General features: G+C 64.3%; 46 protein-coding genes and 1 pseudogene (1 of these 47 running past the window's edge). 27 read left to right on the forward strand and 20 right to left on the reverse strand.

Translation table 11 applies throughout. From position 1 onward, the window contains the following. Positions 1-2: 2 nt before the first annotated feature. Entirely contained in the window at positions 3-1,160 is a 1,158-nt protein-coding gene (gene tarD / locus IVB13_RS05260; protein ID WP_247488012.1) for a mandelate racemase/muconate lactonizing enzyme family protein, read from the forward strand. A 188-nt stretch (positions 1,161-1,348) separates the two neighbouring features. On the opposite strand, the gene IVB13_RS05265 is transcribed toward tarD, so the two are convergent. Both IVB13_RS05265 and IVB13_RS05270 read right to left on the reverse strand, forming a co-directional pair. Next, entirely contained in the window at positions 1,349-2,701 is a 1,353-nt protein-coding gene (locus IVB13_RS05265; RefSeq protein ID WP_247488013.1) for a malonyl-CoA decarboxylase, read from the reverse strand. Positions 2,702-2,872: 171 nt separating this feature from the next. Continuing rightward, complete coding sequence (locus tag IVB13_RS05270; protein ID WP_026232669.1) at positions 2,873-3,724, reverse strand: helix-turn-helix transcriptional regulator; 852 nt, start codon at positions 3,722-3,724, stop codon at positions 2,873-2,875. 59 nt (positions 3,725-3,783) lie between these two features. On the opposite strand from IVB13_RS05270, the gene IVB13_RS05275 reads away from it, so the two are divergent. Continuing rightward, the gene (locus IVB13_RS05275; RefSeq protein WP_247488015.1) at positions 3,784-4,956 is read left to right on the forward strand and encodes an MFS transporter; all 1,173 of its coding nucleotides are present in this window, start codon (positions 3,784-3,786) and stop codon (positions 4,954-4,956) included. A 432-nt stretch (positions 4,957-5,388) separates the two neighbouring features. Next, positions 5,389-7,656: a cation:proton antiporter gene (locus IVB13_RS05280; protein ID WP_247295001.1), complete on the forward strand. Its 2,268-nt coding sequence runs from the start codon at positions 5,389-5,391 to the stop codon at positions 7,654-7,656. Here the strand turns inward: IVB13_RS05280 and IVB13_RS05285 are convergent. Together IVB13_RS05285 and IVB13_RS05290 are read right to left on the reverse strand one after the other, a co-directional pair. Then, complete coding sequence (locus IVB13_RS05285) at positions 7,653-10,811, reverse strand: multidrug efflux RND transporter permease subunit (RefSeq protein ID WP_247294998.1); 3,159 nt, start codon at positions 10,809-10,811, stop codon at positions 7,653-7,655. The genes IVB13_RS05280 and IVB13_RS05285 overlap by 4 nt on opposite strands. Before the next feature lie 15 nt (positions 10,812-10,826). Further along, on the reverse strand, positions 10,827-12,020 hold the full coding sequence (locus IVB13_RS05290; protein WP_247294996.1) for an efflux RND transporter periplasmic adaptor subunit: 1,194 nt from the start codon (positions 12,018-12,020) through the stop codon (positions 10,827-10,829). A gap of 255 nt (positions 12,021-12,275) precedes the next feature. Between IVB13_RS05290 and IVB13_RS05295 the strand changes: the two genes are divergently transcribed. Further along, a complete protein-coding gene (locus IVB13_RS05295; protein ID WP_247294993.1) occupies positions 12,276-13,070 on the forward strand; it encodes an ABC transporter substrate-binding protein in 795 nt (264 codons plus the stop codon). 36 nt (positions 13,071-13,106) lie between these two features. Here IVB13_RS05295 and IVB13_RS05300 read toward each other — a convergent pair. The 5 genes and pseudogenes from IVB13_RS05300 to IVB13_RS05320 form a co-directional block, all read right to left on the reverse strand. After that, positions 13,107-13,715, reverse strand: a pseudogene (locus IVB13_RS05300) (YncE family protein); the annotation flags it as partial. A 24-nt stretch (positions 13,716-13,739) separates the two neighbouring features. Further along, positions 13,740-14,237, reverse strand: a complete 498-nt coding sequence (locus tag IVB13_RS05305) for a hypothetical protein (RefSeq protein ID WP_231190411.1) — start codon at positions 14,235-14,237, stop codon at positions 13,740-13,742. Between the two features lie 199 nt (positions 14,238-14,436). Further along, on the reverse strand, positions 14,437-15,510 hold the full coding sequence (locus IVB13_RS05310) for a hypothetical protein (RefSeq protein WP_018454095.1): 1,074 nt from the start codon (positions 15,508-15,510) through the stop codon (positions 14,437-14,439). Positions 15,511-15,612: 102 nt separating this feature from the next. Continuing rightward, positions 15,613-17,103, reverse strand: coding sequence for an NAD(P)/FAD-dependent oxidoreductase (locus tag IVB13_RS05315; RefSeq protein ID WP_085351881.1), 1,491 nt, complete (start codon positions 17,101-17,103; stop codon positions 15,613-15,615). 106 nt (positions 17,104-17,209) lie between these two features. Next, complete coding sequence (locus IVB13_RS05320; protein WP_018454097.1) at positions 17,210-17,659, reverse strand: cupin domain-containing protein; 450 nt, start codon at positions 17,657-17,659, stop codon at positions 17,210-17,212. Positions 17,660-17,846: 187 nt separating this feature from the next. On the opposite strand from IVB13_RS05320, the gene IVB13_RS05325 reads away from it, so the two are divergent. Further along, positions 17,847-18,866, forward strand: a complete 1,020-nt coding sequence (locus tag IVB13_RS05325) for an AraC family transcriptional regulator (protein WP_018454098.1) — start codon at positions 17,847-17,849, stop codon at positions 18,864-18,866. A gap of 176 nt (positions 18,867-19,042) precedes the next feature. Here IVB13_RS05325 and IVB13_RS05330 read toward each other — a convergent pair whose 3' ends face one another. Then, positions 19,043-20,902: an ATP-binding protein gene (locus tag IVB13_RS05330; RefSeq protein ID WP_247294990.1), complete on the reverse strand. Its 1,860-nt coding sequence runs from the start codon at positions 20,900-20,902 to the stop codon at positions 19,043-19,045. Between the two features lie 142 nt (positions 20,903-21,044). After that, positions 21,045-21,677 (reverse strand): cupin domain-containing protein, encoded by a 633-nt coding sequence (locus tag IVB13_RS05335; protein WP_018454100.1) that lies wholly within the window; start codon positions 21,675-21,677, stop codon positions 21,045-21,047. A 216-nt stretch (positions 21,678-21,893) separates the two neighbouring features. Here IVB13_RS05335 and IVB13_RS05340 point away from each other — a divergent pair, with 216 nt between their 5' ends. The 7 genes from IVB13_RS05340 to IVB13_RS05370 all read left to right on the forward strand — a co-directional run bounded on the left by IVB13_RS05340 (position 21,894) and on the right by IVB13_RS05370 (position 30,843). Continuing rightward, positions 21,894-23,585, forward strand: coding sequence for a peptide ABC transporter substrate-binding protein (locus IVB13_RS05340; RefSeq protein WP_085351879.1), 1,692 nt, complete (start codon positions 21,894-21,896; stop codon positions 23,583-23,585). 27 nt (positions 23,586-23,612) lie between these two features. Further along, positions 23,613-24,563: an ABC transporter permease gene (locus IVB13_RS05345; protein ID WP_204512119.1), complete on the forward strand. Its 951-nt coding sequence runs from the start codon at positions 23,613-23,615 to the stop codon at positions 24,561-24,563. A gap of 2 nt (positions 24,564-24,565) precedes the next feature. Further along, on the forward strand, positions 24,566-25,441 hold the full coding sequence (locus IVB13_RS05350; RefSeq protein ID WP_085361475.1) for an ABC transporter permease: 876 nt from the start codon (positions 24,566-24,568) through the stop codon (positions 25,439-25,441). A gap of 58 nt (positions 25,442-25,499) precedes the next feature. Continuing rightward, positions 25,500-26,828, forward strand: coding sequence for an FAD-binding oxidoreductase (locus IVB13_RS05355; protein ID WP_247294987.1), 1,329 nt, complete (start codon positions 25,500-25,502; stop codon positions 26,826-26,828). Positions 26,829-26,841: 13 nt separating this feature from the next. After that, complete coding sequence (locus IVB13_RS05360; protein WP_204512117.1) at positions 26,842-27,768, forward strand: glyoxylate/hydroxypyruvate reductase A; 927 nt, start codon at positions 26,842-26,844, stop codon at positions 27,766-27,768. Between the two features lie 9 nt (positions 27,769-27,777). Next, on the forward strand, positions 27,778-29,646 hold the full coding sequence (locus tag IVB13_RS05365; protein WP_204512116.1) for an ABC transporter ATP-binding protein: 1,869 nt from the start codon (positions 27,778-27,780) through the stop codon (positions 29,644-29,646). 270 nt (positions 29,647-29,916) lie between these two features. Further along, on the forward strand, positions 29,917-30,843 hold the full coding sequence (locus IVB13_RS05370) for an AraC family transcriptional regulator (protein WP_085385352.1): 927 nt from the start codon (positions 29,917-29,919) through the stop codon (positions 30,841-30,843). Positions 30,844-30,845: 2 nt separating this feature from the next. Here IVB13_RS05370 and IVB13_RS05375 read toward each other — a convergent pair whose 3' ends face one another. Continuing rightward, entirely contained in the window at positions 30,846-31,772 is a 927-nt protein-coding gene (locus IVB13_RS05375; RefSeq protein ID WP_085361470.1) for a catalase family peroxidase, read from the reverse strand. Positions 31,773-32,342: 570 nt separating this feature from the next. On the opposite strand from IVB13_RS05375, the gene IVB13_RS05380 reads away from it, so the two are divergent. Beyond that, positions 32,343-32,858 carry a hypothetical protein gene (locus IVB13_RS05380; protein WP_204512115.1) on the forward strand — a complete coding sequence of 172 codons (516 nt, stop codon included), beginning with the start codon at positions 32,343-32,345 and terminating at the stop codon, positions 32,856-32,858. 317 nt (positions 32,859-33,175) lie between these two features. Then, positions 33,176-36,505 (forward strand): adenylate/guanylate cyclase domain-containing protein, encoded by a 3,330-nt coding sequence (locus IVB13_RS05385; RefSeq protein ID WP_247294985.1) that lies wholly within the window; start codon positions 33,176-33,178, stop codon positions 36,503-36,505. A 127-nt stretch (positions 36,506-36,632) separates the two neighbouring features. Here the strand turns inward: IVB13_RS05385 and phaZ are convergent, their stop codons facing one another. Further along, positions 36,633-37,856: a polyhydroxyalkanoate depolymerase gene (phaZ, locus tag IVB13_RS05390; protein ID WP_018454111.1), complete on the reverse strand. Its 1,224-nt coding sequence runs from the start codon at positions 37,854-37,856 to the stop codon at positions 36,633-36,635. A 169-nt stretch (positions 37,857-38,025) separates the two neighbouring features. On the opposite strand from phaZ, the gene IVB13_RS05395 reads away from it, so the two are divergent. Beyond that, on the forward strand, positions 38,026-38,682 hold the full coding sequence (locus IVB13_RS05395; protein ID WP_085395676.1) for a glutathione S-transferase family protein: 657 nt from the start codon (positions 38,026-38,028) through the stop codon (positions 38,680-38,682). Between the two features lie 279 nt (positions 38,683-38,961). Here IVB13_RS05395 and IVB13_RS05400 read toward each other — a convergent pair whose 3' ends face one another. Beyond that, entirely contained in the window at positions 38,962-39,186 is a 225-nt protein-coding gene (locus IVB13_RS05400) for a hypothetical protein (protein WP_018454113.1), read from the reverse strand. Between the two features lie 182 nt (positions 39,187-39,368). Here IVB13_RS05400 and IVB13_RS05405 point away from each other — a divergent pair, with 182 nt between their 5' ends. Then, positions 39,369-39,725, forward strand: coding sequence for a hypothetical protein (locus tag IVB13_RS05405; protein ID WP_085395675.1), 357 nt, complete (start codon positions 39,369-39,371; stop codon positions 39,723-39,725). A gap of 9 nt (positions 39,726-39,734) precedes the next feature. Here IVB13_RS05405 and IVB13_RS05410 read toward each other — a convergent pair whose 3' ends face one another. Then, entirely contained in the window at positions 39,735-40,838 is a 1,104-nt protein-coding gene (locus tag IVB13_RS05410; RefSeq protein ID WP_085395674.1) for a mandelate racemase/muconate lactonizing enzyme family protein, read from the reverse strand. Positions 40,839-41,015: 177 nt separating this feature from the next. On the opposite strand from IVB13_RS05410, the gene IVB13_RS05415 reads away from it, so the two are divergent. From IVB13_RS05415 to IVB13_RS05430, 4 genes are all read left to right on the forward strand, one after another. Beyond that, complete coding sequence (locus IVB13_RS05415) at positions 41,016-41,849, forward strand: AraC family transcriptional regulator (protein WP_162496389.1); 834 nt, start codon at positions 41,016-41,018, stop codon at positions 41,847-41,849. A 135-nt stretch (positions 41,850-41,984) separates the two neighbouring features. Continuing rightward, entirely contained in the window at positions 41,985-42,911 is a 927-nt protein-coding gene (locus IVB13_RS05420; RefSeq protein ID WP_085395672.1) for an SMP-30/gluconolactonase/LRE family protein, read from the forward strand. A 117-nt stretch (positions 42,912-43,028) separates the two neighbouring features. After that, positions 43,029-43,622, forward strand: a complete 594-nt coding sequence (locus IVB13_RS05425) for a GNAT family protein (RefSeq protein WP_018454118.1) — start codon at positions 43,029-43,031, stop codon at positions 43,620-43,622. 16 nt (positions 43,623-43,638) lie between these two features. Then, complete coding sequence (locus IVB13_RS05430; protein ID WP_018454119.1) at positions 43,639-45,285, forward strand: GMC family oxidoreductase N-terminal domain-containing protein; 1,647 nt, start codon at positions 43,639-43,641, stop codon at positions 45,283-45,285. Between the two features lie 408 nt (positions 45,286-45,693). Here the strand turns inward: IVB13_RS05430 and IVB13_RS05435 are convergent, their stop codons facing one another. Further along, complete coding sequence (locus IVB13_RS05435; RefSeq protein WP_007600695.1) at positions 45,694-46,536, reverse strand: MoxR family ATPase; 843 nt, start codon at positions 46,534-46,536, stop codon at positions 45,694-45,696. A 248-nt stretch (positions 46,537-46,784) separates the two neighbouring features. On the opposite strand from IVB13_RS05435, the gene IVB13_RS05440 reads away from it, so the two are divergent. The 3 genes from IVB13_RS05440 to sseA all read left to right on the forward strand — a co-directional run bounded on the left by IVB13_RS05440 (position 46,785) and on the right by sseA (position 49,490). Then, a complete protein-coding gene (locus tag IVB13_RS05440) occupies positions 46,785-47,960 on the forward strand; it encodes a VWA domain-containing protein (RefSeq protein ID WP_018454121.1) in 1,176 nt (391 codons plus the stop codon). 42 nt (positions 47,961-48,002) lie between these two features. Next, positions 48,003-48,416 (forward strand): rhodanese-like domain-containing protein, encoded by a 414-nt coding sequence (locus IVB13_RS05445; RefSeq protein WP_018454122.1) that lies wholly within the window; start codon positions 48,003-48,005, stop codon positions 48,414-48,416. A 222-nt stretch (positions 48,417-48,638) separates the two neighbouring features. Further along, complete coding sequence (gene sseA, locus IVB13_RS05450) at positions 48,639-49,490, forward strand: 3-mercaptopyruvate sulfurtransferase (RefSeq protein WP_018454123.1); 852 nt, start codon at positions 48,639-48,641, stop codon at positions 49,488-49,490. Between the two features lie 2 nt (positions 49,491-49,492). On the opposite strand, the gene IVB13_RS05455 is transcribed toward sseA, so the two are convergent. Beyond that, positions 49,493-50,335 carry a hypothetical protein gene (locus IVB13_RS05455; protein WP_247488017.1) on the reverse strand — a complete coding sequence of 281 codons (843 nt, stop codon included), beginning with the start codon at positions 50,333-50,335 and terminating at the stop codon, positions 49,493-49,495. 321 nt (positions 50,336-50,656) lie between these two features. Between IVB13_RS05455 and IVB13_RS05460 the strand changes: the two genes are divergently transcribed. Together IVB13_RS05460 and IVB13_RS05465 are read left to right on the forward strand one after the other, a co-directional pair. Continuing rightward, positions 50,657-51,847, forward strand: coding sequence for a L,D-transpeptidase family protein (locus IVB13_RS05460; RefSeq protein ID WP_247294976.1), 1,191 nt, complete (start codon positions 50,657-50,659; stop codon positions 51,845-51,847). Between the two features lie 156 nt (positions 51,848-52,003). Continuing rightward, on the forward strand, positions 52,004-52,972 hold the full coding sequence (locus IVB13_RS05465; RefSeq protein WP_247361146.1) for an NAD-dependent epimerase/dehydratase family protein: 969 nt from the start codon (positions 52,004-52,006) through the stop codon (positions 52,970-52,972). A 4-nt stretch (positions 52,973-52,976) separates the two neighbouring features. On the opposite strand, the gene IVB13_RS05470 is transcribed toward IVB13_RS05465, so the two are convergent. Both IVB13_RS05470 and IVB13_RS05475 read right to left on the reverse strand, forming a co-directional pair. Next, positions 52,977-53,939, reverse strand: a complete 963-nt coding sequence (locus IVB13_RS05470) for a D-2-hydroxyacid dehydrogenase family protein (protein WP_247294971.1) — start codon at positions 53,937-53,939, stop codon at positions 52,977-52,979. A gap of 104 nt (positions 53,940-54,043) precedes the next feature. Then, complete coding sequence (locus tag IVB13_RS05475; protein ID WP_247488020.1) at positions 54,044-54,259, reverse strand: hypothetical protein; 216 nt, start codon at positions 54,257-54,259, stop codon at positions 54,044-54,046. Positions 54,260-54,491: 232 nt separating this feature from the next. Between IVB13_RS05475 and ettA the strand changes: the two genes are divergently transcribed. Both ettA and IVB13_RS05485 read left to right on the forward strand, forming a co-directional pair. Next, the gene (gene ettA / locus IVB13_RS05480; protein ID WP_018454130.1) at positions 54,492-56,141 is read left to right on the forward strand and encodes an energy-dependent translational throttle protein EttA; all 1,650 of its coding nucleotides are present in this window, start codon (positions 54,492-54,494) and stop codon (positions 56,139-56,141) included. Between the two features lie 7 nt (positions 56,142-56,148). Beyond that, positions 56,149-57,375, forward strand: a complete 1,227-nt coding sequence (locus IVB13_RS05485) for a lytic murein transglycosylase (protein WP_085351863.1) — start codon at positions 56,149-56,151, stop codon at positions 57,373-57,375. Positions 57,376-57,462: 87 nt separating this feature from the next. On the opposite strand, the gene IVB13_RS05490 is transcribed toward IVB13_RS05485, so the two are convergent. Beyond that, on the reverse strand, positions 57,463-57,671 hold the 3' portion of the coding sequence (locus tag IVB13_RS05490; protein ID WP_007613695.1) for a hypothetical protein. 76 nt of this gene lie beyond the right edge of the window; only the last 209 of its 285 coding nucleotides appear in the window; the start codon falls outside the window, past its right edge; it ends in the stop codon at positions 57,463-57,465.

Here is a 57,671-nt window from a genome sequence, read left to right on the forward strand (position 1 = left end):
GCATCGTCGACGTCCGCGAGATCACGAAGCCGATCTCTTCGCCGATCCGCAACGCCTATATCGATTTCACCAAGATGACGACGAGCCTCGTGGCCGTCGTCACCGACGTCGTTCGCGACGGCAAGCGCGTCGTCGGCTACGGCTTCAACTCCAACGGCCGCTACGGGCAGGGCGGCCTGATCCGCGAGCGTTTTGCCTCGCGCATCCTGGAGGCCGATCCGAAATCGCTGCTGAACGCGGCCGGCGACAATCTCGACCCCGACAAGGTCTGGGCCGCGATGATGACCAACGGGAAGCCGGGCGGTCACGGCGAGCGCTCGGTCGCGGTCGGCACCATCGACATGGCGGTGTGGGATGCGGTCGCGAAGATTGCGGGCCAGCCGCTGTTTCGCCTGCTGGCTGAGCGTCACGGCGTCAAAGCCAATCCGCGCGTGTTCGTCTACGCTGCCGGCGGCTACTACTATCCCGGCAAGGACCTCTCGATGCTGCGCGGCGAGATGCGAGGCTATCTCGATCGCGGCTACAACGTCGTGAAGATGAAGATCGGCGGTGCTGATATCGAGGACGACCGCACCCGCATCGAAGCGGTGCTGAAGGAAATCGGCAAGGACGCGCAGCTCGCCGTCGACGCCAACGGCCGCTTCGATCTCGAGACCGGCATCGCCTATGCCAAGATGCTGCGGGATTATCCCTTGTTCTGGTACGAAGAAGTCGGCGATCCCCTGGATTACGCGCTGCAGGCAGCCCTCGCCGAATTCTATCCGGGCCCGATGGCAACAGGCGAAAACCTGTTCAGCCACCAGGATGCCCGCAATTTGATTCGCTACGGCGGCATGCGCCCCGACCGCGACTGGCTGCAATTCGATTGCGCGCTGTCCTACGGCCTGTGCGAATACCAGCGCACGCTGGAGGTGCTGAAAACTCATGGCTGGTCGCCGAGCCGCTGCATCCCCCACGGCGGCCACCAGATGTCGCTCAACATCGCAGCCGGCTTAGGCCTTGGCGGCAACGAGAGCTACCCCGACCTGTTCCAGCCCTATGGTGGCTTCCCCGACGGCGTCCGCGTCGAGAACGGCCACATCACCATGCCGGAGCTGTCAGGCATCGGCTTCGAAGGCAAGTCGGATCTCTACAAGGAGATGAAGGCGCTGGCGGAGTAGGGGGCGCGACGGCCACGCCATGCTTTCCGCTGTCATGCCCCGGCTTGACCGGGCATCCAGTACGCCGTGGCGAATGTGGCGAGAGCGAGCGCTTCAACGGAGGCCTCTGGAATACTGGATCGCCCGGTCAAGCCGGGCGATGACACCGAGATTGTGGACGAACCAACGCAATCAGCCGAGGTCGTCCCTTACGACAGTCGCATATCCAACAGCCGCCGCCCTTCGCCCTTCAAGAGCTTCTTCACCGCGCTCGAGGCCACGACTTCGCCGTCATTGGCGTAGGCTTCGTGGTTCTTCTCGATGTCGTCGAGGCGGTAGAGGTAGTTGACCATCACGCCGGCGGACTCGCGCACGCCCTTCGGCGAGAGATCGCCTAACCAATTGATGCGCTCGAGGCGGGCGCCATTGCCGAGATGGAAGCGCGCGACGGAGTCGATCAGCTTGCCTTTGGGTGTGCGCGCCTTCAGGAAATAGTGCGCCGCGAGCGGTTCGATCACGCCACGTAGCAGTGTCGTTGTCTCGGGGTTCTCGAACCATTTGGGATCGTCGAGGCGCTTCAGGATCTCGCGGTCCTCGTCCGACAGCGGCAAATCCTTGTCCTGCTTCACCCATGGCATGAAGCCCGGCACCGGCGACAGCGTCACGAAATTGTCGAGCTTGGGCAATTCGCGGCGCAGCTCCTCCACCACCTGCTTGATCAGGAAGCTGCCGAAGGAGATGCCGCCCAGACCGCGCTGGGTGTTGGAGATCGAGTAGAACACGGCGGTACGGGCGCGCTCGATCGGGACGGATGGGCGATCGACCGCGAGCAGCGGCGCGATCGCGCCGGGGATCGTCTCGGTCAACGCGACCTCGACGAAGATCAGGGGCTCGTCCACCATCGCGGGATGGAAGAAGGCGTAGCAGCGGCGGTCGACCGGATCGATGCGGCGGCGCAGATCGTCCCAGTCGCTGATCTCGTGCACGGCCTCATAACGGATGATCTTTTCGAGGATGTTGGCCGGGGTCGACCAGTCGATCCTGCGCAGCACGAGAAACCCCCTGTTGAACCATGACGAGAGAAGATGCGAAACGTCGCGATCGAGTGCGGCGAGATCGGCGTGCCTGTTCATCATGTCGAGCAGGTCGGCGCGCATCTTGACGAGATCGCCGGTGCCGCCGGGTGCGCGGTTGAGGCGGCGGATCAGCTCCTGCCGGCGCGGCTCGGAGGCGAAGTGCAGGGCGCTGGCATCCTCGTCGGCCGGCTTGGCGCGCCATGTCTCGATCGCCTTGGACAGGCGTTCCCGATCCGGGCCGAAATCGCGCACCAGGGCTTCGAAAAAGGCGCGACGTCCCGCCGCATCCAGGTCCTGGTAGATGTCGAGCACCTCACGCGCCATGGCGGTGCCGGAAGCTTCACCCCGGCCCGACAGCAGCGCGCCACAGAGCTCGATCAGCCCATCGGCCTCCGGCTTGGTGTCGGCAGAATCCCCGCGGCGAAGCAGCGTGCGGCCGCGCTCGGAGATGGTAGTAAGTAAGTCGGAGAAGAAGGCGTTGGCCATCGGGGCTTTCGTGTCGGGTTTGTGCGGTGCGGGAATCTTACACGGGATTTGGGCGGAATCCGATCACAATCAAGCGGGGGATTTTGGCAAGTTTAGCGGGGCTATGCGCCCCAAGTGAGTTGTCATGCCCCGGCTTGACCGGGGCATCCAGTACGCCGCAGCTTTTCGCTTCTAGCCGCGCCGTCTCGGAGTACTGGATCGCCCGGTCAAGCCGGGCGATGACACCGAGTGTGTGGCAAACTCCGTCGGCGTCCGTCCCGTCACCTGACGGAACGCGGCCGAAAACGCCGGTACGCTGGCATAGCCGAGCTGGGTCGCGAGCTGCTTCACGGACACATTGGCATCGGTGGACAGCCGCTGGATCGCCGCCGCAATCCTCGCACGCTGGCACCAGCTCTTGAAGCTCAGCTGCGTCTCTGTCGAAAACAGCCGCGACAGTGTGCGCGCGGAGGTTCCGACCTCGCGCGCCAGCGCGTCGATGTCGTGCAGGCCGGTGGGATCGTCGAGCACGATCATGGCCGCGCGCCGGCAGCGCGGCTCGTGTGGCAGCGGCACGAAGGTCGCGGAATCCTCGGCCCGGACCAGTTCCAGCATCACTAGCCGAACCAGCAGATCGGTCCGCTCCTCGGTATTTTGCGCGTCGAACAGCGCGAGGATCGCCTGGTTCAGCAGCGGCGACACCCGCACCACGAATTCCTTGGTCAGTCCCTCATGGCGCTGCGCGCGCTTCAGCCAGGCCAAGTCGAAATACAGCGTCCGCATCTCGATGTCGGCGAGCAGATCGATGGCGTGCTGGAGCCCGGCGGGGACCCAGACCGCGCGGTCCGGCGGCACCAGCCAGCGCCCTCCGGGCGTCGTCACCTGCATGGTGCCCCTGGCGGCATAGATCAGCTGTGCCTCGCGGTGCATATGCGGATCGATCCGCATGCCCTTGGGATAGTCGCGTGCGACCAGATGCACGCCCGCGGGCGAGCGATGATTGCTCCGGACCGCCCGGAGGATTGGCGTCTCGACGACAGTCATTGGCAGCATCCCGTCATGCCCAAGACATATAACTCATTTCGGAGCAGGAGAGGATTCCCATGAACAGCCCCAGCCGGGTGATCAGTTTCGTCAACGCGGGCCATTTCATCGACCATTACGCGATGCTGATTTTCGCCGCCGCGGTGATCATCATGGGACCGGCGCTCGGCATGGCCTATTCGGAACTCCTGCCTTACGCGACGCCGGGCTTCGTCGCCTTCGGCGCGGGCTCGCTGCTCACCGGCTGGCTCGGCGACCGCTGGAGCCGTCGCCACATGATGCTGATCTTCTTCGTCGGCATCGGCGCCTCCATGATCTCGGTTGGCTTCGTGCAGACCCCGGCCCAACTCGGCTCGGCGCTGTTCGCGATCGGCATTTTTGCCTCGATCTATCATCCCGTCGGCACTGCCATGATCGTCTCCTACGCTGACAGGCTCGGCCGCGAGATGGGCATCAACGGCGTCTGGGGCAATCTCGGCGTCGCTTCGTCGGCGCTGGTCACCGGCGTGATCGGCCAGTATCTCGGCTGGCGCTTCGCCTTCATCGTCCCCGGCATCGTCACCATCCTGATCGGCATCGCGTTCGCGACGATGGTCGTTCACGAGGACCGCAAGGGCTCGAAGCAGGCGGCAGCGCAGGCGCGGGTCGCCAAGCAGGACATGTGGCGCGTGATCCTGTCGCTGCTGATCGTGGTGATCGCGATCTCCACGACGTTCAACGCCGTCACCGTGGCGCTGCCAAAGCTGTTCGCGGAGCGGCTTGCCGATCTCACCAAAAGCCCGGCGCTGCTCGGCGTCATCGCGGCCTGCGTCTACGTGTTCGGCGCGATGACGCAGTATACGATCGGCCGGCTGCTCGACCGCTATTCGCTGAAGACAGTGGCGCTGCCGCTGTCCTTCATGCTGGCGCCGTTCCTGTATCTCGCCGCGAGCCTGTCCAATCTGCCGCTGATCCTGGTCTCGATCGGCATCGTCATGGGCGCGTTCGGACAGGTCACGGTCAACGACGCCATGGTCGGCAAATACACCAGCGAGGAATGGCGCTCGCGCGCCTATGCCGTGCGCTATTTCATCGGCTTCACCGCGGCCGGCGCCTCGGTCGGCCTGGTCGCCTGGCTCTACGAGCAGGGCGGCTTCGTCACCATGCTGCATGCCTTCGCCGCACTCTGCCTGCTCGCGATCGCAGCCGCGATCATTCTCCCGCGCGAGATCAGGACACCGCAGGCGGTGTGAGGGATCGGCGTGAGGCGCGCGCCCGTTTCAATCCCGTCATTGCGAGGAGCGTAGCGACGAAGCAATCCAGAATCTTTCGGCGGACGGATTCTGGATTGCTTCCGCCTTCGCTAAAGGTTCGGCTGTCAAGTCGCCGCGCCCGCAATGACGTGGGAGTGGCGGCGGCTCGCGTAGTCTGCCGATGATGCCATCATGCCAGTGTTTTGCCCGACGGGGCAAGCATTTTCGGCAAAGCGAAATTAGATTTCGGCAAAGACGAAATTTTCTCCAGTCTTTTCAACCTCATCTCTACTGTGCATGGGGTTGTTTTCGCGTTTTTTTGTTGAGGCCCCTTACCCGCCGCGAAGTCAAGGAACTCCTGTTGCCTGCCGCGGGTTCTATCCCCGTCATCCCGGCACCTCGCCGGGGCAGATGAAGGGGTAAAATTCCTGCATGCAGTGGAGCCTGCTCCGACCGGTCGGCCTTGTCCCCGCGGCGCTTGTCCTCACCACCGTTGCGGCCAGCGCCGAGGGCGGCAAATCGGCCGGTCCCTCGGAATTCCTGCTGGTGGCCCAGATCGTGCTGTTGATCGCGGTCGGCCGCGGTCTCGGCGAGATCATGCAGCGCCTCGGCCAGCCCTCGGTGATCGGCGAATTGCTCGCCGGCATCCTGCTCGGTCCCTCGCTGTTCGGTTGGGTCTGGCCTGACGCACAGCAGGCAATCTTCCCCAAAACGCCCGAGCAGAAAGCGATGATCGACGGCATCGCGCAGTTCGGCATCCTGCTGCTGTTGCTGCTGACCGGCATGGAGACCGACCTCAAGCTGGTCAGGAAGGTCGGCAAGGCCGCGATCGCGATCTCGATTGCCGGCATCCTCGTGCCCTTTGCCTGCGGTTTTGCGCTCGGCGAATTCCTGCCAGATGCGCTGTTGCCGAATCCGCAAGCCCGCCTGGTTGCGTCGCTGTTCATGGGCACGGCGCTGTCAATCTCCTCGGTGAAGATCGTCGCGGTGGTTGTGCGCGAGATGAACTTCATGCGCCGCAATGTCGGCCAGATCATCGTCGCCACCGCCGTCATCGACGACACCATCGGCTGGATCATCATCGCCGTCATCTTCAGCCTCGCTTCGCACGGCGCGCTGGATATCGCCTCGGTGGCGAAAGCTGTGCTGGGCACGCTGGCCTTCCTCGCGATTAGCTTCACCATCGGCCGCCGCATCGTGTTCCAGCTCATTCGATGGGCCAACGACAATCTCGTCAGCACCGCCCCGGTCATCACGGTGATCCTGCTGCTGATGTGCGCGATGGCGCTGGTCACGCATCTGATCGGCGTCCACACCGTGCTCGGTGCCTTCGTCGCCGGCATTCTGGTCGGGGAGTCCCCGATCCTGACGCGGCAGATCGACGAGCGGCTGCGCGGGCTGATCTCGAGCTTCTTCATGCCGGTGTTCTTCGGTTTGGCCGGCCTGAGCGCCGACCTCACGGTGCTGCGCGATCCCCATCTGCTGATGCTCACCGGCCTGCTGGTCGTGATCGCCAGCGTCGGCAAGTTCGGCGGCGCCTTCGTCGGCGGAACCGTGGGCGGGCTGAACACAAGGGAGTCGCTGGCCCTCGCAAGCGGGATGAACGCGCGCGGCTCGACCGAGGTGATCATCGCCACCATCGGTCTTTCGATCGGCGTGCTCAGCCAGAACCTGTTCACGATGATTGTGACCATGGCGATCGTGACCACGATGGCGATGCCGCCGATGCTGCGCGCCGCGCTGGCAAAGCTGCCGATGAACAAGGACGAGCAAGAGCGCCTGGAGCGGGAAGAATTCGAGAAGCGCGGCTTCGTCGGCAATCTCGAACGCCCCTTGCTCGCCGTGGACGAGAGCGTGAACGCCACCTTCGCTGCCCACATCGCCGGCCTGATCGCCGGCATGCGCGGCTTGCCAATCACCGTGCTGCACATCGGCAAGCGCGCCAAGGATCAGGAGAAGGGCCGCGATGAAGAGGAAAGCGCGGAAACCGTGGTGAAGAAGGCCGCCGAGATCGTATCGGCCCATGGCGATGGCGATGTCGGCAGCGTCGACGTCGTCACCCGGGCAAGGCGTGCGGAGCTCGGCGAGTCCATCGCCGACGAAGCGCGCAAGGGCTTCGATCTTCTGGTCATCGGCGTCGACAAGGTTGCTGCCGCCAAGGATCGCTTCGATCGGAGGATCGAGGACATCGCAGCGAAGTTCGAGGGACCGCTCGCGGTCGTGGCGGCCAAGGGCAAGCACCTGAAGCAGCCGACGCCCGAGGCGCTCAACATCCTCGTTCCGGTCTCCGGCAGCGGCGTCTCCAAGCGCGGCGCCGAGGTCGCGGTCGCGCTGGCGCAGGCGGGATCAGGCTCGCTCCGGGTGATCTATGTCGCGACGACGCGCGACAAGGGCGCGCAGCGCGGCGCCTCGCGTGGTCTGAACCAGGAGGCCGGCATCCTGAAGGACGCCAGCGATCTCGCCGCCCGTTACGAGGTCGACATCACCACGACCTTGCGCGCGAACCGGGCGCCTGAAGCGGCGATCCTGCGCGAGATCGAGACCACCGCCGTCGATCTCGTGGTGATGGGGGTCGATCGCATCCAGGCCGATCATCTCTCCTTCGGCGGCGTCGCCGACGCCGTGCTCAGGCAAGCGAAGGTGTCGGTGCTCCTGGTCTCGAGCGGGGAGGCGCGGCCGACGTCCACGGAGAAAGCCTAGGATTTCACTTCGGCCACTGCCACCGCCTTCGGCGTTTTCTTCGACGCACGCCAGTTCTCGAAGCGCTGCACCACCACGAAGAACGCCGGCACGAACAGCACCGCGAGGCAGGTCGAGGCCAGCATGCCCGAGAACACCGTGATGCCGATCGACTTGCGCGCGCTGGCACCGGCGCCGGTCGCGATCACCAGCGGCACCACGCCGAGGATGAAGGCGAACGACGTCATCAGGATCGGGCGGAAGCGGGCGCGCGCAGCTTCGACCGCGGATTCCAGCACCGGCTTGCCATCGCGGCCGTGCAGCTCGAGCCCGACCTCGACGATCAGGATGGCGTTCTTGGCCGACAGCGCGATCAGCAGGATCAGGCCGATCTGGCAATAGAGGTTGTTGTCGATCTTCAGTGCGTTGAGGATCAGCATGGGGCCGAGCAACGACAGCGGCACCGCCAGGATTACCGAGATCGGCGCGTACCAGCTCTCGTACTGGCCGGCGAGCACGAGATAGACCAGCAGCATGGCGAGCCCGAACACCCAGTAGATCTGGTTGGAGACGGCCTTCTCCTGATAGGACATCGCGGTCCATTCGAAGCCGGTGCCCGGCGGCAGCGTCTTGTCCGCGATCTCCTCCATCAGCTTCAGCGACTGGCCAGAGGAGTAGCCCTGCGCCGGCAGGCCGATCACGGTCGACGATGGATAGAGATTGTAGAGGCTGATCAGCGACGGGCCGGTGGCGGGCGTGATCGTGGCAACCGTGCCGATCGGGATCATGTCGCCGTTCGAGTTGCGCACCATCATGTTGGCGATGTCGCGCTCGGTGACGCGGAAGGCGGGATCGGCCTGGGTGTAGACCTGGAACACGCGGCCGAACTTGTTGAACTGGTTGACATAGGACGAGCCGAGATAGGTCGAGAGCGCCGCGAACACCTGGTCCGTCGTCACGTGCAGCGTCTGGGTCTTGATGCGGTCGATCTCGACGTTGAATTGCGGCACCGAGGAGCGGAACGAGGATTGGACGCGCTGCAGCGCGCTCTGGCTCTGGCCATTGCTGACCATCGCGCCCGTGATGGCCTGGAGCTTGGCGAAATCGCTGTTGCCGTCGCGCAGCTCGACCTGCATCGAGAAGCCGGCCGCGTTGCCGATGCCCTGGATCGGCGGCGGCGGCAGCACCAGCGTGCGCGCTTCCATGATGGCCGCGAGCTTGTCGTTCAGCCCGTAGACCAGTGAGCGCAGATCCTCGCCCGGTCCTTTGCGCGCGTCCCAATCTTTCAGGATAATGTAGGCGACGCCGGCATTGGCAAGGCTGGCGCTGTTGTCCAGCGCGGAGATGCCGGCGATGGTGATGACTTGCTGGACTCCGGGCGTGTCCTTGATCAGCTCGCTCGCTCTGTCGAGCACCTTCTGGGTCCGTTCCAGCGCGGCACCGTCAGGCAGTTGCACGGCGGCGATCAGGTAGCCCTGGTCCTCGATCGGCAGGAAGCCGGTCGGTACCCGGGACAGCCCGTAGCCGCCGATCCCGATCAGCACCAGCGCGATCGCGACCGAGATCGTGCTGTTCCTGCACAGCACGCCGATCAGTCGGATGTAGCCGCGCTCGACGCGGTTGTAGACCGCGTTGAAGCCGCGATAGAAGAAGTTGCGCTGCTCCGGCGGCACCGTCGGCCGCAGCCAGAGAGCGCATTGCGTCGGCTTCAGCGTCGCCGCGTTGATGGCGGACAGAAGCGCGGTCGCCGCGATCACCAGCGCAAATTGCGAATAGATGCGGCCGGTGAGCCCGGCGAGGAACGACGCTGGCAAAAACACCGAGATCAACACCAGCGTGATGCCGACGATCGGCGCGAACAGCTGGTCCATCGCCTTGATCGCGGCGTCATGGCCGTTCATGCCCTGCTCGATGTTGTGGGCCGCGCCTTCCACCACGACGATGGCATCGTCGACGACGATGCCGATCGCTAGCACGATCGCGAACAGCGTCGACATGTTGATGGTGAAGCCGAGCGCGGCCATGGCGGCGAAGGCGCCGATGATGGTCACCGGCACAGTGGTCGCCGGCACCAGCATCGCGCGCCAGTCCTGCAGGAACACCAGGATCACGACCAGCACCAGCAGGCCGGCCTCGATCAGCGTCATGTAGACCTCGTGCACCGAGGCCTGCACGAATTTGGTGGTGTCGAACGGCGTGTCGTACTTCATGCCCTGCGGGAAGGCCTTGGCGAGCTGCGCCATCTTCTTCTCGACAGCCTGCTCGACCTGGAGTGCGTTGGCGCCGGGTGACTGGAACACGCCGATGCCGGTGGCAGGCTGCTTGTTGAGCGAGAAGATCTGGCTGTAGGTCTGCGCGCCCAATTCGACCCAGCCGACGTCGCGCACCCGCGTGACGTCGCCGCTGGTGCCTGATTTGACAATGATGTTCTCGAACTCGGTGGTATCGTCGAGCCTGCCGTTGACGTTGAGGGTGTACTGGAACGCCTGACCCGGCGGCGTCGGCGGTGCGCCGACCTGGCCGGCGGAGACCTGCTGGCTCTGCTGCTGGATCGCCTGGATGACGTCCTGCGGCACCAGGCCCCGGACCTGCAGCTTGTTCGGATCGAGCCACACCCGCATCGAATACTGGCCGGCGCCGAACACGGTGACGTTGCCGACGCCGGGCAGGCGCGAGAGTTCGTCGCGGAGGTTGATGGTGGCGTAGTTGCTCAAATAAAGGCTGTCGAACGTCTTGTCGGGCGAGGTCAGCGTCACGAACAGCAGGATCGACGTCGACCGCTTCTGTACGGTGACGCCCTGGTTCTGCACCGACTGGGGCAATTGCGACAGCGCGCTGGAGACGCGGTTCTGCACCAGCACTTGCGCGAAGTTCAGGTCGGTGCCGATCTTGAAGGTCACGGTCAGCGTATAGGTGCCGTCGGAGCCGCTGTAGGACTGCATGTAGAGCATGTCCTCGACGCCGTTGACCTGTTGTTCGATCGGCAAGGCAACTGTGTCGATCACGGTCTTGGCGCTGGCGCCGGGATAGCGTGTGGTGACCTGCACTGTCGGCGGCACCACGTCGGGATATTGCGCGATCGCGAGGTTGAACAGCGCGACGCCGCCGATCAGGATCATCAGCAGCGCGATGACGTTCGAGAGGACCGGCCGCTCGATGAAGAACTTTGAGATCATGGCAGGCGCTCCTACTTACTTGGCAGACGCCTGCGGCTGCTCGATCTTCGTCACCTGCGGCTCGATCTTCTGGCCCGGAATCACCCGCAGCAGCCCTGCGATCACCACGCGATCATCCGGCTTCAAGCCGCTTTCGATCACGCGCAAACCGTTGTCCACGGGACCGATCTGCACCTTGCGCTGCTCGACAACGTTGTCGCCATTGACGACGAGGAGATAGCGGCCGCCCTGATCGCTGCCGAGCGCGGTGTCGGGCACGAGCAGGGCGTCCTTCTCCTGAGTGAAGGGCACGCGAACGCGGACGAAATAGCCGGGCAGCAGCACCCGCTTGTCGTTGGGGACAAGGCCCCGCACTGCGAGCGTGCCCGTCGACTGGGTGAGGGTCGGGGCGACATAGTCAAGCTTGCCCTCATGCGGATAACCGGCCTCGGTCTGCAAACCGACTTGAATCGGAAATTGCTTCATGTCTGCGGCGGTGAGCCCGCGGCGGGCGGCCTCGGCACGGATGCGCAGCACGTCCTGCTCGTTGACGGTGAAATTCACATAGATCGGGTCCATCGCGACGATGGACGCGAGTTGAGTTGGAGAGGAGACGCCGACGAGTTCGCCGACCGAGACCATGTGAGCGCTGACGATGCCGTCGAAAGGCGCGGTCACGTTGGTGTAGCCGTAGTTGACCTGGGCGAGCTTGGTGTTGGCCTCGGCCTGCTGGAGATTGGCCTGCGCGTTATCGCGCGTCGATGTCGAGGTGTCGAGCGTGGCCTGCGAGACGGCCTGGCGCTGCACCAGCTCAGCCTGCCGTTTGTAGTCGGCTTCCGCCTGCCGGACTGAGGCCTGCGCGCCGGCCTCGGCCGCCCGCGCCTGGTCGAGCTTGAGCTTGTAGGTCTCGGGCTCGATCGTGAACAGCTGGGTGCCCTGCTTGACGAAGGCGCCGTCCTGGTAGTCGATCGATTGCAGGAATCCCTGCACGCGCGCGACGAGATCGACATTCTTGAACGGCGCGGTGTTGCCGGTGGCCTCGACATACCGCGTCACCGGGCGCTGCACCGGCGCGGCGACGTCCACCTTGGGCGGCGGCGGAGCGACGAAACTGTTCTTGTCCTCGCAGCCGGCGAGCGCGGCCACGGCCATCGCGGCGGCCAGTGCCTGCCCGACATGTCTCCACGCTTCGTTGCGCCGTGCGGGAGATGCGGGATTCGCGCAGGTCATTCGGTGGCCCCCGGTTGCTGTCTATCGAGGCGGGAGGCTACCAACAAATGCCCGGACGTGGAACACCATAGCCATGGCAGTCGTCGGCCTTGCGCTGCGGACCGCGCTGTGGCCTTTGGCAGTTTTGCCATCACAAACCGCTTTTTATCGCGCACCCGATCGACCAGAACTATGTCACAGGCCGAGCGACGGCGCGCGAAGCGGTCGGGACGAACAAGAGAAGAATACAAGAAGAAAAGGTCGGGAGATCATGACATGCCCACGTCGGTCCTTAAGTCGGTCCTTGCCGGCCTCATTCTCGCAGCGGCGGTCGTCATGCCCGCGCTAGGCGATGGACTTAAGGACGAGATCGCACCGACCGGCAAGCTGCGGGTCGCGATTGCGATCAGCCTGGCTGGCGGCGCGTTCTGGTCCACCAAGACCGGAGACGGCTATGCCGGCGTGCCGGTCGATCTCGGCAGGGAGATGGCCGGGCAACTCGGCGTGCCCGTTGAATATGTCGTGTACCAGAATTCAGGGCAGATCACTGACGCGGCATCGAACGGCAACTGGGACGTCACCTGGTTGCCCAAAGATCCTGAGCGCGAGAGCAGGATGATGTTCGGCCCGATCTACGAGGTCGCGGACGCCACCTACATCGTCAAATCAGGCTCGAACGTCACCAATTTCGCCACGCTCGATCAGGGGGGCATCAAGGTCGCGGCCGTGAACGCCACGACCACGATGCGCGGCGCGGCCGCGCATCTGAAGAATGCGAAGGTCACGGGCTATCAGACCTATGACGAGATCTTCGGCCTCCTCAGCAGCGGCCAGATCGATGCGTTTGCGCTGTCGCGCGACCAGCTCAACAAGATGGCGCAGAAGATCCCGGGCACGCGCGTGCTCGACGAGACCTTCAAGAAGACCGTCACGGCGGTCGCTGTACCGCTCGGCCACCCCCAAGCGCTGACCTTCGTCACCAAATTCATGAACGAGGCGGTGACGAATGGCACCTTGCGCAAGGCCTACGACAGCAATGGCCTGAAGGACGCGCCGATCCGCACCGAATAGGACGGCGGCGCAGGATGACTGCGCCGCGCTCCGGCCCTACGGCTCCGCGGTGCGGATGCCCGCGGGGCTCACTTGCATCTTGAGCGTGGATGTCTTGTTCAGCGCCTTGCCATCGAACGAGAAGGCGATCAGCTCGTTTTCGACCATGCACTGGGCCACGACATATTTGGACTCCTTGGACCACACCATGCCCTGGCACCAATGGCCGATCTTCGCTTCCGTCACCGGCGTAAGGTCAGTGCCCGAAATCTTGTAGACCTTGAGCAGGCCGAAATCGTTGAAGAACGGCGACGCCGACGGCTTGTTCGAACCGTTCATGACGGTCACGGCCACGTAGTTGCCGTCCGGGGACATCTTCACGGCTTCCGGCGTCTGCCCGACGGTGACTGTCGTGACGACGCGGATCGGTTTCGCCGTCATGTCGATCAGGCTGATCGAGTCGTTGTCGCCGCTGCTGGCGCCGACATTGCCGACGATGGCGGCGGCGCTGCCGGTGACATCGATGTCGTAGGGGCGGATGCCCGCGGAGAGATCGCGCTTGGCGTACTCGACCTTGCTCCCGTCCACAGTCAGAAGCGAGATCTTGCTGTCTCCGTCGCGCGTGACCAGCGCGGTCGCGCCGTCATGGGAAAAGACCGCGTGGCTGGGGCCTGATTTGGCGTCGCCGAGCTAGATCTTGCCGACGGGCGCAAGCGTGCCCCCGCTGATGGTGAAGACCGAGACCGTTCCTTCGCTGCGGTTCGCAACCAGCGCCAGCGTGCCCGCGCGGTTGATCGAAACGCCGGCAGCGCCCGCGCCGGCTTGCAAGGTCGCCAGTACTTTGGGCGGCGTGGATTTCAGGTCGATGACCGAAAGCTTGTCGTCGGGCACCGTCTTGGTCGGATCCGCGGGATCGAGCTTCATCGCGCCGGTAACGAGGGCGAACGCGCCATCCGGCGCAATTGCCACGCTCGGCGGCGGTCCGACGACGCTGGCCGGGGCGGGCACCTCGCCTAGAAGTTTCAAGGCACCGTCGGTGAAGTCGATGACGCTCACCGTGTCCGGCAGTGGTTGCTTGCGCACCAGGGCGCTGCCGTTCTCGAGCACCATCTTGCCGTCATTGGCCGTGACGACGATCTCGGCGTGCGCGGCGAAATTGGCGAGGCCCGCCAGGGATGTTGAGATCAAAGCACATGCGGCACGGCGCGTGCGCTTGCGAAGAGCGGCTGTCATATGTCCCCCCGAGATTTGTTCTTGTCCGGAGAAGCTAAATGCACCGGGCGCAGGACGCAATGACCAGGTGGCGAGCGTTTGCCTTTGAAGACGCCGACGGACGGCTACAAGGCGGGAGCTAGCCTCTCAGTCGCGTGCCACGCGGCGAGGCCCCTCAGCGTGGCTTGATCTCCGCGTATTTCGCCATCGCCTTCTCGAACTTCCGCTTGAACAGCCACATCGCGCCAAGGATTTCCCGGAAGCTTGCCGAGGTGCGCGCCCGGTCGGCCTGTCCGAATGCGAAGATGCTGTTGTTGCGCAGGTGCTTCATGATCGTCGGACTGGACACCCTGTAGTTCAGGAGATCGCCGGACCTGAGCGCCGCCCGCGTCGGCGTGGGAACGATCTGGATCAGCTCGAACAGCTTCATTTGGTCGATCGGGTCGGGCAGCGTCTTCACGATTCCTGGGATCTCCCGGAAAATATCCGCATGCGCGTTCATCAGGCCGTCGCGCACGTTGGTCCAGTGATTGAAGCGATGATCGGTGCCGCGGGCCCGCGCCTCCTCCTTGTCGTCGCGCGCGCTCAACCCGGGATCGGCGGCCGCGATCTCGCCCTTGATGGCGTCCCATTTCCTATGGCCGTTGCGGTCCTCGGACGGGCCGGTCTGGAAGCTGCCCATATAGGTGTTCGAGCGCCCGTTGCGGACGTTCTGCTTGCCGTTGGTCTCGGCGAAGAACAGCCCCAGACTGATCCGGCCCGCGGCTTCGGCGTGGTCAGGCGCCAACCCCTTGGCGCGTGCGATCGCGACCGCGAGATCCACCACGTCCTTGAACGGTGTCGCCGAGTTCTGCGCGCCGGCCGGCGGCGCTTCCATGATCTCGAACAGCTTTGAGTATTCGTCCACCAGCGGTTCGATGTCGGCATCGAAATAGGCCGGCGGGATCTCGAACTTGTTGGGCCTGCCGGTCCGCGACGGCATGACGTCGGTGAGATCCTTGTAAGCACTGATCACGGCGACGCGTGCCAGATAGAGCGCCTGGCCCGGCAGGTTCGGCAGCGGCTGTTTGGCGTCGATCTGGCGGCGCCGCTCGGAGAGAATCGCTTTGAAATCGCCGAGCGCACGCTCGTAGGTCGCAACCGCCTCCGATTGCCTGGCCGTGAGCGTTTGCGCCAGGCTCGGGACGAAGGTCGCAAGGATCAGCCCAAGCGCCGTTATGACTGCGGCGGCGCGATGTCGTGCTCTCATGGCCGGTTCCCTGGGCCTGTCGATTCGATGGCCAAGGGGATCGTAAGCATCGGAGGCGAGGGCTGGCGAGCGGCAAATCCCACTCGGCCCGAATTCGCGGCCTCACGCCGCTTGGTAATCCGGCGCGGAGGCGAGAAACCGCGCATAGGCGTCCGCGTCCGGCGGCCGGAAGTGGCCCGCGAGCCCGCCGCGCTTCTGCTCCTTGGCGCCGATGTCGGCCATCAGCTCGTCGAAGTGACGGTAGTGATAGGGCGCGACGCAGAGGCCGCCATAGACGCCCGCAGCCGGCCGTTCGACCCGCTTGAAGTGCAGCATCATCTCGATGTTGTCGCGCATCTGTTGCGCGGTCGGCTGGCGTGCGAGCTGTCCGTCGGCGTAACGGACCAGCCAGTTGGCGGCGAGGTCGGCGCAGAGCACGGTGCAGAACGAGGAGTTGAAACCGACGAAACCGAGCTCCGGCAGGTCGGGATTGGCGATCAGGCGATAGAGCCGGTACTGCCCATCCGCATCGACCAGTTTTGCCTGGTACGCGGCGGGCAGGAATGGCACGCCGAGCTTGTAGCCGATCGCGAGCACCGCGACATCGGCCGCCACGCGCTCGCCGCCGCTCATCACGATGGTGTCACCGTCGTAATGATCGAAGCTGCCGAACACGGCCTTGATGCGGCCGTCGGCTACCATCGGATGGAAGCCGGGTGTTGCGATCGGCACCGAGCAGTTGACTCCGTCCTCGATCCGCTCCTTCGGCACCATGTTGCATTGCTTCAGCTTGAGCTGCGCCTTCAACAGGCTTTCCAGCCCGCGCCAGTTTGCCCAGACGAACGGTGCTGCGATGCGATGCGCAAGGCGCGACATCGCGCCGATGCCCCAGCCCGGAAACATCTCCTCCTGCGCACGGATGTAGAGGATGCGCTTGAAGTTCACGAGACCGCCGATGAAATAAGGAATGCGCCAGACCGGCTCGCGCATCACGATCGTCACCTCACGCGCGCCCGCTTTCACGGCGTTCACCGCGATGTCGGTTGCCGATTTCGATCCGCCGAGCACGACGACGCGCCGTCCTTTCACCACTTGAGGATCGTTGTATTTCGATGAATGCAGGATCTGCCCGCCCTGTGCTAGAAAGCCGTCTTCGCCTGGGCAGTGCAGCTCCCGCGGCTCGTTGAACTGTCCGGTGCAGACCGCGACGAAGTCGAAATCCTCAGCTGTGCTGGCGCCGCTCTTGTCCGAGAGCGCGAGCGTCCAGCCTGGTCTGCCGTCGGCGCGTCGCGCCATGCCCGACACGCTGGTGTTGAAACGCAGCATACGGTCGAGGCCAAAAATTCGTGCGTAGTCGGCGAGGTAGGCGTGGACTTGCGATCCGGTCGGCCATTCCGGATAGGCTTCGGGCATGGCGCGGTCGGTGTAGCGGTAGAGCTCCTTCGGGCTCTGGGTCTGCACCTCCGGATAGGAGCGCGCCGGCTCCCAGACGCCGCCGAGATCGGCGCTGCGTTCAATGATGGTGACCCGGTGACCGCGGGTCGAGAACGCCTTTGCGGCGGCAAGGCCGGAGACGCCGGCGCCGATCACGCAGACATGCTTTGGGTTGACCATGGGATTGCTCGCGAGCTCGAATGTTCTGGGCACAGCAGGCCGCGTTCGGCCGCGCTGCGCCGCCGCTGGACCTGCGACGAAACAGAAATGGGAGTGGGGCGGCCGCCTAGTCGTTGGCTTCAGGCGGCAGGAAGTCGACCTCGTGCAGGGCCGAGATGCGCACGACCTCGGCGGGGTCGGCCAGATTGTGGAGCTGGTTGAACAGCGCCTCCAGCTTCTGCATCGGCGAGACCCAGAACAGCGCGCGGGCCGGCTTGTCGGACTTGTTGAAATAGCCGTGCGGGATGCCGCGCGGCAGGCGCACGAGATCGCCGGCGTTGGCCTTGACCCATTTGCCGTCGAGCTTGAGGTCGAGCGTGCCCTCCTGCACCAGGATGAATTCGTCCTGGGTCGGATGGATGTGCACTGGCACGAACTGGCCCGGCTCGCTGTTGGTCTCGAAGGCAAAGGTGGAATCGGTGACGGCCTTGGGAAAATAGACCTGGCCCAGAATATTCCAGGTCTTGCCGCCATAGCCCGTGCCGTTCGCGGTAATGCCCTTCTCGAGTGCAGTCATGGCTCGCCTCCATCGTGGATCCCGACGAGGGTGGAGCTTCGGTCAGGCGCGGGCTGCTGTCTATCCGCTAAACGAATCCGGACACGTCCTGTGCCGTGCGGCACGACGTTTTTGCGACAGGGCTCTTTCCGGGGACGGGGAACTATTATAGGTTTAAAATATTCCGTGATGCCAAGCGTGGTCGGCGATGTCCGCAGCCGAGCTGGAAATGAGCACGCCTCGATCCGCGGCCGAAAGGCTCGCGGCTTTCGCCCGCGTCACCACCGACGACGCCGACGAGGCGGCCGAGCAGGTCGGGCGCATCTTCTGCCCGCATGATCTGACGCCGATGCGGAGGTCGGGCTTCTCGGCCAGGCACAATTGTGCCGCCTTCGACGGCTTTTCCATCAACTATGTCGCCTATGGCGGATCCGTCACCATCGATCCCGGCTGCCTCGACCGCTTCTTCCTGGTGCAGATCCCGCTCGCCGGCACGGCCCGTATCCGCGCAGGTACCCGCGAACTCGACACAGCGCCGGAACGGACGGCGTCGCTGTTGTCGCCGACCATCCCGACCCGGATGATCTGGACCGAGTCGGCGCAAGCGATCCTGCTGCTCGACCGCCGCATGGTCGAGCAGCGCGCAGCGGCATTGTCGGGCAGGGCGACCGGCGCGGTCGAGTTCGACCCTACGCTCGACCTGAACGTGCCGGCCGCGCGCGGCCTCGCGGCGAAGCTCGTCGAGCTGATGATGCTCGCCGAAGGTCTCGGACCGTCCGGCAGGCTTTCACCGGTCGCGACCGCGGGCTGGCGCGAGGCGCTGCTTCATTACCTCCTCGACGGCCAGCGGCACGGCCTGTCCGACGCGATCAGAACGTTCTCGGGCCAGGGCGAGCGTCTGCCGCGCGCGCTGCACACTGCGCGGGACTGCCTCGCGGCGAATGCCTGCGAGCCGCTCGACGTTGCGCACCTCGCCTGTGAGTCCGGGATCGGCATCCGCGCGCTACAGCTCGGTTTCCGCCGTCATTTCGGCGTGTCGATCTCGCAGATGCTGCTCGACATGCGCCTCGCCAATCTCCACACCCGGCTCACGCAAGCCGAGCTGGACACTTCGATCACCGAGATCGCCTTCGATCTCGGCTTCACCCATCTCGGCCGCATGGCCGGCGCCTATCGCGAAAAATTCGGCGAGACGCCGTCAGCGACGCTGCGGCGGAAGATGAGCTGATGCGCCGGCGGCTTCCCGATGTCGGTTGGGGAGCGCGCGGCGCGAAGACGCGGCATCATTTGAACGTCGTCGCCTGAGTAACATCGCCCCAGCAATACTGATCGTCGCAGTCTTTTAGCTTGTCGTTGATTGACCATTCAACCATGCCACCCGCGTTGGAATTCGCAGCGGATGGCCTAGGTCTTCCGCGACCTTGTCGCGCCATCGCGTTCAGCCGCCTGCCTGCGCAGAAAGCCTTCGAGATCGGCCTGCACGGAATAGGGCGTCGGGATCGGATCGCCCGCGTCGTCGACAGCGGTGTCGAGAGAGCGGCGCAGCATGCGCGCGAGCTCGGCCTTGCGGTAGGGCTTTGTCAGAAGCGGTGCGCCCTTGGTGGCGCGCCCCTGCGCATGCGGGGCGTCGTAGGCATAGCCCGACGTGAAGAGCACCCGCAGCGAGGGGCGCGATGCCACCATCTCGTCGGCGAGCTCTCGTCCGTTCAAGCTGCCGGCCATCACGATGTCGGTGAAAAGCAGGTCGAAGGGCGTGCCTTCGGCCGCGATGGCCAGTGCCTCGGCTGCATTGGCGGCCGAGATGACCTTGTAGCCGAGGCTTTCGAGCTGAACCGTGACGTACTGGCGGACGTCGCGGTCGTCCTCGACACAAAGAATGGTTTCCGTCCCGCCCACGACCTTGCGCTCGTCATAGCCGGTGGGGCGAAGCGTGCTCGCCTCCGCCTTCGGCAGATAGATCGTGAAAGTCGTGCCGCGTCCTTCTTCGGAAGCGACCTTGATTCCGCCACCGGACTGCTTGATGAATCCGAACACCATGCTGAGCCCGAGCCCGGTGCCCTTCCCGATGTCCTTGGTCGAGAAGAAGGGATCGAAGATCCGCTCCAGAATGGCCGGCGGAATGCCAGTGCCGGTATCGCCTATCTCGATCTCGACATAGTCGCCGGCATAGCCGGCCCCGACCGCCACGGCCTCGCGGACGCCGAACACGACGTTGCGCGTCGTCAACGTCAGTCTGCCGCCGTCCAGCATCGCGTCGCGGGCGTTGATCGCGAGGTTGAGAAGCGCCGAGCTCAATTGGCCGCGATCGACGAGGGCGAGCCAAATGTTGCCGTCGAGCCGGGTCACGATCTCGATCTTCTTGTCGAAGGTTGCCAGCAGCAGCTTTGCGAGCTCTTCGAGCAGCTCGTTGATGTCGCTCTCGGCCGGCTTGAGCGCCTGCTTGCGGGCAAAGGACAACAGGCTCGACGTCAGCGCGGCGCCGCGATCGGCGGCGTCGCTGATCAGCTTGGTGATGGTCGCGAGCGGCGGATTATCCTTCACGGCGTCGGCGAGGATCTCGATCGTGCCCGTGATCACGGTGAGCATGTTGTTGAATTCGTGCGCAATGCCGCCGGTGAGCTGACCGATCGCCTCCATCTTCTGGGCCTGGATCAGCTGCTCCTCGGCGGCGCGCTTCTGGGTGACATCCTTGACGAAATTGTTGATGAGGGTGCGCCCCCCGATGTGGAGCGCCGTGCTGGAGGCCTCGATCAGGATCTCGTCGCCGTCCCGGTGCAGCAGGGTCGCTTCGAACCGGATGCCGATCGGCGTATCCGACAATTCCGGCAGCAGCCGCATCATGCGTTGCCTGAAGCCGTCGCGCAGCGGCTCGGCGATGAGGAGATTGACGACGTCCGTGCCGAGCGCCTCCTTGTGCGTCCATCCCGTCAGGGCCTCGGCCTGAAGGCTCCATTCCAGCACGATGCCGTTCTGGTCGGTCTGAACGAAGGCATCGAGCGCGGTCTTGATGACCGCTTGCGTCATCTGTGCGCTGGCCCGCGCCTGCTCGGTCAGTAGCGCGGCGGCCCGTTTTTCCTGCGCCGTTTCGATCGCGCGCGTGCACAGACGAGCGAGCAGGACCGCAATGGCGCCGCTTGCGAGCATGGCGACGATCTGGGCAATGCCGAACCCGGTTCCGGTCGCGGCATAGGAGACGAGGAGAGCCGCCGCGGTCACGATGACCTGCGCGGCCATCGCGAGTGTCAGAAGCCGCCTGAGTTTCATGGTCTCACACCAACGCGTCAGTGGCAGACCCTCGTGTCCGCCCTGTCAATGACCGGCTCCACGTGAGCTACAGATGTGAGCTACAGATTCCGCGCGGCAGCGTCGAGGGGCAATTTGCGGTGGTGCCGGGCTGGCGGCGCTTTCAACCTGCCGGCGAATCGGTCTGGCGCAGCGTCGTCACCCAGATCACGCGGGCCGTCTGCTGGGTCGGGTTGTCGAACATGTGCGGCACGATGCTCGGAAAGCGAAAGCTGTCGCCGGCGTCGAGCAGATGGGCCTGGTTGTCGAGCCACAGCCGCAGGCTGCCTGAGAGGATGTAGCCCGCCTTCTCGCCGGTGTGCTGCAGGAAGTCGGTGCCGGACGAGGCGCCGGGATTGAGCGTGAGCTCGTAGAATTCGAGCTGGCCTTTGTCTGCCGGCGTCAGCGCTTCCTTGACGACGCCGCTGGCGGTGAGCCGCAGCAGGCGCCGGCCGTTCTTGCGCACGATATAGCGCTGCACGTCGGCGGGATCGGTGGTCTCGAAGAAATAGGAGATGGGAACGTCGAGCGCGATGCTGAGCAGGCGCAGCGTGCGTATCGACGGCATGGCGCGCGCGCGTTCGAGCTGGCTGATCATGCCGTTGGAGAGGCCGGTCTTCTTGGCGACGTCCTGGATCGACAGGCCCGCGCGCTGCCGCAGCAGCCGCACGGTCTCGCCGAGGCGCTGGTCGACGGCATCGTCGGCTTCGGTCGGCGGGGCATCCTTCGGATCGTTGATCTCGCCGCGACCATCCATGTCGCTCTCCCATGCATCATCTCAGCCCGGACAATGACGTTCCGGAGCTTCAGTCGGAGTGAAAAGGTCGCGCATCCTAGCAATATGATTGACAGCTGTATTTAGTCGTGATGAACTTTTGATAGAAAATTTAGAAGCACTAAAGCCCATTCCTGTCCCTTTGCCGGGGTCTCGGGGCCCGGGAGACGGTGCCGCGTGCGACAACGGAGAGTGGTCATGGCGGACGACACCGGGAAGTTCGGCGTTGGGGCACTGCATCTCGGCAATCCGAATCGCCGTCAGATCTTTCAGCTCGGGGCCGGCGCCGCGGCGGGATGGACGCTATCGGGCAACGCATTTGCGCAGACAGAACGCCCGACCAATCCGCCGGACAAGCCGCGCGGACAGGTGATCGCGGCGCTGTCGCAGGAGCCCACGGTCTTTCATCCCCTGATGCCGGGCATCGAAGTCGATCAGGGCATCTGGTGGCAGGTGTTCTCGCCGCTCTGGTTCATCGATCCCGACGGCAAGTTCGTTCCCGACCTCGCCCGCGAAGTCCCGACGGTCGAGAATGGCGGCCTCTCGGCCGACGGCCTGACCTGGAAGATCAAGCTCCGCAGCGACGTGAAATGGCACGACGGCACGCCGTTCACGGCCGAGGACGTGAAGTTCTCGCTTGAGCTGATCAACAACCCCGATTTTCGCGCGCGCAGCCGCGTCGGCCATAGTCTCGTCAAGGACATCAAGATCGTCGCGCCCGACGAGATTCACTGGCGCATGGAAGCTCCCTATTCGCCCTATATGTCGATCCTGGGATCGCTGACCTTCATCGTGCCCAAGCACATCCTGGAGAAGGTGACCGATCCGAACGCCTCGCCGTTCCACAATGCGCCTGTCGGCACCGGACCGTTCCGCTGGGGCGAGCGCGTGCCGGGCGACCACATTCAGTTGAATGCCCATACCGGCTATCACGCCAAGGGACCCTACGTTGAGCGCGTGGTGTTCAAATACATTCCAGACCTGACCGTGCTCTACACCCAGTTCCGCACCGGCCAGGTCGATTACACCGGCCTGCAAGGCATTCTGCCGAACTTCGTGCAGGAAGCGAAGACGCTGAAGGGCCGCAAGATCTTCGTCTCATCCACGTCGTCGGTGGAGCACATCGCGCCCAATCTGGAGTTCGGCGCGTTGGCGGACCGCACGGTGCGCGAGGCGCTGTATCTCGCGATCAACAAGCAGGCGATCATCGACGCGCTGAACTACGGCTTGCCGACGCAGACCGAAAGCTTCGTGCCGCAACAGGCCTGGTCGTTCCAGCAGGGACTGCCGCAGCACAAATACGATCCGGCCAAGGCCAACACGCTGCTCGATGCGGCCGGTTGGGTCCGCGGCGCCGGCGGCGTGCGCGAGAAAGGCGGCGTCAAGCTCGAATTCACCAATTCAACGACGTCGGGCAATGCGGTGCGTGAGCAGACCCAGCAGCTGCTGATCCAGGACTGGCGCGCGATCGGTGCCGCGATGCGCGTCAACAACATGCCGGCCGCCGTGATCTGGGGCGACTTCTGGCAGCAATCGAAATTCAATTCGGTGATCGTGGGAGTGAATTTCATGCTCGGCAGCGACCCCGACGTGACGCCCCGCTTCGGCTCCGGCGCCATTCCTGCCAAAGGTGGCCGCGGCTACAACACCTATCAGTATCGCAACCCGGAGGCGGATCGGCTTCTCGCCGAAGGTGCCAAGCAGTTCGATCTGGCGCAGCGCAAGACGACCTATGGCGCTCTGCAAAAGCTCATCCGCGACGACCTCGCGATCCTGCCGCTGTTCCAGGGCTTCATCGCCGAAGGTGTGAAGGAAGGGCTGCAAGGCTTCCGTCCCAACATCAACATGTCGATCAACTGCTGGAACATTCGCGAATGGTATTGGGCCTGATGGTTCAGGCGCGCGAGATCGCCTGAGATGGCCCGTTACGTCGCCAATCGCCTGGCGCAGGCGATCATGCTGCTGGTGATCGTGTCCGCGATCGGCTTCGCCATCCTGCATCTGGCGCCCGGCGGTCCGCTCTCGCAATTCGCGGCGTCCGCGCAGATGACGCAGGAGGATCTCGACCGCGTCACGCGGCAACTCGGCCTCGATCGTTCGCTGCCGATCCAGTATCTCGATTGGTTCGGCCGGATGCTGAGGGGCGATTGGGGCCGCTCGTATCGTGACGGCGAGGCGGTGCTGGCGGTGATCTCGTCGCATCTCGGCGCCACGCTGGAACTGATGGCGACTGCGACCATCATCGCGGTGCTGCTCGGCTGCTGGATTGGCGTGCTCGGTGCGCTGCGCCGCTATTCGCTGTTCGATTCGCTCGCAACCGTCGGCGCCATGATCGCATTGTCGATCCCGACCTTCTGGTTCGGCCTCGTCACCATCTATGTGTTCTCGGTGAAGCTCGGCTGGCTGCCGGCCGGCAACCGGCAGACCGTCGGCGATGGCTCCCTGCTCGATCTGCTCCATCATCTCATTGCGCCGGCGCTGGTGCTGGCGCTGGTGGAGACCGCGATGTGGGGCCGCTTCATGCGCTCCTCGATGCTCGAAGTCATCAACCAGGACTACATTCGCACCGCGCGCGCCAAGGGCATGCCGGAATGGCGAATCCTTACGGTTCACGCCTTGCGTAACGCGCTGCTGCCGATGATCACGATGGGCGGCCTTCAGTTTCCGACGCTGCTCGGTGGTGCGCTGGTCGCTGAAACCGTGTTCACCTGGCCCGGCATGGGCCGGCTGTTCCTCGATTCCATCGGATATCGCGACTATCCCGTGGTGATGGGCATTCTGATGTTCTCGGCGATCATGGTGCTGATCGGGTCGCTGCTGGCCGACATCCTCTATGCGGTCGTCGATCCGCGCATCCGGGTGGGCTAGGGATGACGACCGTAGACTTGTCCAGCGCTCAACCCGCACCCGGCCAGGCCGCGTGGCGGCGATTTCGTCGGCACCGGCTTGCACTTGCAGGCGCGGTGATCATTCTCGTCCTTGTTCTCGGTTCGGCATTCGGCCCGTACCTCCTGCCGTTCGACGACACCTACATCGATATCATGAAGCGGTTCGCACCGCCGCTGTCGGGCGCGCACATCCTCGGCACCGACGAACTCGGCCGCGACGTGCTGGCGCGGCTGATGATGGGCGCGCGCGTCTCGCTGTCGATCGGCTTCGTCGCGATGGTGATGGCGATGGCGGTGGGCATCGTCGTCGGGGCCTTCGCCGGCTTCTATGGCGGCGTGGTCGGCGCGGTGCTGATGCGGCTCGTCGATGCCATGCTCTGCTTTCCGACCATCTTCCTGCTGCTTGCGCTCGCGGCGCTCATCGAGCCCGGCTTCATCACCACCACCGTGCTGATCGCGGCAACCGCCTGGATGTGGGTGGCCCGCGTCGTCGAGGCCCAGGTGCGCTCGCTGCGGGAGCGCGAGTTTGCGGTTGCTGCACTCGCGTTCGGCTCGTCGAATCTGCGGATCATGTTCCGCGAGCTCGTACCCAATGCGATCGCGCCGATCGTGGTGGCGGCGACGCTGAACGTGGCCAAGGCCATTCTGCTCGAATCCTATCTCAGCTATCTCGGTTACGGCATCCAACCGCCGGCCGCGAGCCTCGGCAACATGCTCAATAACGCGCAGATCTATCTCACCAGCGCGCCCTGGCTCGCGATTGCACCGGGCCTCGCCATCACGCTTGCGGTGACGAGCTTCAACTTCCTCGGCGACGGCCTGCGCGACGCGCTCGATCCGCGGATGAACATCCCATGATCTGCAAACTAGCGACGAGCCGAGCTGTCTCGATCGAACTGAATATCTGGAGTTTCCCATGTCCCCGCCGCTCACCCGCATAAACAGTGACGAGCGCCTGCCAGCGCAGGTGGATGTCGTCGTCATCGGCGGCGGCGTCATTGGCGTCTCCGCGGCCTATCATCTCGCAAAGAAGGGCCTCTCCGTCGCCTTGGTCGAGAAGGGCCATGTCGGCGGCGAGCAGTCGAGCCGCAATTGGGGCTGGTGCCGCCAGCAGGGCCGCGCGCGTGAGGAGATCCCGCTGGCCCGCGAGGCGCTGCGGCTGTGGGAAGACATGCAAAACGATGCCGGCGTCGATGCCGGCTTCCGCCGTACCGGCGTGCTGTTCCTGACCAAGAGCAAGGACGAGCTCGCCAGCTGGGAGCGATGGGCCGCAACGGCGCGCGAGATGCAGGTTCACTCGACCGTGCTGACGCCGGCGGAGGTCGCCGAGCGCCTGCCCGGCAATGCCGAGACATGGGTTGGCGGATTGCACACGCCGAGCGACGGGCGCGCCGAGCCCTCAATGGCCGTGCCGGCGCTTGCGACCGCCGCGCGAAAGCACGGCGTCACGATTCATCAGGGCTGCGCCGCGCGTGGGTTGGAGACGCAAGGTGGACGGGTGAGCGCCGTCGTCACCGAGAAGGGCACCGTTCGCACGCAATCGGTGCTGCTGTCCGGCGGCGCCTGGTCGTCGCTATTCTGCCGTCGCCACGGCATCGAGCTGCCGATCGGCCTCGTCAATGCGACCGCGTGCCGGACCACGCCGGGGCCGGAGATCACCTCCGGTGCGCTCGGCACCGATTTCTATTGCATCCGCCGCCGCCTCGACGGCGGCTTTACCCTGGCGCTACGCAACCGCGGCACGGTCGAACTGTCGCCTGATCTGTTCCGGTACGCGCGAACTTTCTGGCCGACCTATCTGCATCGCAAGAATGGGTTGAAACTGTCGTTCGGCAAATCCTTCTTCGACCAGCTCATGCGCGGCACGAACTGGAGCTTGGACAAGCCGTCGCCATTCGAGACCGAGCGGGTGCGCGATCCCGCGCCTGACATGTCGCTGGTCAATGCCGCGCTGGCTTCGCTGATCAAGTCGAACCCTGAATTGAAGGACATCGAGATCGCGGAAGCCTGGGGCGGGACGATCGACTGCACGCCGGATACCATTCCGGTCATCTCGCCGGTCGATGCCATGCCTGGCTTCTTCCTTGCCACCGGCTTCTCCGGCCACGGCTTTGGCATCGGTCCTGCGGCCGGCAAGCTCGCGGCGGACATCGTGACGGGCGCGACGCCGCTGGTCGATCCCGCGGCCTACAGCCACAAGCGCCTGATCGACGGCCGCCGGCTCGCGCCGGTCAGCCCGTTCTGAGAGTTTTGGCGGCATGACGGTTCTCTACAAGGCCAACATGGTTCGGGGCGCTGAATGGGCGGGCTTCTTCGCCGAGCGCGCGCCCGATGTGCCATTCCGGCTCTGGCCCGACATCGGCGATCCCGCCGACATCCGCTATCTCGTGGCGTGGGTGCCGCCCGACGACATCGCGACGACTTTCCCAAATCTCGAGCTGGTCTTCTCGGTCGGTGCGGGTGTCGATCAGTTCGACGCGAAAAAACTTCCAGCGCACATTCCGCTCGTTCGCATGCTGGAGCCTGGCATCGCCGAGACCATGGTCGAATACGTCACCATGGCGGTGCTCGCCCTGCATCGCGATCTCCTGCACTTCATCGCCCAGCAGAAGGCGCAGGTCTGGCGCGAGATCCGGATCACGCCGGCGAAGCGGCGGCGCGTCGGCGTGATGGGTCTCGGCCAACTCGGCCAGGCCGTGCTCGAACGCCTCACGGCTTTCGACTTTCCACTACTCGGCTGGAACCGATCGATGCGCGAGATCGACGGCGTCACCTGTTATACGGGCATGGGGACGTTGCCGGATTTCCTTGCGCAGACCGACATTCTCGTCTGCCTGTTGCCTCTGACGGATGAGACCCGCGGCATCCTCAATGCGGACTTGTTCGCGCGCCTGCCGCGCGGCGCGTCGCTCGTCAACGTCGGGCGTGGCCCGCATCTGGTCGAAGCCGACTTTCTCGCGGCGCTCGACAGCGGCGCGTTGTCGGGTGCTGTCCTCGATGTCGCCGAGCCGGAGCCGCTGTCTGCGGGTCACCCTTTCTGGAGCCATCCGCGCATCCTGGTCACGCCGCACAATGCCAGCATGACGACGCCGGATACGGCGGTCGATTTCGTGCTGGATGTGATTGCGCGCCACCGCCGCGGTGAAGAATTGCCGGGGCGTGTCGATCGTAGTCGCGGCTATTAGGACACTGGCATGAGCATGGGCGCAAGCGGAGCTGATCAAATCGCTGCCAACGCGCAGTCGCCGGTGCTGTCGGTTTCCGGCCTGACGACGTCCTTCCTGCGTGAGCGGCGATGGATTCCCGTCGTCTGCGACGTGTCGTTCGATATTGCCTCGCGGGAAACCGTGGCGATCGTCGGCGAGTCCGGTTCGGGCAAGAGCGTCACTGCGCTCTCGATCATGCGGCTCATTCCGAAGGAGAACGGCCGCGTCGAAGGCAGCGTCCGGCTTGCCGGTCGCGACCTGCTGACGCTGCCCGAAGCGAGCATGAAGGATGTTCGTGGCAACGAAATCGCCATGATCTTCCAGGAGCCAATGACGAGCCTCAATCCGGTGCTGACCATCGGCTTCCAGATTGCGGAAGCACTGATCCAGCACCGCGGCCTGTCGCGCGCGGCGGCGGAGGTCGAGACCATATGCCTGCTCGACCGCGTGCGGATACCTGCGGCGAAATCGCGCTTCCACGAGCATCCGCATCGCTTCTCCGGCGGCATGCGCCAGCGCGTAATGATCGCGATGGCGCTGGCCTGCAAGCCGAGGCTGCTGATCGCAGACGAGCCGACCACCGCGCTCGACGTCACGATCCAGGCCCAGATCCTGGAGCTTCTGAAGGAGCTTCAGCAGGAAGAGGAGATGTCGATCCTCTTCATCACCCACGACATGGGGGTGGTGGCCGAGATCGCGGACCGCACCGTGGTGATGTATGGCGGCCAGGCAGTGGAAACCGATGCGACCGCGCGCATCTTTGCTTCACCCTCGCATCCTTATACCCGCTCGCTGCTCGCGGCCGTGCCACGCCTCGGCTCGATGGACGGGCGGACGCGGCCGATGCGTTTTCCGACCGTCGACAAGGTGACGGGGACCTCTGACGAGCCGGCGGAGACGCCCGATACGGTCTCGATTGCCGAGCGACCGCTGCTCGAGGTCTCCAACCTCACGACGCGCTTTCCAATCCGCTCGGGCCTGTTCGGCAAGGTCTCGGGCCGCGTCCATGCGGTCGAGAACATCTCCTTCACCTTGCGCGCCGGGGAGACGCTGGCGCTGGTCGGCGAATCCGGCTGCGGCAAGTCGACGACGGGCCGCTCCATTCTCAAGCTGACGGAGCCGGACAGCGGCACCGTTCTGGTGGACGGGCAGGATGTGCTGGCGATGAATGCCCGCACCTTGCGTGACTTTCGCAAGCAGATGCAGATCGTGTTCCAGGATCCGTTCGCGAGCCTCAACCCGCGCATGTCGGTGGGAACGGCGATTGCGGCCCCATTGCTCGCCAACGGGCTCGTCACGGCGTCGCAGGCACGGGAGAAGGTCGCCGACCTGCTTGTCCGCGTTGGTCTCACCGCCGACATGGCCGCGCGCTTTCCGCACGAATTCTCCGGTGGCCAGCGCCAGCGCATCTGCATTGCCCGCGCGCTCGCGCTCGGACCGAAGCTGATCGTCGCGGACGAAGCGGTCTCGGCGCTCGACGTTTCGGTCAAGGCGCAGGTCGTCAATCTGATGCTGGACCTTCAGGCCAGCATGGGACTTGCCTATCTCTTCATTTCCCACGATATCGCGGTGGTCGAGCGCATGAGCCATCGCGTCGCGGTGATGTATCTCGGCGAGATCGTCGAAACCGGTCCACGCGCGGCCCTGTTCGGAAATCCGCAGCATCCCTATACGAAGAAGCTGATGGCGGCCGTGCCAGTGCCCGATCCAGCGCGCCGCGGCACCAGGCGCGAGGCCACGAATGACGAGATCAGAAGCCCGGTGCGCGCGCCCGATTACCAGCCGCCCGTGCGTCAATTTCGTGAGGTGTCGCCGGGCCATGTCGTCCAGCTCTGGGGCGAGGAATGGTCCAACTGACGTGCGCAGGCCGCAAATTATTTCCAAAATGCACGATGAAGTCGCCCCGCGATCTGCCGGGCAGGTCAACGGTGGTGTCCTTCGCGACGCCAGGCCGGTGACATCACGCTGAAATCACAATGAAATCATCGCGGCACGGCCCGGTGCGACGGCTGGCCGCGCCAGCTTCGTGTTATGCGCTGCAGCTGGACCGTCGGCCGGCGATCTCCGATAATGCGCGGATCTCGGGAAGGCCGGCGAAGACGTGCCTTTACGGATGGATTTACTAGAATGACACAAGCAGGCGTCTACGGGCAGAGGCTCGGGCAGGGCCTTCGCTCCAAGCAAGCACCGGTCCTGATCACGCGTTCGCTGCACAGCGCCGAGCTCGCGGTCACCGAAGTCCGCAACGACGATCCGACACCGGATATTTCCGGATCGCTGGCTGCGGAAGATGCCTATCTCCTCAGCCTGAAACTCCGCGACTATCCGGATTGCGAATGCTGGGAGGAGGGCCGCTGTGTCACCAAGGCGGATGTTCGCGCAGGTGCGACTTATCTGTACGACCTCAAGCGTGACCCGCGCTATGTGATCGACAAGCCGTTTCACTCGCTCTTCTTCTATTTGCCGCGCTCGGCGCTCAACAGCGTTGCCAGGCAACCGGGCGGGCCGCGCGTAGGCGAGCTCAGCTACGAGCCCGGTGTCGGTCATGACGACGAGGTCGTTCGACATGTCGGTGCCTCGTTGCGGCAAGGACTGTGTCGGCCCGACGAGACCAACCAGCTTTTCGTCGATCACATGATGCTCGCGCTCACCGCCCATGTCGCCCAGACCTATGGTGGGCTGAAGCCGGCCGCGGAACCGAGCCGCGGCGGTCTCGCGCCATGGCAGGTGAAGCGTGCGTGTGACCGGCTCGATTCCGATCTCTCGGGCAAGATCGCGCTGCAGCTGATCGCGACCGAGCTTGGCCTGTCAGTCAGCCACTTCTCACGCGCATTCCGGATCTCCACCGGCCTGCCGCCGCATCAATGGCTGCTCCAACAGCGCGTCAAGGCGGCCAAGCAACTGATGACAGTCCGCGACCTGCCGTTATCCGAGATTGCCATCTCGGCCGGATTTGCCAATCAGAGCCATTTCACGCGGGTGTTCTCGTCCATCGTCGGCGTCAGTCCGGGCGCATGGCGCCGAGAAACGGATGGTGGACGGGACAAGACTTGAAGTTACCGACGCTTCGCCAGCGAGATCGTGTAGGCCGTGCGGCGCGCCGCAAAAATCTCGTCCGGCGGATGGCCGATGCCGTCGGCAAGATTGGCTGGATTGAAGATGGAGCCGTCGCAGGCCGCGTTGGCTTCGAGGCTGGTGATGACGATCGTCCCCAGCCGCACCTGCTCACGGTTGTCCTCGTCCGGCCATCGCAGGGTCACGTCCATAGTGGGATCGCCGGGACGGTCGAGCAAGGCCATCACGTTGAATCGGACGTCGCCGGCTACGATCCTCCGCGCGAGATCGTCATGCAGGAAATCGGCCGACTTCGCCCTCGCTTCGTCCTCGCTCAAGGTGACGTCGCCGCCGACCGGCGAGACCTTGAACTTGATGAAGCGGGTCTCATCCTTCGCGTTCGTCGCGGGAAAGGAGTGCACGCCCCAATAGGTCGTGCCGGCAAAGCTGCCGGGCAGCCGGCGTGCCGCGACGTAATTCGCCTGGTTCAGTGTTTCAGGATTGGCTGCCGAAAAGGCCCGGACCTTCTCGATGTCAGGCTTGCCGTCCGCACCCGGAATGCGCGCCTCGAGGAAGGCGAGCATCTGGTCGAGCGTCCGTGCAAAATGCACCGGAGCGGTTTCCGTCAGGATGTCCGAGCGATGGGCGTCGTCGCCCAGCCTGAAGCTGAAGCCGCGCAGCACGAGGTTGTTGGTGTCGGTCACCCCGGGATTGCCGCCGCCGACGGAGAAGCGCGCCAGCACGCGCGACGGTTTTGTGAAGCTCAGCGATCGCGTAATCTCTGCCGCGCGGTCGGACGGGGCATAGGTCCCGCGCACACATCGACCCTTGGCGAAGCTCGCGCGCACCTTCGGCGGATTGCCTGCGACCGCCTTCAATGCATCGACGACCGCGGCGGGTGTTGCAGCGGGGGTGGGAAGTTCGGACATGGCTTGGCCTCCGGCAAAAGCGGCATGTCCGTGTGTTAGGGCTGGCGGAGCGCCGGCGTCTTTCCTAAAGCCGCGCTGCCTTGTCCGATCCTGCTGATTGCTTGCTCGCGCTTCAGGAATTCACGTGCACGAAACACGGTATGAGGGGATAGATCTGATGTCGGCGAGACGCGGGACAACTTGTTTACTGATTCAGCTCCCGTGCTCCCGTGCTCCCGGGTCTCGCGACGATGCAGACTTGTCCTCCGGAAATTGTGATCGGATAGAGCGACGGGGAACCGCGTTATGTGAACCGTCTCATATTTCATCACTCTCTTTCGAGCTATCACTCCCGCAAGAAATTGCCGCACCCGGACCTAACTGACCGACACGGGTGAGATGCAATGCCTGCGTAGCCGCGTGCTCGCAGCTTTGGATTGGCTCTCGTCTTGCTCACGAGCAAGCCAGCCCCATCACTCAGCACAGATTTTTCAGAAATTGGAATCAAGGCAATCGCAAAACGCGTCCACGAGGCTGCCTCTATTCGGGGTCGGCCGGTAGGCCGCTACTTACCTAAGAAGGAGACCCCCAATGAAAATTAGTGATGCAGTTTCCAGCGCATTTTCCCTAACGAGGGGCTCCGGCAATCTTCGGATCGCTCGTTCCGGTCTGATCAGGTCGGCCCATCTTCTTGAAAGAATTGGGCTCGCAGCCGTTGGGGCCTCCTGTGGCCTCTATGTGGGTGCGACCCTGTTGCGTGAGAAAGGCGGACTGTTTGAAAGCGGCTGGATCGTGCTGATAACGATGCTCTATGGAGCTCTCAGCTATTATGTCGGAATTGATTTGTCTCGCAGTGTCGCGCGGAAGTCGATCTCGAGCAACTCGGAAGAGTGGAATGGTTCCGAGCCGGCTGAGATCATGAGTGCGGCTGGAACGTTCGGCGCCGCGATTGCCGCAACTCTGTCCGTCAGCATCCTTGTCCTTGATCAAAACCCAGCCAATGGCCTGATAACCTTTGTTGCCGGCTGTTGGGTGGTTGGTTCCTCGCTCCAAGTTGCGGCGGGCATGATGGCTCGCAACTACGAAGCGCGCATGGACAAGCAATGAAGGAATTGTCCTCACGCAAGAACGTCTGCTTGGCGTCATGACGAGTGCACAAGCCGCAGTGTTGGATTCGATTTCAGGTCCGGAGTGAGTAGTGACCACTCATCGCAACCTCTGTCGTCCAACGCTGCGGGAAGACGATTTTTGGTAGCGCAGTCGTTCGCATCGGGCGGCGACCCGGCTTGGAAGCCGTGTCGGTACTGAGTAACCTAAATTATCGCACAACAAACAAGACGTGCCATCATGGCGGTGTTGGGATATCGTCCCCGCGCCGTGGTCCAAAATCCTGCTAACCGCCAACCACACGATCGGTGGAGCCAATGCAGATTGCGGAGTGGCTCGAGAAACTGGGGCTTGGGCAATACGCAGAGCGTTTTGCCCAGAATGGAATCGACGTGGGCGTCCTCCCCGAACTGATGGACGAGGACTTTGAAAAGCTCGGAGTCCTGCTAGGCCATCGCCGCAAAATGCTGCGTGCTATTGCCGACCTCGATCCAGCCGCGTTGATCGCATCGCCGACCCCTCCTCAGGACGCCGAGCGGCGCCACCTCACCGTTATGTTTTGCGATCTGGTCGGCTCGACCGCGCTCTCGGCGCGTCTCGATCCCGAGGATATGTGGGAAGTGATCCGGGCCTACCGCGCCGCCTGCGCGAGCGTCATTGCCGCTTATGACGGCAGGATAGCCAGGTTCGTTGGCGACGGAATACTCGTCTATTTCGGCTATCCTCGCGCGCATGAGGATGATGCGGAGCGCGCAGTACGAGCTGCCCTCGACACTATCTCCGCAATTGGGCAGCTCAAAACGGGCGCCGACGAACGGGTTGAACTGCGCATCGCAATTGCGACAGGGCTTGTGGTGGTCGGTGACCTCATCAGTGGAGATGCATCAGAGGAGCAGGCAACCGTCGGCGACACACCAAACCTCGCCGCTCGGCTCCAGAGCCTGGCGGAACCGGGCGCGGTCGTCGTTGCTTCGTCGACGCGCCGGCTGCTTGGTGATCTCTTCACGTTTCGCAATCTCGGCCGCCGTGAGGTCAAGGGGATAGCCGAACCAATCGCAGTCTGGGCGGTGGAGGGGGCGATCGCATCCGAGAGTCGCTTCGAGGCGGTCCGCGCGGTACGCTCGATCGGTTTTGTCGGCCGCAGGGACGAGATCGAGTTCACTCTCTCGCGCCAGCGGCTGGCATGGCAGGGGCAGGGCCAGATGGTATTGATTTCTGGCGAAGCGGGCATCGGCAAGTCGCGCATTGTCGCAACCCTGTCCGAAAGCCCCTCGTTGGGGGCGCACCGCCGGGTGCGATATCAGTGTTCGCCCTACCATACCAACAGTGTGCTCCATCCCTTTGTCGCGCAGCTCGAGCGCGCCGCCGGCATCCGGTCGCACGACACGCCTGGGCAAAAGCTCGACAAGCTCGAGGCAATGCTGTCGCTTGGAACACAGCAGGTCGCCCAAGCGACACCGCTCATTGCGGCTCTCCTTTCGATTCCCACCGGCGACCATTGTCCGCCGCTGGCTTTGAGCCCGGCGCAGCAGCGGCGACAGACATTTGCCGCCCTTCTGGATCAGCTTGAGGGGTTGGCGCGAGAGCAACCCCTGCTGATTATCTGCGAGGATATGCATTGGGCCGATGCCACGACACTTGAACTGTTCGATCTCGCGGTCGATCGTATCAGAGGACTGCCGATACTCGTGCTCATGACATCCCGGCCAGAGTTCGAGCCCTCCTGGTCGGGCCTTGCCAACGTCAGTCTGTTGCGGCTCGACCGACTCGATCGGCGGGACTCGCGCGCGCTGGTCGAACAGGTGGCCGTTGGTCGCCAGCTGCCACGCGAGATGATGAAGCAGATCATCGATAGGACGGATGGCATCCCACTATTCGTCGAGGAATTGACCAAGATGGTGCTGGAGTCCGGGCTACTCCTCGAAGATGCCGGGCGCTATCGTCTCGATAATCCGCTCCCGCCGCTCGCTATTCCCGCGACGCTGCAGGATTCGCTGATGGCGCGGCTTGACCGGCTGGCCCCCGTCAAGGAGTTAGCGCAGATAGGCGCCGCCATCGGTCGCGACTTTTCATACGCGCTGCTGAGATATGTGGCGGGACGCGATGATCTGACGCTGAGCGCTGCGCTAGCGCAACTCGAAGAGGCCGAACTGCTGGTGCGTCGCGGGGCTCCGCCCGAAGCAAACTATAGTTTCAAGCACGCCCTCGTTCAGGAAGCGGCCTACGAGAGCCTGCTCAAGAGCAAACGGCAGGTGCTTCACAAGCGCATCGGCGATGTCCTGCGCGAGAAGTTTCCAGTCGTCGCCGAGACTGAGCCGGAAGTTCTGGCACACCACTTCACTGAGGCGGGGCTGAACGAGGTCGCCCTCGAATGGTGGCGCAAGGCGGGCCTGCAGGCGCTGAAACGCTCCGCTTATTCCGAGGCGATTGCACATCTCGGCAAGGCGATTGCCATCGCCGATGACCTGCCCGATGAGCACGACCGGATGATGGGTAGGCTACATCTTCAAATCGCATATGGCCGTGCATTACGGGGCAGCCTCGGGCACAGCGCTCCCGAAACGGTCGCCGCATGGACGCGCGCCCGACAGTTCGCAGCCGACATCAATGATCCGGTTGAACTTGCGCCGGTCCATTCGGGTCTCTTCAATGCCTGCCTGACACACGGCGAACTCGCGCCGATGCAGGCGCTGGTGGATGCCATCGTGAACGCCGCTGACCGGCGACCGGCCTCACCGGTGGCCGCCGTCGTTGCACATTGGACGGGCGGGGTTACCTGCTGGTTCGGGGGCGACTACTTGAACGCGAGATTACATCTTGAGAAGGCACTAGAGATCTATGGTGACGAGCCGGATCCCGCGACGTTCAGGGGCTCGGCGCTGGATCTCCCATTCGTGATCATGAGGTTTCTTGCCCTGGTGCTTTGGCCCCTTGGCAGGATCGCCCGCGCACGCCGCCTCGCCGCGGAAGCGATAAGGGCTTCCGGAGAAAAACGGGCGCTTTCTCAGGCCAATGCGCTTGTTCATCGAGCTGTGTTCGACGGACTATGCGGGGGCATGTTGCAGCAAACAGAGACGATCCTGGCGCTTGGTCTCGCTCGCGACCACACGATGCCGCTGTATGTGGCCGCCGGCACTTACCTGAATGGCCTGGCCAAGTGGCGCGCTGGCGACGGAATGGCCGGGCTAACGGAAATGCGTCGCGGCTGGACCTTGCTGCACGAGAATGACTGCTACCTCTGTGAGCCGTTTTGGGGGATGCATGTCGCCATGGCGGATGCAGAGTCGGGCCAACTCGAAAACGGGCTGGAAATCTTGAGCGGATTGATCGCATGGGCGGGGCAATCCGGTCAGCATTGGCTTGATGCCGAGCTGCATCGCGTCTACGGGGAGCTTTTGTTGCGTCATGATCCTTCGGACCTAGCCAGGGCCGAAACTGCGCTAAGCCGAGCGCTTGAAATCGCACGGCACCAACGGGTGAAGACTTTCGAGCTGCGCAGCGCCATTGGACTTGCACGCCTGCATAAGACAAATGGCGGAGCGGGCGCGGTATCCGAGGTGCTCGCTCCCGTGCTCGCTGAATTCGATGCGGAGCGCAATCTTCCCGAAGTCGTTGAAGCCAGAGAGCTGCTCAAGCAAGTGCATTAGGCACGTGCGGTTTGTTTAGCTAGCCGTTTGGTCAGGAGAGACGTCTCGATCCTGACCCATCTCCGGTCGCCTCACTGCAATTGCGCGTTGAGGTTCGCACGTGACGTACGGGCCAGGGGCTGACGGGTTACGAATTCACGTGCACGAAATCCCGCAAGAGCGGGTAGATCTCGTTGTTCCAGCGTTTGCCCGAGAACACGCCGTAATGGCCGACGCCGGCCTGCATGTGGTGGACGCGGCGGTAGGCGCGTACGCCGGTGCAGAGGTCTTGCGCGGCCAGCGTCTGGCCGATCGAGCAGATGTCGTCCTTCTCGCCCTCGACCGTCATCAGCCCCATGCGGCTGACGGCCTTGGTGTTCACCGGACGTCCCCGATGCATCAGCTTGCCCTGGGGCAGAAGATGCTCCTGGAACACGTCTCGCACGGTCTCGATGTAGAATTCCGCGGGCAGGTCCATCACGGCGAAATATTCGTCGTAGAAGGTCTTGATGCTGGCCGCCTTCTCCTTCTCGCCCTTGGCGATGTGATCGGCGAGATCGATGTGCTGCTTGATATGGCGCTCGAGATTCATCGAGACGAAGGCGGTGAGCTGCACGAAGCCGGGATAGACTTTCCGCAGGGCACCGCGGCACTGCATCGGCACGTAGTTGATCAGGTTCTGCTCGAACCAGTCGATTGGCCTGCTCTTGGCGAATTCGTTGACCCTCGTCGGCTGGATGCGCGTGTCGATCGGGCCGGCCATCAGCGTCAGCGTCGCCGGCCGCGAAGGATGGTTGCCCTCGCACATGATCGCGGCGGCCGCGAGTGCGGAGACCGAGGGCTGGCAGATCGCGACCATATGCGGGCGGGGGCCTAATTGGCCGAGGAAGTCGATGAGATGCTCGGTGTAGTCGTCGAGCCCGAAACGGCCCTCGCTGCGGGGAATGTCGCGTGGATTGTGCCAGTCGGTGATGTAGACGTCGTGATCCTGCAGCAGCGTCTTCACGGTGCCGCGCAGCAGCGTCGAAAAATGGCCGGACATCGGCGCCACCAGGAGCATGCGCGGCTGCTCGCCCACGCCTTCCTTCTTGAAACGCAGCAGCGAGCCGAACGGGGTCGCGTAAGCGATCTCCTCGGTTACGGCGACCTCGCGATTGCCGACCATGACGCTGTCGATGCCGTAGGCGGGGCGGTGATAGGTGAGGGTGGAGCGGGAGATCAACTCCAGCGCGGCCGACAGCCGGCCGACGACCTGATCCGATAAGCCCTGCGGCACCAGATTGAGGAATTTGAGTGCGGACGAAGCCCCCGACCGCCACGGCGCCGTCAGGTCCATATGGTTCTGAAAGGCCTGATAATACATCGACATCATACTGAAACGCCCACCTGTCCCCGTGCTGCTATGCAATATCGGAGCCAAACCGGAGATGGGCCGTCCTCAAGATTGGCACGTCGCTTGCTGCTCTTTTGGCGGGAAGCACAGGCGGTGCGCACTCCCGCAGTCCAGGCGGGTGCAAGTCTTAGGCGTGAGGGAAGGCCATATGGCGAAGGCGACACTGACCATCAGCAGCAAGAACTATTCGTCCTGGTCGCTGCGTGGCTGGCTGCTGACGAAATTTTCCGGGCTCGATTTCGATGAGATCGTCACCGCGCCGGACGACGCGTCGGCGCGTGCCGAAATCCTGCTATTGTCGTCGTCGATCCTGGTGCCGTGCCTGCGGCACGACGGCGCGATCGTCTGGGATACGCTGGCGATCGCCGAATATCTCAACGAGGCGATGCCGGATGCCGGGCTGCTGCCCGCGGATCGCGTTCAGCGCGCGCATTGCCGCTCGATCTGCGGCGAAATCCATTCCGGCTTCACCACCTTGCGCGCCTCGCTGCCGGTCAATCTGAAGGGGCACTTCCCCGGCTTCAAGATCTGGTCGCGCGCGCAGGCCGACATCGATCGCGTCTGGGCGATCTGGCGCGACTGCCTGGACAAATCGGGCGGCCCCTTCCTGTTCGGCGAGACCCGCACCATGGCTGACGCGATGTACGCCCCGGTGGTGACGCGCTTCGTGACCTATAACGTCAAGCTCGAGCCACAGCTGCAAGCCTATGCCGATACCATCATCGCCATGCCGGAGATGAAGGAATGGATCGCGGCGGCACGGGATGAGCCGGCCGAGATCGAGGAGCTCGAGGTCGAATATTAGGCAGGCCGGGTGCCATCTGCCTGTTTTGGGAGCGAGCATCCAACCGCCGCACCCCGCGGTCATGTCATTGAAGGCGTTAACGTTTGACGCCCGTGGTGGGCTGAGCCCGCTCACGCGCTGTGCAGATATTGTATGCGCGCGCTGGCCGGTTGCGACATCTAGCCGTGAACAGGCGCGTACGGGGCGCTACGGCTGATTCGGACGTGATTCGTTCGGGCCGCGTTCCGAAGGTTAAAGCCGGGACGCGGCCCCGTTGCATTTTGAGACAGAAATCAGTGCTCAGGCCACGCCCGAATGCTTCATGCGCGGGACGCGCCAGCCGATGACGGTTGCTTCAACTGCGACGCCGGCCGCGTGGTTCTGCCAGCGTCCCTCGATATAGCGGCAGGCGAACGGCAGCTGATACGTTCCGCTGTGGTCCTCGCACAGCACTTCGACTGCAAGGCCGGGCGGCGGTTCTCCGGCGCCGTCGAATTCCGCCAGTCGTCTGTCGCGCGTTGCCATCAAAAAACTCCCTTAAACAAAGCCGCGGAAAGAGTGCCCATTTCCTCCGCGTGCAGATCATCGCTCCCCGTGCGAGGGAACAGCCGCAAGCTCAACGCGAGAATGCGGTGCGAGTGTGGTAGCCTCGACAGGCTGCGTGCAAAAAGCGCACATTGCCGTGATTGATTTGACAAGGAACCTGTATGCTGCTTCGAAGCGCCGTCGTTTGTTTCGCGATGTTGCTGCTCGCTACGCTGGCGATTGTGCCGGTCCGCGCGCAGGACGTGCCCGGTATCGAGATCTGCACCGTCGAGAAGACCATGGAGCGCCGCACCAGCTGCCTCCAGAGCAACGTCGACTTCCTCCAGAAGACGATCACCAAGTTCAACCTCGATCACCAGCAGAAGCTGGACGCCGCGGCTCGCCAGATCGATGCGTTGAAGACGACCGTGGCCGGCTTGCAGAAGATGCTCGGCGATCTCCAGGCCGCGCAGGCGAAGACCGCGGAGGATGTGAAGAAGAAACAGGATGCGCCGCCGCCGAAGGATGCGGCGAAATAGGCGCCGCGCTCAGGCGACGCGATATCGCTCCATGACGCTGCGGGCGGGCTCATAGCCGAGCCCAGGTCCGGTCGGCACCGCGACATGGCCGGTGGCATCGACATCGGCGCGGCCGCCCCAGAGGCAGGCCTCGCGCTTCAGGTAAAACATCTCGACCAACCCGTCGTCGCGCCCCGCCAGGAGATGCAAGGTCGCCAGCAGGCCGGGGCCGAAATACGGGGAGTGCGGAACGATCTTGACGTCTTGCCGATCCGCGAGCGCCGCAACCTTCAGAAATTCCGTGATGCCGCCGACCTTGATCACCGACGGCTGGGCGTGGCTGACCGCGCCCGCCTCCATCATCTGGCGGAATTGATATTCCGTGCAGGCGTTCTCGCCGGCGGCGACGCCGAGCCCGCCCTTGCTGCGGACCTCGGCGAGCGCCGCAAAATCCTCCGGCGGCCAGACCGGCTCTTCCAGGAACATCGGCTGCGCGTCCCCGCATGTCCTGGCGAACGCGACCGCCTGCTCGCCTGACAGCGGGCAGTTCATGTCCACCATCAGCGGAATGCCGGGCCCGATCGCCGCGCGCGCGGCAAACACCGCCGGCGCCGTGGTCTCGTGCAGCTTGATGGCGCCATAGCCGAGTGCGAGCGCCTTCTTGCATTCGGCGGCGATGTTGTCGGGCGAACCGATCCGCAACAGGCTCGCATAGGCCGGAATGGCCGAGCGCCTGGTGTCGCCGAGCAGGCGGTTCAGCGGCACGCCCTCGATCTTGGCGGCGAGGTCCCACAGCGCGATGTCGAGCCCGGAGATCGCGAACATGGTGATGCCGTAACGGCCGAACAGATGCAGATTGCGCTGGATCTGGTCCATCACCGCGGGGATGCCGGCGGCATCGGGAACCTGCAGCCCATGGGCTTGTGGTGCGATCATTTCCTCGACGGCACTGCGCGTGGTGCGGGGGCAGACATAGGCGAAGGCATCGCCCCAGCCGGTGAGCCCGGCGTCGGTGGTGACCTCGAGGATCACCATGTCGAGGGCGGTGATGGCGGAGGCGCCCTGACGGAAGCTCGCGACACCAGCGTCATAGGGGATGCGGATATGGTGCGCCCGCACATCGGTGATTTTCATGACGCGGTTCCTCCTGCTTTCTTGTGAGCGGTTTCAAGGACGTCCCGAGTGTAGCCATGAACGCCCGGACGTTGCCAGTGGCTGTTCCGGCGTTATCCTCCTGCGGGACCGCAACGCCGATCAAGCGAAACCCGCGGACTTCCGTGCATCATGGTCGCGCTTCGAACGAGAAACGCCATGAACCCAGCCCAGCGCGCGCTCTGGTATGTCGAGAGCCATCTGGCCGAGCCGATGACGCTCGACGAGATCGCTGCGATATCGGGCGTGTCGCGGTTCCACATCGTGCGCGCGTTTGCCGTAGCCACCGGCCTGCCGGTGATGCGGTACGTGCGCGCGCGGCGGCTGAGTGAAGCGGCGCGCAGTCTTGCGAATGGCGCGCCGGACATCCTGTCGCTGGCGCTGGAGGCCGATTACGGCTCGCACGAAGCATTCACCCGCGCGTTCCGCGACCAGTTCGGCACCACGCCCGAAGCGGTGCGCGCCGCGCAATGCACCGGCCATCTCAAGCTTCAGGAGCCGATCCTCATGGATTCAACCATCTCGGACAAACTCGCCAACCCGCGCTTCGAAACCACAAAGGCCTTCCTCGTCGCAGGCATCAGCGAGCGCATCTCCTGCGACAACGGCGCGGCCATTCCTGGACTGTGGCAGCGCTTCCACCAGGAGGTCGCCGACATTCCCGCGCGCGTTGGACCGGTCGCCTATGGCGTCTGCTGCAACGGCGACGATGCCGGCAATTTCGACTACATTGCCGGCGTCGAGGTCGCCGATTTCTCCGAACTGCCGCGCCCCTTCGGCCGTATCCGCATCCCCGAGCAGCGCTATGCGGTGTTCACCCACACCGACCACGTCGCCTCGATCAGGCGCACCGTCAACGCGATCTGGAATCAGTGGCTGCCGGCCTCCGGCCTGAAGGCTGCCGATGCGCCGAACTTCGAGCGCTACGACGAGAAATTCGATCCCGCCACCGGCAATGGCGGCCTGGAGATTTGGATACCCGTGCGAGATTAGCGCGCAACGCTGGCATACCATCCGGCTTGCTTGGCAAGCCCCGGTGACTTTGTCATAACCGCAGGCAATCTTGCGTGTGGGGCCCGTGCCGGACATCCCGCGCAAGTCATAACAAGCAGCCGGGAGGGTCCCCACATGTCCAACGTCCGCGTTCTCGCCACCGACCTCGAATTTCCCGAAGGGCCGGTCGTGATGCCGGACGGCTCGGTCGTGCTGGTGGAAATCCGCGGCCAGCGCCTGACCCGAATCCATCCCGACGGGCGCAAGGAGGTCGTCGCGAAGATTCCGGGCGGCCCGAACGGCGCAGCCCTCGGCCCCGACGGCAAGATCTACATCTGCAACAATGGCGGCTTCTCCTGGATCCCGACCCGCAACATGATCATGCCGGGTCCGCAGCCCGACGGCTATCTCGGCGGCTCGATCCAGCGCGTCGATCTGCAATCCGGCCAGATCGAAACCGTCGTGACCAGATGCGCCGAGCACGATCTGCGCGGGCCGAACGATCTGGTGTTCGACAAGCAGGGCGGCCTCTGGTTCTCCGATCTCGGCAAGCGCCGCGCGCGCGAGATGGACGTCGGCGGCATGTACTATCTCAAGCCCGGCATGAAGGAGATCGTCGAGGTCGTCCACGGCGTGTTGCCGGCGAACGGCATCGGCCTCTCGCCGGACGAGACCACCGTCTACATCGCGGAGACGCCGACGGGCCGGCTCTGGGCCTACGAGCTCTCCGCGCCCGGCACGCTCAAGCCGCGCGACGCGATCTATCGCGGCGAGCGGGGCAAACCGATCTGCGGCCTCGGCGGCTACCAGATGTTCGATTCGCTGGCGGTCGAAGCCAACGGCAATGTCTGCGTCGCCACCCTCGTCTCCGGCTGCATCTCGGTGATCGCGCCCGATGGCACGCTGGTCGAGCAGATCCCGACCGGCGACCGCGTCACCACCAACATCGCCTTCGGCGGCCCCGAGCTGAAGACCGCCTACATCACCCTCTCCGGCAAGGGCGAGCTGATCGCCATGGACTGGCCGCGCAGCGGTTTGCCGTTGAATTTCCTTAACAAGTAAACGGTGCTAGTGACCATCATTGCAACCGAAGCGAAGCAATCCAGGAATGCGTCCGCGGTGACAGTCTGGATTGCTTCGTCGCTTCGCTCCTCGCAATGACAAAGGAGAGAGTTTCAAATGCCCTGGCCTGATCCCATCACCCTGCGCGGACAGCATGCCGCTCTGGAGCCGCTGTCGCATCAGCACCGCGAGGGGCTGAGCGAGGCCGTGAAGGATGGTGAGCTCTCCACCATCTGGTACACCGCAATCCCGACGCCGGACAACATGGGCAAGGAAATCGACCGCCGGCTCGGTCTTCAGGCCGCCGGCTCGATGCTCCCCTTCACCGTATTCGATGGCAGCGGCAAGATCGTGGGCATGACGACCTACATGAACATCGATGCGGCCAACCGCCGCGTCGAGATCGGCTCGACCTGGTATGGTAAGAGCGCGCAACGCGGCCCGCTCAACACGCAGTGCAAATTGCTGCTGCTCACCCACGCCTTCGAAACCCTGGACTGCATCGCGGTGGAATTCCGCACCCACTTCTTCAATCACCAGAGCCGCCGCGCCATCGAGCGCCTGGGCGCCAAGCAGGACGGCATCCTGCGCAGCCACCAGGTCGCGCCGAACGGCACGCTACGCGACACCGTGGTCTACAGCATCACCGCGGCCGAATGGCCTACGGTGCGAACGCATTTGAATTATCAACTCAACGACAAGCCGCGCTAGAGGCGGCCGAGGCACCATGGACAGATTTGATTATGTGATCGTCGGCGCGGGCTCCGCCGGTTGCGTGCTCACCAGCCGGCTGAGCGAAAACCCTGCGACCAGCGTTTGCGTGCTCGAGGCCGGCCCGAGCGACTGGCATCCCTACATCCATCTGCCGGCCGGCTTCATCAAGACCTTCCACATGAAGAGCATCAACTGGGCCTACCAGCAGGAGGTCGGACCCTGGACCGGCGGCCGCAGCATCTACGCGCCGCGCGGCAAGACGCTCGGCGGTTCGTCCTCGATCAACGGCCACATCTACAACCGCGGCCAGCGCATGGATTTCGACACCTGGGCGCAGATGGGCAATCGCGGCTGGGGCTATGCCGACGTGCTGCCCTACTTCCGGCGGCTGGAGAAGCGGGTCGGCGAGGGCGAGGACATTTATCGCGGCCGCGAAGGCAATCTCACCGTCACCACCATGAACTGGCGCGATCCGCTTTGCGAAGCCTTCATGGAAGGCGCGGTGAGCCTCGGCATTCCGCGCAACCCCGACTACAACGGCAAGACCCAGGAAGGCGTCTCCTATTGCCAGCGCACCATCGACAAGGGCTTGCGCGTCTCCGGCGCCACCGCTTTCCTCAAGCCCGCGATGAAGCGGCCGAACGTGCATGTCCGCACCCACGCGCATGCGACCGAGATCATCTTCGAGGGCAAGCGCGCCGTCGGCGTGCGCTACATGAAGGGCGGTCATGGCGGCACGCCGGTCGAGGTCCGCGCCAACAAGGAAGTGATCCTCTCCGGCGGCACCTATAATTCGCCGCAGCTGCTCCAGTTGTCCGGCATCGGCTCACCGGATCTGTTGCAGGCCCACGGCATCGCCGTGCGTCACGCGCTTCCGGTCGGCGAAGGCCTGCAAGATCACTACGCCCCGCGCACGGTCGCGCGCGTCAAGGACATCAGGACCATCAACGAGCTCCGCCGCGGCTGGCGTCTCTGGGTCGAGGCGATGAAATGGGCGACCGCGCGCAAAGGCCTGCTGTCGCTGTCGCCGACCATGGTCTACTGCTTCTGGCACTCCGGCGAGAGTGCGGAGAGCTCCGACCTCCAGCTCACCTTCACACCGGCGAGCTACAAGGAAGGCGTGCAGGGCCAGCTCGAGGACGAGCCCGGCATGACGGTGGCGTCCTGGCAGCAGCGCCCCGAGAGCCGCGGCTATGTCCGCATCCGCTCGGCAGATCCGTTTGCGCCGCCGATCATCCAGACCAACTATCTTGACGCCGAGCTCGACCGCCGGGTCATCGTCGGCGGCATGAAGCTCGCGCGCAGGCTTTTGAAGAGCGCGCCGCTGTCGCCCTATTACGCCTACGAGGATTTCCCCGGACCCAACGTCAATACCGACGACGAGTTTTTGGCGGCCGCCACCGAGCGCGGCACCACCACCTTCCACCCCGGCTGCACCTGCCGCATGGGCCCGGCGGATTCCACCTGGGCGGTGGTCGACGATCAGCTCCGCGTTCACGGGTTGCAAGGTCTCCGCGTCATCGATGCCTCCGTGATGCCGCGCATGATCTCGGCGAACCTCAATGCCTCAACCATGATGATCGCCGACCGCGCCTCGGACTTGATCCGCGGCAAGAAGCCGATGGAAGCCGCGCGCGTGCCGGATGCGGCGGTGGCGTAGCAAGGTCTCGTGCTCCGGACGCAGCGCTGCGCTTCCCCGGCGATGCGAAGCATCGTCCGGTGCAGCTGTGCGCTGCAGAGCCGGAGGCCCATCTCACGCGACCTTGGTCGCCCCTCGCGATTTGAAGCGCGAGTTGGAGAGGGCGATGCTCACCCTTGCTCCGTCATCGCGAGCGCAGCGATGCAATCCAGGATCTTTCCGCGGAGGCAGCCTGGATTGCTTCGCTGCGCTCGCAATGACGAGGTGGAGAGAGTGCGCCACACTCTCGGTGTCATCGCCCGGTTTGACCTGGCGATCCAGTATTCCAGAGGCGGTTATGATTGATTCGAGAAGCCGCGGCGTACTGGATTCCCCGCCTTCGCGGGGAATGACACCAGAAGGTGGGGCGGCAGCGGAGTGCGCTCGAACCTACACTTCCCTCCGGCTCAGGAACGCCAATCGCTCGAACAGATGCACGTCCTGCTCGTTCTTGAGCAGCGCACCGTGCAGTGGTGGGATCAGCTTGCGCGGGTCGCGCTCGCGCAACTGCTCGACGCTCATGTCTTCGTTGAGCAGCAGTTTGAGCCAGTCCAGAAGCTCTGAGGTGGAGGGCTTCTTCTTCAACCCGGGCACTTCGCGGACCTCGAAGAAGATGCGCAGGGCTTCCTCGACCAGCCGCTTCTTGATGCCGGGGAAGTGGACGTCGACGATCCGGGTCATGGTGTCGGCATCGGGGAACTTGATGTAGTGGAAGAAGCAGCGGCGCAGGAACGCGTCCGGCAGCTCCTTCTCGTTGTTGGAGGTGATCATCATGATCGGGCGCTGCTTGGCCTTGATCGTCTCGCCGGTCTCGTAGACGTGGAATTCCATGCGGTCGAGCTCAAGCAGGAGATCATTTGGGAATTCGATGTCGGCCTTGTCGATCTCGTCGATCAGCAGCACCGGGCGCTGCTCGGCGGTGAAGGCATCCCACAGCTTGCCGCGCTTGATGTAGTTCTTGATGTCGGACACGCGGGCATCGCCAAGCTGGCTGTCGCGAAGGCGCGATACCGCGTCGTATTCATAGAGGCCTTGCTGTGCCTTGGTGGTGGACTTGATGTGCCAGGTCAGAAGCGGGGCGTTCAGCGCCTTCGCCACTTCCTCCGCCAGCACCGTCTTGCCGGTGCCGGGCTCGCCCTTGATGAGCAGCGGGCGCTCCAGCACGATCGAGGCATTGACCGCGACCTTGAGATCGTCGGTCGCAACATAGTCCTTGGTGCCGGTAAATTTCATCGCGCGTCCTTGTTGGTCGTCGTCCCAGGAATTGCCAGTTTCATGGCCCTGGTCCAACAAACGGAACGGCCGCGCGTGGCGGCCGTTCCTGGTTCGGTCAGGCTTTCAGACCCGTTTTATCAGCGAAAGGATGACGAGCACAATCGCTCCGCCAATCCCGCCTGGCGGACAATCCTGCCCAGAGCTCGTCGGGTGGGGTCTCCGAGGCGCCCCTTGACGCCGACAATCCAAAGGGCAATCTGTCACCCATGTTCCTGCAATTCTTCACTTCTCTGCGCGATGCGCAGGTCCCCGTGACGCTGCGCGAATACCTCACGCTGATGGAGGCGCTCGACGCCGACCTCGCGGACTACTCGGTCGAGAATTTCTACTATCTCTCGCGCACCTCCCTGGTGAAGGACGAGCGCAACCTCGACAAGTTCGACCGCGTCTTCGGCACCGTCTTCAAGGGGCTGGAAAGCCTGCTCGACGCCATGGAGGGGGCCGAGATCCCCGAGGAGTGGCTGAAGAAGCTCGCCGAGAAATACCTGACCGACGAAGAGAAGAAGCAGATCGAGGCCATGGGCTGGGACAAGCTCATGGAGACCCTGAAGAAGCGTCTCGAGGAGCAGAAGGGCCGTCATCAGGGCGGCTCGAAGTGGATCGGCACCGCCGGCACCTCGCCGTTCGGCGCTCATGGTTACAATCCCGAAGGCATTCGCATCGGCCAGGACAAGAACCGCAACAACCGCGCCGTCAAGGTGTGGGACAAGCGCGAGTTCAAGGATCTGGACGGCAATGTCGAGCTCGGCATCCGCAACATCAAGGTGGCATTGCGCCGCCTGCGCAAATTCGCGCGCACCGGCGCGCCGGATGAACTCGATCTCGACACCACCATCCGCGAGACCGCCAATCACGGCTATCTCGACGTGCACATGCGGCCCGAGCGCCGCAACGCGGTGAAGCTGCTAGTGTTCTTCGACATCGGCGGCTCGATGGACGCGCATATCGAGCAGGTCGAGGAGTTGTTCTCGGCGGCGAAGAGCGAGTTCAAGCACATGGAGTATTTCTACTTCCACAATTGCCTCTATGAAGGCGTGTGGAAGCAGAACAAGCGGCGCTTTACCGACCGCACCCCGACCTGGGACGTGCTGCACAAATACCCGCACGATTACAAGATCGTGTTCGTCGGCGACGCCTCGATGTCGCCCTACGAGATCATGGTGCCCGGCGGCTCGGTCGAGCACGTCAACGAGGAGCCCGGCTCGGTCTGGCTCGACCGCATCATCCGTACCTATCCGCATTCGGTGTGGCTGAACCCCGTGCAACAGAAGCACTGGGACTATTCGGAATCCACCACCATCATCAAACGCATTTTCGCCAACCGCATGTATCCGATCACGATCGAGGGACTTGAAGGTGCGATGAAGGAATTAACGCACTAGCTCGCGCTCCGCGCCGGGAATGACTACAAGAGGGAGAACCACGTGCCCCAGACCATCACCCGTGGCATCAAGGCGCTGATCGACGAGGCCAATGCCGAGATCGAGACGCTCACCGCCAAAGACGCCATCGAGATCTCCAAGAACGGCGACGTCGTCATCGTCGACATCCGCGATCCCCGCGAGATCGAGCGCGACGGCCGCATCCCCGGCGCGTTCGCCTGCACCCGCGGCATGCTCGAATTCTGGATCGATCCGCAGAGCCCTTATGCCAAGCCGGTGTTCCAGGAGGACAAGAAGTTCGTCTTCCATTGCGCCGGCGGCTTGCGCTCTGCGCTCGCCGCCAAGACTGCGCAGGACATGGGCCTCAAGCCCGTCGCCCACATCGCGGGCGGCTACGCCGCCTGGCGCGACGCCGGCGGGCCGACCCAACAGTGGGAGCCGAAGAAGAAGGGGTGAGGGTGCTGCGCTGCCGCTCCAATCTCCGGCGTCATTCCCCGCGAAAGCGGGGAATCCAGTACGCCGCGGCCTCTCGGCTCAATTACAATCGCCTCTGGAATACTGGATCGCCCGGTCCTAGTGCGCAATTGCGCACTGGCCGGGCGATGACAGCGGAGTTGGATGCGCACTGCTTCAACCTCGCTCACGTTGCGCTCGCCCGGAATAATAGAAAGATCTCGCATGCCCACCGATCCCCTCATCTCTACCGAATGGCTCGCCGCCCACATCAATGACGCCAACGTCAAGGTGCTCGACGCCAGCTTCAAGCTGCCGGGTGTGCTGCCATTGCCGAAGGACGATTATCTCGCCGCGCATCTGCCGGGCGCGGTGTTCTTCGACGTCGATGCGATCTCGGACCATTCCAACCCGCTGCCGCACATGTATCCGAGTGCCGAGCAGTTCGGCCGCGACGTCGGTCATCTCGGCATCTCCAATGCCGACACCGTCGTGATCTATGATGCCGGCGGCTGGGTCGCTGCTCCCCGCGCGTGGTGGATGTTCCTGGCTTTCGGGCACGGCAATGTGCGCATCCTCAATGGCGGCCTGAAGAAGTGGCGCGCCGAGGGGCGTCCGGTCGAGAGTGGCGAGGCGAAGCCGAAGCCTGCGACGTTCACGGCCAGCTACGATTCAAAACGCGTGCGCAGCATGCAGCAATTGATCGCCAACGTCGAAAGCCGTGCCGAGCAGGTGATCGACGCGCGCGCCGCCGACCGGTTCGAGGGCCGGGCGCCGGAGCCGCGCGCAGGCATCCGCTCCGGCCATATCCCGGGCGCGCGCAACGTGCCCTACAATCTCCTGTTCGACGCCGCGACCGGCACGATGAAGCCGCTTGATGATCTCCGCGCTGCCTTTACCAACGCCGGCGTCAGGCTCGATGCGCCGATCGTGACGAGCTGCGGCTCCGGGGTCTCCGCCGGCGTGCTGACATTGGCGCTCTATCGCCTCGGCATCACCGACACCGCGCTCTACGATGGCTCATGGTCGGAATGGGGCCAGGAAAAGGGACCGCCGATCGCAACCGGGCCGGCGTAACCCTACTGACGTGCGCGCGCGGTCGTCGTTGCGGCGAGCGTGGGTTGCGGTTGTCCGAACGGATCGAGTTGCTGAACCGGCGGCGGCGCGCGCCAGACAATGCGGCGGCGCTTCTTGACGCGATGCGCCCGCGGCTTGGTCGCCTTGCTCTCCGGCGACCTGCTGTCGGCCTTAGAGCCGGCCTTGGCCTTCGCCGGCGGACCCTCCCAGGCCGTGGTCGCCGGGTCGTTCAATGCGGCGAACTTCGCGCTCGCCATGTCGAACCTGGACGAAGCCGAGGCTCCGCTGGGGGCGGCAGGTGTTGGTTTGCTCGCGAGAGCGATCGAAACGGGCTTGGCCTCGGCGATGGATGCGCTGGCGTCGGCCGGAGTAAGCGTGTTGCTTGAGGCCTGCACCTCGGCGTCCGTCGTCGTCTCGGCCTTGGTCTTCGCATTGGCCGGTTCGGCCGGGACGTCAGCCGGAGGGGCAACGACCTGCGGCTGACCGTCGGTCTCAGTCGTCAGCGCGACCACTTGTTCGGGCTCGCTCATCGGCAGTGCGATGGTCGGGACTTGATCGCGCAGCGACGGCGTCGGATCGGTGGCCGCTTCCGGCTCGGCGCGGAGGACCGCGAGCACCGGCTGGGCCGGCTCGGGAGCTTGTGCAAACACCTGCTCCTGCGGGCCGTTCCGCCAGGAGGGGTTGCTGACATACTGCTCGTGGCTCGCCCGCAGCAGCGCGGCGGCGCCCAGGCCGAATACCAGGATGGAGGCTGACAGCAGGATCGCGGCAAACAGGAAGCGAAAGCCGGGAAGCATCGAGGGATTGCGAATTTCCGCCCCGGCGGTGAAGTGGCCAGGGCCCATGAGCCATCTGAACGCGGTGACGGTACTGCTTGCCGCGTTCGCCACGCGGGGATCGAAGCTCAAAGCGGAGGCGAATCAGGCTGATTCGAACATACCGCAACGATTCCGCGCCGTTCCGTAAAAAACGGAGCCGGCGACTCCGGCGATCTCGGGCGTGGGCTGATTTTCGCCCCATGATGCAAGGAGGCAACGGTAGTCTTGCGGATCACAAATCGGCAAATCAGGCACAAATCCGCCTGTAATGTCTTGAATGTGCCGCTATCTTCCGTCATCTGGCCGTTAACGGTCCGGACGGGGCCCGGGGACTATACAAGAGCGATGATGATCAAACATTTTCTGACGATATGCGCTGCCGCAACAGTCGCTGCGGCGGGAACCTCGCTCGCACAGGCCCAGAGCTATCCGGTCCAGCAGGCGCCGAGCTATGGCGGGCCGCCGGCCGAATATCGGCCCGGCGACCGCGCGCCGAGTTTCGACGCGCTCGACGATGAAGATGACGCGATGCCGCAGGCAGCGCTGCCGCCGCCCGGTCCGGATCCGCGTTACGGCCGTCCGCCCGGCGCTCCCCCGGTGTATTCCGCCGCGCCGCCGCAGGGTCCGGTGATGTCGCCCGATGATCCCCGTTATGGCCGTCCCGCAGGTGCCCCCGTCTACTCGGCCGCGCCACCGCAGGGTCCCGTGACGTCGCCCGACGACCCGCGCTACGGCCGCCCTGCCGGCCCGCCCGCGGTGATCTACGCCGATCGTCCGACTCAGGCGCCCGGCAGTGACGGCCTGCGTCCGCCCGAGGCGGTCGGTGGTCCCGCCGCGACCGGAACGGTCCAGGCCGGGCAGCCGCCCGTTGGTGCCGACGGCCGGCCGATGGTGATCGCGTCGCTGCCGCCCGAGGAGCAGCCTGACGCTGCTCCGGCGCAGCTGCCGCAGAACCTGCGCCGCCAGGAGGTCTCGCTGGCGACCAAGGAGCCGGCCGGAACACTCATCGTCGATACCCCGAACACCTATCTCTATTACGTGCTGGGCAATGGCCGTGCGATCCGCTACGGCGTCCGCGTCGGCCGCGACGGCTTCACCTGGACCGGCGTGCAGAAGATCACTCGCAAGGCCGAGTGGCCGGATTGGCATCCGCCGACCGAGATGATCGAGCGCCAGCCCTATCTGCCGCGTTTCATGGCCGGCGGTCCCGGCAATCCGCTCGGCGCCCGTGCGATGTATCTCGGCTCGACCGTCTACCGCATCCACGGCACCAACCAGCCCTCGACCATCGGCAAGTTCGTGTCGTCCGGCTGCATCGGCATGCTGAACGAGGACGTCTCCGACTTGTTCGATCGCGTCAAGGTCGGCACCCGCGTGGTCGTGATGCCGGGTGGTCCGCCGCCGGGAACGGCGACCGCATCCGCCGCGCCCATGCCCGGCACTGCCGGCCCCGCACCAATGGCCGCGCAGGCCGGCCCGGTCGGAGGCACCCAGCTGACAGTGGTGCCGCCGCTGCCCGCGCCCGTCACCGTGCGCTGAATCGGCTTCGCAAGAATTGATCTGATGACGGCGCGTGGCCTTCGGTCACGCGCCGTCATCATTTGACGCATGCGTGCAAGTCTCACTTGCGCATACTTGAACGGCTCCGCACCTCGATTACGTCCGGGAGGATTGCAACGAATTGAGGAGCACAGGATGCGCATCTTTGTTGCGGGCGCGACCGGCGCGGTCGGTCAGTATCTTGTTCAGGCGCTGGTCGCCGCGGGTCATTCGGTGATCGGCACGACACGGAGTGCGGCAAAAACAGACCTTGTGCGGCGATTGGGTGCGGAGACGGTCGTTGCCGACGGCCTCGATGCCGACAGCATGCGCGCTGCGGTGATTGCGGCAAAGCCCAACGCCGTCATCCACCAGATGACAGATCTCGCGGCCGCCACGGACCTCCGGCATTTCGATCGGGCTTTCAAGCGAACCAACGAGCTCCGCACCCGCGGAACCGACATTCTGCTCAACGCCGCGCGCGAGGCCGGCGCCAAGCGCTTCATCGCGCAAAGCTTCTGCGGCTGGACCTTCAGTCGCGCCGGGGGAACGGTCAAGACCGAGACCGATGAACTCGACTCGAATCCACCGCGAGAGCTGCGACGCACGCTTGAGGCAATCCGCTATCTGGAGCGAATCGTCACCGCTTCGACGAAGCCGGAGGGCATCGTGCTACGCTATGGATTCTTCTATGGACCCGGCACCGGCACGCTCTCGCCGGCGATGATCGACCAGCTGCGCCACCGGCGTGTGCCGGTAATCGGTGACGGCGGCGGCACGTGGTCGTTCATTCACACCGAAGATGCAGCCTCTGCCACGCTCGCCGCGCTTGAACGCGGACGCACCGGCAGCATCTACAATATCGTCGACGATCATCCGGCGCCGGTGAAGGATTGGTTGCCCGCGCTGGCCGAACTCCTCGGTGCCAAGCCGCCGCGTCACATCCCCGCCTGGCTCGGGCGCCTGCTTGCGGGCGAGCATATGGTTGCGATGATGACGGAGGTGCGTGGAGCCTCCAACGGCAAGGCCAAGCGCGAGCTCGGTTGGCTGCCGGCGCATGCCTCCTGGCGCGACGGCTTTGCCGATGCGGCACGGCAGCCCACCAGCCAGCGCTCGGCGGCCTGAGGCATCACGCCAGCTTGCGCGGCAGCTCACTGCCCTTGGTGAAGGCGTCGATCGCCTCGACCATCTGGCCGTAATGGATGCGCAAGCCGTCCTCGGTGGCGTAGCCGAGGTGCGGCGTCAGCACGAGGTTGTCGAGCTTGCGGAAGGAATGGTCCGTCGGCAGCGGCTCGACCGAGAATACGTCGATGCCGGCGCCTGCAATCCTCTTCTGCTGCAACGCCTCGAGCAGCGCCTGCTCGTCCACGATCGGCCCGCGCGCGGTGTTGACGAGGAAGGCCGTCGGTTTCATCCGCGCGAGATCGGAAGCCCCGACCAGCCCGCGCGAGCGCTCGCTCAGCACCACATGGATGCTGACGATGTCGGCCTTGGCGAACAGCTCCTCCTTGGTGGCGTAGCCGACGCCGGCATCCTTGCACTTCTCCGGGGTCAGGTTCGGGCTCCAGGCGATCACGTTCATGCCGAACGCCTTCGCGATATCAGCCATCTTGCTGCCGAGCTTGCCGAGCCCGACGACGCCGAGCGTCAATCCCTCGATCTCGACGCCGGCAAAGGCCTGCCAGGGCTCGCCCGCATGCATGCGCGCGTTCTCGCGGCCGATGCCGCGGGTCAGTTCCAGGATCAGGCCCATGGTGAGGGGCGCGGTCGGATCGCGCGAATATTGCGTGCCGCCGATCGTGACGCCCCGCGCCTTGGCGGCCTCCATGTCGATCGAGGCGTTGCGCATGCCTGACGTCAGCAGGAGCTTCAGCTTCGGCAGGCTTTCGAACAGGCTCTTGGGGAACGCGGTGCGCTCGCGCATCGCGCAGACGATCTCGAAATCAGCCAGCGCGCTCGCCGCGGCCTGCTCGGAGGCGAAGGGATGGCTGAACACGGTGACGTCGATGCGGTCGGACAGGCTTTGCCAATCGGCGACGTCGAGGGCGAGGTTGAAATAGTCGTCGAGAATTGCACAGCGCAGCCGCGTCATCAGCGTTCTTCCATGGCGAGAGGTGGAACCAGGCCATGGTTGCGCGCAATCAGGACCGTGCGCAAGCCGTTCGCGTCTTCAAAAATCCGACAGGTGATAAAGGCTCAGAGGTCGCGGGGCTTGAGCCGGAACGGCGCATTTATGCCGTGCTTGGCGCGCCAGGCCGGGCCGGGGCCGCGCATGTAATGCAGTTCGGGCCGGTAGGGGTTGAAAGCGGTGGCAAAGAAGCGCTTCCAGAAGCCCTTGATCTCCGAGGCAAATGCGGAGGCGCTGCCGGCTTCCGCCGGAACGGGAAGGGAGTTGGTCTCGATCATGGCCATGACGCTGTCTCGCTGTGCTCCCCTTCATTCTGAGCGGGTGGCGCTGTTTCCGCGCGAAACCGAGCTTTGGCCTGATTTATTAAAAGATGGTTTCAATTGTCCGGATCGGCGGCGGGATGGTGTCCGTCCCGTATTCATCCGTGGTGAACGGAGGGAAAACATTGCCCTTTCGGGGCGGGATCGCTACATCGGCGGCAAGCAAATTTCCTCAAATCGAAGGTTTTCGGGACCGATGGCGCGCCAGTTCATCTATTTCATGCAGGGCCTGACCAAGAGCTACCCGACCCGGAAGGTGCTCGATAACATCCATCTGAGCTTCTACCCGGACGCCAAGATCGGCGTGCTCGGTGTCAATGGCTCGGGCAAGTCGACGCTGCTCAAAATCATGGCCGGCCTCGACAAGGAGTACAACGGCGAGGCCTGGGTCGCCCAGGGCGCCCGCGTCGGCTATCTCGAGCAGGAGCCGCATCTCGATCCGGCATTGAGCGTGCGCGAGAACGTCATGCTGGGCGTCGCCAAGCAGAAGGCCATCCTCGATCGCTACAACGAGCTGGCGATGAACTACTCCGAGGAGACCGCCGACGAGATGACCAAGCTGCAGGACGAGATCGAGGCCCAGGGCCTCTGGGATCTCGACAGCAAGGTCGACCAGGCCATGGACGCGCTGCGCTGTCCGCCCGACGATGCCGACGTGTCGAAACTCTCCGGCGGTGAGCGCCGCCGCGTCGCGCTCTGCAAGCTGCTGCTCGACCAGCCCGAGCTTCTGCTGCTGGACGAACCGACCAACCATCTCGACGCGGAGTCGGTGTCGTGGCTGGAAGGCCATCTGCGCAACTATCCCGGCGCGATCCTGATCGTCACCCATGACCGCTACTTCCTCGACAACGTCACGAGCTGGATTCTCGAGCTCGATCGCGGCAAGGGCATTCCCTACGAGGGCAATTACTCGTCCTGGCTGCAGCAGAAGCAGAAGCGGCTCGAGCAGGAGGGCCGCGAGGACGCTGCGCATCAGAAGACGCTGGCCCGAGAGCAGGAATGGATCGCGTCCTCGCCGAAAGCCCGCCAGGCCAAGTCCAAGGCGCGCTATCAGCGCTATGACGAACTGCTGAAACAGGCGAGCGAAAAGCAGACACAGACCGCGCAAATCACGATTCCGGTGGCCGAGCGACTCGGTCAGAACGTGGTCGACTTCGAAGGGCTCAGCAAAGGTTTCGGCGATCGCATGCTGATCGACGATCTCACTTTCAAGCTGCCGCCCGGCGGTATCGTCGGCGTGATCGGCGCCAACGGCGCCGGCAAGACCACGCTGTTCAGGATGATCACCAAGCAGGAGGAGCCGGACAAGGGCACCATCACGATCGGCGAGAGCGTTCATCTTGGTTACGTCGACCAGTCGCGCGACGCGCTCGATGGCAGCAAGAACGTGTGGGAGGAGATCTCCGGCGGCAACGAGCTGATCCTGCTCGGCAAGAGGGAAGTCAATTCACGCGGCTATTGTTCGTCGTTCAACTTCAAGGGCGCCGACCAGCAGAAGAAAGTCGGCGCGCTCTCCGGCGGTGAACGCAACCGCGTGCACCTTGCGAAAATGCTGAAATCCGGCGCCAACGTTCTGCTGCTCGACGAGCCGACCAACGACCTCGACGTCGACACCCTGCGTGCGCTCGAAGAGGCGCTGGAGGATTTCGCCGGCTGCGCCGTCATCATCAGCCATGATCGCTGGTTCCTCGACCGCATCGCGACCCACATCCTGGCCTTCGAAGGCGACAGCCATGTCGAATGGTTCGAGGGCAACTTCCAGGACTACGAGAAGGACAAGATGCGCCGGCTCGGCCAGGACAGCATCATCCCGCACCGCGTGAAGTACAAGAAGCTGACGCGGTGATCTCAAAATGATGCGGCGGGTGCTGATAGCTGCGGTGATCGCTATCACCTGCGGCCTGTCGCCCGCGGGCGCTGCCGACGCCGCCTTCGCGCAGTTCATCGCCTCGCTGTGGCCGGAGGCGGAGGCCGCCGGCGTGTCGCGCGCGACGTTCGAGCGAGAGACGCGCGGGCTCGAGCCGGACTACAAGCTGCCGGATCTGATCCTGCCGGGGCGTCCCGCAACGGGGGCGCCGTCACAGGCCGAGTTCGTGCAGGTGCCGGCCGACTATGTCAGGGAAGCCTCGATCGCGCGGCTTGCGGGCGAGGGGCAGCGGTTGCTGCAAAAATATCGCCCCGCGCTGACCGAGATCGAGAAAAACTCCGGCGTGCCTGCTACCGTGATGCTGGCGATCTGGGGCCGCGAGACCGACTATGGCCGCTATACGCTGCCTTACGATCTCGTCCGCGTGCTGGCGACGCAGGCCTATGTCGGCCGCCGCAAGGACAGCTATCGCAACGAGTTCATCCTCTCGCTGAAAATTCTCGGTGACGGCGTAGTGACACGCAAGGACATGCGCTCGTCCTGGGCCGGTGCGACCGGGCTCACGCAATTCCTGCCGTCCGAATATTACAAGCATGGCGTCGATTTCGACCGCGACGGCCGCATCGACATCTGGCACTCGGTGCCGGATGCGCTGGCCTCCGCCGCGCAGCAGCTCGTCAACAAGGGCTGGCAGAGCGGTGTACGCTGGGCCTACGAGGTGCAGGCACCGGCCAAAGTCGATTGCACCGCCGGCGTGCCCGAGGTGACGAAGCCGATCGGCCAATGGCTGCGCGAAGGCTTTGTACCGGTGCGTGGACAAAAGCTCACTGCCGCCGAGCAGGCACAGCCGGCCTCCCTGCTGCAGCCTGAAGGCATCTACGGCCCGTCCTTCCTGACCACGAAGAACTACTTCGTGATCAAGGAATACAATTTTTCCGACCTCTACGTGCTGTTCGTCGGACATCTCGCCGACCGCATGACGAGCCCGCAACCGTTCGCGACCCCATGGTCTGCCTCGAAGCAATTGCGGACCAAGGACGTCGAGGCGATGCAGCGGGGGCTCACGCGCGTCGGGCTCTACAAGGACAAGATCGACGGCAAGGCGGGCATGCAGACGCGCGCTGCGCTCGGCGCCTACCAGAAGTCGGCAGGCCTCAAGGTCGATTGCTGGCCGAGCGAAGAGGTGCTGCGCTCGATCCAGGCGGCGCGATAGGCGCAGGGCTGGCTAAAAGAAAAAAAGCCCGGCCGAGGTGCTCGGCCGGGCTTCGATCGCGGCGCTCATGAACGCCATGCGGTCAGATCAGTAGCAAACGCGAACCGGGCGGACGGTCCAGCCGTAGCCATCCCAGTAGCGCTGGCGCTGCCAGTAGCAGGGCGGGGGCGGCGGGCCGGGCTCGGCCACATAAACCGGTCCACCATAGGCGGGACGGCTCGATGCGATGGCGCCGCCGACGATCGCGCCGCCGATCAGGCCGGCTGCGATGCCGACGCCGACCCCGTCATGGGCCT

The sequence above is a fragment of the Bradyrhizobium sp. 17 genome (assembly GCF_023073515.1).
Lineage (GTDB): Bacteria > Pseudomonadota > Alphaproteobacteria > Rhizobiales > Xanthobacteraceae > Bradyrhizobium > Bradyrhizobium canariense_D.

Coding starts and splice junctions, on each gene's coding strand:
- IVB13_RS05430 (WP_018454119.1), top strand. CDS start 43,639: ATGGACAGATTTGATTATGTGATCGTCGGCGCGGGCTCCGCCGGTTGC.
- IVB13_RS05310 (WP_018454095.1), bottom strand. CDS start 15,510: ATGAGAGCACGACATCGCGCCGCCGCAGTCATAACGGCGCTTGGGCTG.
- IVB13_RS05285 (WP_247294998.1), bottom strand. CDS start 10,811: ATGATCTCAAAGTTCTTCATCGAGCGGCCGGTCCTCTCGAACGTCATC.
- IVB13_RS05375 (WP_085361470.1), bottom strand. CDS start 31,772: ATGTCCGAACTTCCCACCCCCGCTGCAACACCCGCCGCGGTCGTCGAT.
- IVB13_RS05275 (WP_247488015.1), top strand. CDS start 3,784: ATGAACAGCCCCAGCCGGGTGATCAGTTTCGTCAACGCGGGCCATTTC.
- IVB13_RS05320 (WP_018454097.1), bottom strand. CDS start 17,659: ATGACTGCACTCGAGAAGGGCATTACCGCGAACGGCACGGGCTATGGC.
- IVB13_RS05365 (WP_204512116.1), top strand. CDS start 27,778: ATGAGCATGGGCGCAAGCGGAGCTGATCAAATCGCTGCCAACGCGCAG.
- IVB13_RS05420 (WP_085395672.1), top strand. CDS start 41,985: ATGTCCAACGTCCGCGTTCTCGCCACCGACCTCGAATTTCCCGAAGGG.
- IVB13_RS05435 (WP_007600695.1), bottom strand. CDS start 46,536: ATGAAATTTACCGGCACCAAGGACTATGTTGCGACCGACGATCTCAAG.
- IVB13_RS05360 (WP_204512117.1), top strand. CDS start 26,842: ATGACGGTTCTCTACAAGGCCAACATGGTTCGGGGCGCTGAATGGGCG.
- IVB13_RS05410 (WP_085395674.1), bottom strand. CDS start 40,838: ATGAAAATCACCGATGTGCGGGCGCACCATATCCGCATCCCCTATGAC.
- IVB13_RS05290 (WP_247294996.1), bottom strand. CDS start 12,020: ATGACCTGCGCGAATCCCGCATCTCCCGCACGGCGCAACGAAGCGTGG.
- IVB13_RS05470 (WP_247294971.1), bottom strand. CDS start 53,939: ATGACGCGGCTGCGCTGTGCAATTCTCGACGACTATTTCAACCTCGCC.
- IVB13_RS05340 (WP_085351879.1), top strand. CDS start 21,894: ATGGCGGACGACACCGGGAAGTTCGGCGTTGGGGCACTGCATCTCGGC.
- IVB13_RS05440 (WP_018454121.1), top strand. CDS start 46,785: ATGTTCCTGCAATTCTTCACTTCTCTGCGCGATGCGCAGGTCCCCGTG.
- IVB13_RS05295 (WP_247294993.1), top strand. CDS start 12,276: ATGCCCACGTCGGTCCTTAAGTCGGTCCTTGCCGGCCTCATTCTCGCA.
- sseA (WP_018454123.1), top strand. CDS start 48,639: ATGCCCACCGATCCCCTCATCTCTACCGAATGGCTCGCCGCCCACATC.
- IVB13_RS05415 (WP_162496389.1), top strand. CDS start 41,016: ATGAACCCAGCCCAGCGCGCGCTCTGGTATGTCGAGAGCCATCTGGCC.
- IVB13_RS05335 (WP_018454100.1), bottom strand. CDS start 21,677: ATGGATGGTCGCGGCGAGATCAACGATCCGAAGGATGCCCCGCCGACC.
- IVB13_RS05270 (WP_026232669.1), bottom strand. CDS start 3,724: ATGACTGTCGTCGAGACGCCAATCCTCCGGGCGGTCCGGAGCAATCAT.
- IVB13_RS05280 (WP_247295001.1), top strand. CDS start 5,389: ATGCAGTGGAGCCTGCTCCGACCGGTCGGCCTTGTCCCCGCGGCGCTT.
- IVB13_RS05400 (WP_018454113.1), bottom strand. CDS start 39,186: ATGGCAACGCGCGACAGACGACTGGCGGAATTCGACGGCGCCGGAGAA.
- IVB13_RS05395 (WP_085395676.1), top strand. CDS start 38,026: ATGGCGAAGGCGACACTGACCATCAGCAGCAAGAACTATTCGTCCTGG.
- phaZ (WP_018454111.1), bottom strand. CDS start 37,856: ATGATGTCGATGTATTATCAGGCCTTTCAGAACCATATGGACCTGACG.
- IVB13_RS05485 (WP_085351863.1), top strand. CDS start 56,149: ATGATGCGGCGGGTGCTGATAGCTGCGGTGATCGCTATCACCTGCGGC.
- IVB13_RS05455 (WP_247488017.1), bottom strand. CDS start 50,335: ATGGGCCCTGGCCACTTCACCGCCGGGGCGGAAATTCGCAATCCCTCG.
- IVB13_RS05355 (WP_247294987.1), top strand. CDS start 25,500: ATGTCCCCGCCGCTCACCCGCATAAACAGTGACGAGCGCCTGCCAGCG.
- IVB13_RS05330 (WP_247294990.1), bottom strand. CDS start 20,902: ATGAAACTCAGGCGGCTTCTGACACTCGCGATGGCCGCGCAGGTCATC.
- IVB13_RS05475 (WP_247488020.1), bottom strand. CDS start 54,259: ATGGCCATGATCGAGACCAACTCCCTTCCCGTTCCGGCGGAAGCCGGC.
- IVB13_RS05425 (WP_018454118.1), top strand. CDS start 43,029: ATGCCCTGGCCTGATCCCATCACCCTGCGCGGACAGCATGCCGCTCTG.
- IVB13_RS05465 (WP_247361146.1), top strand. CDS start 52,004: ATGCGCATCTTTGTTGCGGGCGCGACCGGCGCGGTCGGTCAGTATCTT.
- IVB13_RS05405 (WP_085395675.1), top strand. CDS start 39,369: ATGCTGCTTCGAAGCGCCGTCGTTTGTTTCGCGATGTTGCTGCTCGCT.
- IVB13_RS05265 (WP_247488013.1), bottom strand. CDS start 2,701: ATGGCCAACGCCTTCTTCTCCGACTTACTTACTACCATCTCCGAGCGC.
- IVB13_RS05460 (WP_247294976.1), top strand. CDS start 50,657: ATGATCAAACATTTTCTGACGATATGCGCTGCCGCAACAGTCGCTGCG.
- IVB13_RS05315 (WP_085351881.1), bottom strand. CDS start 17,103: ATGGTCAACCCAAAGCATGTCTGCGTGATCGGCGCCGGCGTCTCCGGC.
- IVB13_RS05345 (WP_204512119.1), top strand. CDS start 23,613: ATGGCCCGTTACGTCGCCAATCGCCTGGCGCAGGCGATCATGCTGCTG.
- IVB13_RS05385 (WP_247294985.1), top strand. CDS start 33,176: ATGCAGATTGCGGAGTGGCTCGAGAAACTGGGGCTTGGGCAATACGCA.
- IVB13_RS05380 (WP_204512115.1), top strand. CDS start 32,343: ATGAAAATTAGTGATGCAGTTTCCAGCGCATTTTCCCTAACGAGGGGC.
- IVB13_RS05350 (WP_085361475.1), top strand. CDS start 24,566: ATGACGACCGTAGACTTGTCCAGCGCTCAACCCGCACCCGGCCAGGCC.
- IVB13_RS05370 (WP_085385352.1), top strand. CDS start 29,917: ATGACACAAGCAGGCGTCTACGGGCAGAGGCTCGGGCAGGGCCTTCGC.
- ettA (WP_018454130.1), top strand. CDS start 54,492: ATGGCGCGCCAGTTCATCTATTTCATGCAGGGCCTGACCAAGAGCTAC.
- IVB13_RS05325 (WP_018454098.1), top strand. CDS start 17,847: ATGTCCGCAGCCGAGCTGGAAATGAGCACGCCTCGATCCGCGGCCGAA.